A 56,778-nucleotide genomic window follows, 5' to 3' on the forward strand; every position below is an offset into this window, starting at 1 on the left:
CGGCTTCGCGGTGGCACCCGACAGATTCAGGCGCGGCGCGCTGGGCAGGCGGCTGACCGCATGGTCGCCACAGACCGGACATTGGACGAGGTCGCGTGAAATCTGCGATTGCGCATCTTCCTCCGAGGCAAACCAGCCCTCGAAACGATGGTCTTGCGCACAGCGCAGGTCGAGCACCTTCATGATCTTTCCAGCCCGTCGGGGCAATGTTAGCCGTGAATCGAAATTTTGTGAACGGTCGTGCTAATTTTTTTGCAGCCGTTTTTGCCTGGCAGGATGCGTAGGAAACACAATCCCGCCGATGGCAGCCTATTTGGGCGCCGAGCCCTGAAAAATCAAGGGAAAACCCGCGGATCGCGCCTCGCCAAGCTTAGCAGCAAAGCGACGTTCTAGCCGGCCGCCCGTGCGGTCGGGAACGGCGGTTCGGCCTGTTCGCCGGGTTGCCAGGTGCCCGAGACAATTTTCTCCAGCCAGAACGCGCCGATGATCGTCTTCACGTCGGTAATGCGGCCTTGCCGGACCCAGTCAATGACCTGTCCGACAGGTGTGATGAAGGTCTCAAGGAATTCACCGTCGTCGAGCTTCGACTCGCCGGCCGTCAGATCGCGTGCCAGGAACAGGTCGATGAATTCGGTCGAATAGGAAATGACGGGGTGGATGCGCGTCAGGTAGTCCCAGCGCGCTGCCGTGTAGCCGGTTTCTTCCAGCAGTTCGCGCTTGCCGCACACCAGCGCGCCCTCCTCCGGGTCGAGCTTGCCGGCCGGAAATTCGAGCATGACTTCGCCCACCGGATAGCGGAATTGGCGCTCCATCAGCACGGTGCCATCGTCGAATAGCGGGATCATCATGACCGCGCCCGGATGCAGCACGTACTCGCGCCCGGCCTGCTTGCCGTCGGGCAGGCGCACGATGTCTTGCTTGAGGGTCAGGAATTTCCCGCGGTGGATGGTTGCCGAAGCGACCGGCGTCTCGCGGAGATGGTCGTCCGAAACTTCGGGCGACTGGGAGGAAACGGGGTGAGTCTTGTCGGTCATGCGCGCTCCGGAGATGGCACGGACCGGAGCAGGCAAGCCCTCAGGCCGTGCGATGTTTGACCAGGTATTGCCAGGTGAAGCCCGGGAAGGCAAACACCAGCATCATGCAGGCCGTGATGGCGTAGAACTGCCAGCCCTGCGGGAATGCGTTGCCAAGGCCCGCTTCCACCGCAAAGCCGGCAACACCGGCCACCACATACCAGACGAACAGTTCCACGGCCCGCAGCCACAGCGGCTTGCGGGCCCATTTCAGGCCCACCGCCGCGAACAGGCGCTGGTTGACGAACGGCAGGTTGGCACAGACCAGTGCCAGCAAAATGACAAACCAACCGCCCGCCGAGGAACTCATGTCGTCACCTTGTTATGTTACGAAGCCAGCGTGGCGCGGATGGCCTGGTAGCACAGGTTCATCAGCGCAGCCGGGAACAGGCCCAGCAGGATCACGGCCAGGCCGTTCAGGCTCAGGACCGAGCGCACGCCAACCGACGCTTCCAGCGGCTCTTCGCCAGCCGGCGTGTCGAAGTACATCAGCTTGACGATGCGCAGGTAGTAGAACGCGCCGATCAGCGAGAACACCACGGCCACCACGGCCAGCCAGCTCATACCGGCCTTGACCACGGCCGACAGCACGGCCAGCTTGGCGTAGAAGCCGACGGTCGGCGGGATGCCGGCCATCGAGAACATCATCACCAGCATCAGCAGCGCAAACCACGGATGACGGCGCGACATGCCCTTCAGGTCGTCCAGCGTCTCGGCCTCGAAACCCTTGCGCGTCCGGATCAGGATCAGGCCGAACGTGCCGAGCGTGGTCAGCATGTAGGTGATCGAGTAGAACATCGACGCGCTGTAGGCATTGGCCGCGCCATCCGCCTTGTTCGCCACCACGCCGGACAGCATGCCCAGCAGGATGAAGCCCATGTGCGAGATGGTGGAGTACGCCAGCATCCGCTTCAGGTTGGTCTGCACGATCGCGGTCAGGTTGCCGATCAGCAGCGACACGACCGACAGCACCACCAGCATCATCTGCCAGTCGCCGGCCAGCGGCAGCAGGCCTTCGACCAGCAGGCGCATGATCAACGCGAACGCGGCAACCTTCGGGCCGGCGGCGATCAGCAGCGTCACCGCGGTCGGCGAGCCCTGGTAGATGTCCGGAATCCACATGTGGAACGGTGCGGCACCAAGCTTGAACGACACACCTGCAACGATGAACACCACGCCGAAGGCCAGCATCGTCGTGTTGACGCGACCCGACTCCACCACGCGGAAGACTTCACCCAGGTTCAGCGAACCGGTGGCGCCGTACATCATCGACATGCCATAGAGCAGGAAGCCCGAGGCCAGCGCACCCAGCACGAAGTACTTGATGGCCGATTCCGACGTCACGCGCGAGTCGCGGCGCAGGGCCACCAGGGCGTACGACGACAGCGACAGCAGTTCCAGGCCCAGATACAGGGTCAGGAAGTTGTTGCCGGTAATCATCACGAGCTGACCGCCGAGCGTGAACAGCGCGAGCATGTAGAACTCGCCCGCGAACATGTCGCGGTTGCTCAGGTAGGTGCGCGTGTAGATCAGCGTCAGGAACATGCCCAGCGAGCAGAATGCCGACAGCACGTTGGCCATCGGATCCACGACCACCAGGTTGGCGAACACGTAGTGTGTCTCGCCGTTGGCGGCGTCCAGTGCGAACCAGAAGGTCAGCACCAGCGTCGTCAGCAGTGCCAGCGGGTATGCCACGCTGGTGCGGCCCTTGCCGCGCGCTAGGTCGATCCAGTTGATCGCCGCGATGGCGACCGCCAGGAAAATGATTGGCGCCACCGGGGCCAGGCTAGAGGACGATTGCATGTTGATTTCTCTCCCCCGCTTACAGCTTGGACTGTGCCACGTGGGACAGCAGGTTCACCACCGAGGCGTGCATCACATCGGTGAAGGGTTTCGGGTACAGACCCATGTACAGCGTCAGGATGGCCAGCAGGCCGAACATCAGGAACTCGCGCTTGTTCAGGTCTACCAGTTCACGCACGTGCTGATGCACGATATCGCCAAAGATCACGCGCTTGACCATCCACAGCGAGTAGGCCGCGCCCAGGATCAGCGCCGTGGCAGCCAGCAGGCCGATCCAGAAATTGAACTTGACCGAGGCCAGGATGACCATGAACTCGCCGACGAAACCGGAGGTAGCCGGCAGGCCGCAGTTTGCCATGGCGAAGAACACCGAGAACGCGGCGAACTTCGGCATCACGTTCACCACACCGCCGTAGTCGGCGATCTGGCGCGAGTGCACGCGGTCGTACAGCACGCCGATGCCAAGGAACATGGCGCCCGACACGAAGCCGTGCGAGATCATCTGGATGATGCCGCCTTCAACGCCCAGGTCGTTGAAAATGAAGAAGCCCAGCGTCACGAAACCCATGTGGGCGATCGACGAGTACGCCACCAGCTTCTTCATGTCGGCCTGCACCAGCGCCACGAGACCGATGTAGATCACCGCGACCAGCGAGATCGTGATGATGAACGGTGCCATGTAGTGGCTGGCGTCCGGCGCGATCGGCAGCGAGAACCGCAGGAAACCGTAGGCGCCCAGCTTCAGCATGATCGCGGCCAGTACCACGGAACCGCCGGTCGGCGCTTCCACGTGGGCGTCCGGCAGCCAGGTGTGCACCGGCCACATCGGCACCTTCACGGCGAAAGCCATGAAGAACGCCAGGAAGATCAGGATCTGCTCTTCGAACGACAGCTTGGCCTGGTGCCAGGACAGGATGTCGAACGTACCGGTCTTGTTGTACAGGTACAGCAGGGCAACCAGCGTCAGCAGCGAGCCCAGCAGCGTGTAGAGGAAGAACTTGAACGCGGCGTACACGCGGTTCGGGCCACCCCAGACACCGATGATGATGTACATCGGGATCAGCGTGGCTTCGAAGAACACGTAGAACAGCATGCCGTCCAGCGCGCAGAACACGCCCACCATCAGGCCCGACAGGATCAGGAACGCGGCCATGTACTCGGCCACCCGTTCGGTGATCACTTCCCAGGCCGAGATCACGACGATCACGGTGATGAACGACGTCAGCACGACGAACCACATCGAGATGCCGTCAACGCCCAGGTGATAGGCGATGTTGAAGCGCTCGATCCAGTTCGCCTGCTCGACAAACTGCATCGCAGCCGTCGACGTATCGAAATGGAAGACCAGCGGCAGCGTCACGGCGAAGCTGGCGATGGCGCCGAACAGCGCCATCCAGCGCGCGAAGCACTTGCTGTTGTCGGAGCCGAACATCAATACCAGCAGGCCGAAGAAGATAGGCAGCCAGATTGCGAGAGACAGAACCATTTGTTTGTTTTCCTTACTCGGTGCCTATCACTTGGTGCCTATCACGCCAGTGATCGTCAGCGTCAACAGCACCAGCATGCCGAGGATCATCGCGAAAGCGTAATGGTAGATGTAGCCGGACTGCAGGTAACGGCTAGCCGCGGCAAACGACGCCACCACACGGGCCGAACCATTGACGAACAGGCCGTCGATGAAGCTCTGGTCGCCACCCTTCCACAGGCCGGTACCCAGCAGGCGCGCGCCGCGGGCAAACACCGCCTCGTTGATCGCGTCCATGTAGTACTTGTTCTCGAGCAGGTTGTAGAGGCCCGAGCAGCGTTGCTTGATGGCGGCCGGAATGTCCGGGCGCTTCATGTAGAAGAACCACGACAGCACCACACCGGCAATGGCCAGCCACAGCACCGGGGTCTTCAGCGAGTGAATCGCCATCGGCACCCAGCCGTGGAACGCTTCCTTCAGCTCTTCCATGGCGTGATGGTTTTCGCCGACGAAGATCACGTCCTTGAACGCCAGGCCATGCTTGAAGAAGTCACCGAACAGCATCGGCTCGATGGCGATGGCGCCAACGATCACCGACGGGATGGCCAGCAGCACCAGCGGCAGCGTCACCACCCACGGCGACTCGTGCGGCTTCTGGCCCGGAGCCAGACCATGGTGGTGGTCGTCGCCGTGCGACTCCTCTTCTTCCTCGTGGTGGTCGTGGTGCGCGTGCGGCTTGCCGAAACGCTCTTCACCGTGGAACACCAGGAAGTACATGCGGAACGAGTAGAAGGCGGTGACGAACACGCCAGCCAGCACCGCGAAGTACGCGAAGCCCGAACCGGCCAGATGCGACTCGGCCACGGCCTCGATGATCGAGTCCTTCGAATAGAAGCCCGAGAAGAACGGCGTGCCGATCAGCGCCAGCGAACCCACCAGCGACGTGATCCAGGTGATCGGCATGTACTTGCGCAGACCGCCCATGTTGCGGATGTCCTGGTCGTGGTGCATGCCGATGATGACCGAACCGGCCGCAAGGAACAGCAGCGCCTTGAAGAACGCGTGGGTCATCAGGTGGAACACGGCCACCGAGTAGGCCGAAGCGCCCAGCGCCACGGTCATGTAGCCCAGCTGCGACAGCGTGGAGTACGCCACCACGCGCTTGATGTCGTTCTGGATGATGCCCAGGAAGCCCATGAACAGCGCCGTGATGCCGCCGATGATCATCACGAACGACAGGGCGGTGTCCGACAGTTCGAACAGGGGCGACATGCGCGACACCATGAAGATACCGGCCGTCACCATGGTTGCCGCGTGGATCAGTGCCGAGATCGGGGTCGGGCCTTCCATCGAGTCAGGCAGCCACACGTGCAGCGGGAATTGCGCCGACTTGCCCATCGCGCCGATGAACAGGCAGATGCACGCCACGGTGATCATCAGCCAGTCGGTGCCCGGGAAGATCACCGTTGCCAGCTGCTCGCGCTGGGCGAACACGTCCGTGTAGTTCATGCTGCCGCTGTACGCCAGCAGCAGGCCGATACCGAGGATGAAGCCGAAGTCACCCACGCGGTTGACCAGGAACGCCTTCAGGTTGGCGAAGATCGCGGTCGGACGCGTGTACCAGAAGCCGATCAGCAGGTACGACACCAGGCCCACAGCTTCCCAGCCGAAGAACAGCTGCAGGAAGTTGTTGCTCATCACCAGCATCAGCATCGAGAAGGTGAACAGCGAGATGTAGGCGAAGAAGCGGTTGTAGCCGGGGTCCCCGTCCATGTAGCCGACGGTGTAGATGTGCACCATCAGCGAGACGAAGGTCACCACGACCATCATCATCGCCGTCAGGGAATCGACCAGGAAGCCGACTTCCATCTTCAGCGAGCCGATGGCCATCCATTCGTACACGGTGGCGTTGTAGCCGGCGCCGTTCATCACGTCGCGCAGCACCATCACGGAGAGGACGAACGAGATGGCGACACCGAGGATCGTTGCCGAGTGGGCCACGATGCGGCCGCCGCGCGTCTCCGAGGAGAACGTGCCGAAGAACTTGGTACCGAACAGACCGGCTATCGCGGCACCGGCGAGCGGTGCCAGCGCGATCGCCAGCAGCAGGTTGGGGTTGAGCGTGGTTGCCATAGGACGCTTATTGGTGTGCGGTCGGGATGCAGTCTTGGTTCATGTCGTGAGCGTTCATGTCAGCCCTTGAGGGTATCCATGTCGTCCACGTTGATCGTGTCCAGGTTACGGAACAGCACGACCAGGATTGCCAGACCGATTGCCGACTCGGCGGCGGCCACCGTAAGGATGAAGAAAACGAAAACCTGTCCGGCCAGGTCGCCCATGTAGTGCGAGAAGGCGACGAAATTCATGTTCACCGCAAGCAGCATCAGTTCGAGCGCCATCAGCAGCACGATGACGTTCTTGCGGTTCAGGAAGATGCCAACGATGCTGATCGCGAACAGGATGGCACCGAGGACGAGAAAGTGAGCGAGAGACAGCACAGCGGGTTCTCCGGGCTTAGTTCTTGTTGGCGGACGCAGCAGCATCCACTTCGGCCCGGCCCTCGGCCGGCATCTTCACCATGCGCACGCGGTCGTCGCGGCGTACACGCAGCTGGGCACCCACGTCCTGTGCCTTGACGTCCTTGCGGCGGCGCAGCGTCAGGGCCACGGCGGCCACGATGGCCACCAGCAGGATGATGCCGGCCACTTCGAAGGCGTACACGTAGTCGGTGTAGATCAGCTTGCCCAGCGCGGCGGTGTTCGAATAGTTCGGGTCCTGCGCGCCCGGCGGCAGCACGGCGTTGGTGGTGCCGATGAAGTTGCGCACCAGCACGATGGCCATTTCGGCGATGATCAGCGCACCGACGATCGACGCCATCGGCACGTACGTCCAGAAGTCGCGGCGCAGGTGCTCGATATCGATATCGATCATCATCACCACGAACAGGAACAGCACCATCACCGCACCTACGTACACCAGCACGAGCAGGATGGCGAGGAACTCGGCCTTCAGGATCATCCAGATCGCCGCGGCGGTGAAGAACGCCAGGACGAGGAACAGTGCGGAATGCACCGGGTTCTTTGCCGTGATGACTTTCAGTGCGGAGAGCACCAGCACCAGGGCAAAGGCATAGAAGATGGCTGTCGTGAGTTCCATGGTCCCTATCGGATCCTCTTTGGGCCGCGCCGGTCCGGGCTGCCCGTCGGGGCAGCCACGCCTTGCGCGACTTGCTTCTCTTGGTTGTGCCCCTTGCGGGGCGACTTCAAATTCGTTGCCGGGAACCGCGCACCGCGTGCCCGGCTCCCGTCCTGCCGGTACGCTTAGCGGTACTTCGCGTCCGCGGCCTTGGCTGCCGCGATCTGCGGCTCGTAGCGGTCGCCCACTGCCAGCAGCATGTCCTTCGTGAAGTACAGGTCGCCGCGCTTCTCGCCGTGGTACTCGAAAATATGCGTTTCGACGACCGCGTCGACCGGGCAGGCTTCTTCGCAGAAGCCGCAGAAAATGCACTTGGTCAGATCGATGTCGTAGCGCGTGGTGCGGCGGGTGCCGTCGTTACGCACATCCGACTCGATCGTAATGGCCATGGCCGGGCACACCGCTTCGCACAGCTTGCAGGCGATGCAACGCTCTTCCCCGTTCGGGTAGCGGCGCAGTGCGTGCAGGCCGCGGAAACGCGGCGACATCGGCGTCTTCTCTTCCGGGAACTGGACAGTCACCTTCCGGGCGAAGAGATAGCGGCCGGTAAGTGCCATGCCCTTGAAGAGTTCCTTCAGGAGCAGGCTGTTAAAGAAGTCCTTGATGGCGATCAGCATGACGATTGCTTCCTAAGTATTTCCGCGCGGCGCGCCCTGCCCGTTCGGGCGGCGCGCCGTCGCCTGGCCTCTTAGTGCCAGATGTTCCACGGCGACTTGATCCAGATCGCCACAATGATCAGCCACGCCACGGTCAGCGGAATGAAGATCTTCCAGCCCAGACGCATGATCTGGTCATAGCGGTAACGCGGGAACGAGGCACGAATCCAGATGAACACCGACAGCAGCAGGAAAACCTTGATCACCAGCCAGAAGAAGCCCGGGATCGCATTCGTGATCACGCTCGAGAACGGCGGCGCCCAGCCACCGAGGAACATCAGCGAGGTCATCGTCGAGATGATGATCATGTTGATGTACTCGGCCAGGAAGAACAGCGCGAACGTCATGCCCGAATATTCGATCATGTGGCCCGCCACGATTTCCGACTCGCCTTCCACCACGTCGAACGGATGGCGGTTGGTTTCCGCCACGCCCGAGATGAAGTACACGGCGAACATCGGCAGCAGCGGCAGCCAGTTCCACGACAGGATGTTGATGCCCATGTCCGCGAAATAGCCCACGTTCTGGCTGTTCACGATCGTCGACAGGTTCAGGCTGCCGGCCACCATCAGCACGGTCACCAGCGCGAAGCCCATGGCGATTTCATACGACACCATCTGCGCCGCGGCACGCATGGCGCCGATGAACGCGTACTTCGAGTTCGATGCCCAGCCCGCCAGGATCACGCCGTACACGCCCACCGAGCTGATGGCCATCACGTACAGCAGGCCGGCGTTGACGTCCGCCATCACCACTTCGGGCTGGAACGGAATCACGGCCCAGACGGCCACTGCCGGCACCAGCACCATCAGCGGCGCAACCAGATACATCATCCGGTTGATCTGCGACGGGAACATCACTTCCTTGAGCAGCAGCTTCAGCACGTCGGCAATCGGCTGCAGCAGGCCCAGCGGACCCACGCGGTTCGGGCCGATACGGACGTGCATCCAGCCAATCAGCTTGCGTTCCCACAGAATCAGGTAGGCCACGCACAGCAGCACCGGCACCACAATGACCACGGCACGGATCAGGATCCAGATCAGCGTCCAAGCGCTGCCGAAGATGGCCTGGCCCTGCGAGGTAATGAGATCGATCATGTTGCTATCTCGCTCTTCTTATACGGTGGCCGTCGCGGCGGCACCCTGGCCGGCCGACAGGTCGATGGCTTTCTCAACGGTGACGGTACCGAACAGCGCGCCCAGCGTTGCGGCGGCCACGGTGGCGGCCGGCACGCGCACGGCATTGGCCGGCAGCGTCTTTTCCAGCGCCGCGGGCAGCACCACGCTGGCACCGTCCTGCGTCACGCGCACCGGGTCGCCCGCCTGCACGCCCAGCTTGGCGAACAGTTCCGACGACAGGCCCACCGTCATCGCGCGGCGCGCGGCAGCGGTCAGCTGCAGCGAATCGGCACGACGCACGATCGGGTCGGCGTGGTAGATCGGCACATCGGCGATACGCTCGATACCGTTGGCGGCGGCTGCCGTCACGCGGATCGGGGCGTCCGTAGCGTTGTTCAGCTGCGCCGGAGCCAGCTTGACCAGTGCGGCATCGCGCACGGCTTCGGCGGTTTCGAAGTCGAAGCCCGGCACGTCGAGCAGGTTGCCCAGCACGCGCAGCACCTTCCAGCCCGGACGCGACTCGCCCAGCGCGCGCACCACGCCGTTGAAGCTCTGGGCACGGCCCTCGGCGTTCACGAACGTACCGGCGGTCTCGGTGAACGGCGCGATCGGCAGGATCACGTCGGCGTATTGCATGGCCGCTTCCGAGCGGAACGGCGACAGCACCACGACGGTACCGGCCTGCTGCAGCGCGGCCAGGGCCTTGCGCGCATCGGCGGTATCGAATTCGGCCTCGGCGTTCAGCACGATGTATGCCTTGCGCGGCGTATCGAACATCGCCTGGGCATTGGCACCGCCCTGTTGCGGCAGCGCGCCGGCGATGTAGCCGCCGACGGTGTTGGCCGCCTCGGTCAGGAAGCCCAGCGTGGCTCCCGTTTCCGTTGCGATCCACTGGGCCAGCGCGTGCAGCGCCGAGAATTGCGGGTGGCGCACGGCTTCGTTGCCGAGGAACACGGCACGGCGCTCGCCCGACAGCAGCGCATCGGCCACGGTCTTGGCGGCATCGCCACCGTCGAAACCATCGGTCCCGGCCGGAGCGGCCACGCCCTTGGCGGCGGCCACGGCACGGGCCACGCCGGCCAGTGCGGCAGTCCAGCCCGACGGCGCCACGTCGATACGTGCGGCCAGCGGCATCAGCAGGTCTTCACCGCCGGTACCGATCACGGCCACGCGGGCACCCTTCTTGGCGGCCTGACGCAGGCGGGAAGCCAGCAGCGGCTGGTCCTTGCGCAGCGAAGCGCCAATCACCAGCGCGCGTTGCAGCGTGGTGACGTCGGCAATCGGCATGCCCAGCCACGGCGCGCCCTTCAGCGCGGCCGAGAAATCGGTCTGGCGCAGGCGGAAATCCACGTTGTCGCTGCCCAGGCCACGGACGAGCTTGCCCAGCAGGAACAGTTCTTCCAGCGTGCTGTGCGGGCTGGCGATGGCGGCGATCTGGTCGGCACCATGGTCACGCTTGATGCTCGCCAGGCCGTTGGCCACGTATTCCAGCGCGGTCTGCCAGTCGGTTTCCATCCACTGGTTGCCCTGCTTGAGCATCGGGCGGGTCAGACGGTCGGCACTGTTCACGCCTTCGTACGAGAAGCGGTCCTTGTCGGAGATCCAGCACTCGTTGACGTCTTCGTTTTCCAGCGGCACCACGCGCATCACGCGCTGGTTCTTGGTCTGGACCACGAGGTTGGCGCCCACGCCGTCGTGCGGCGACACCGACTTGCGACGCGCCAGTTCCCAGGTACGGGCCGAATAGCGGAACGGCTTGCTGGTCAGCGCGCCAACCGGGCACAGGTCGATCATGTTGCCGGACAGTTCCGAATCCACGGTCTGGCCGACGAACGTCGTGATCTCCGAGTGTTCGCCACGGTTCAGCATGCCCAGCTCCATCACGCCGGCCACTTCCTGGCCGAAGCGCACGCAGCGGGTGCAGTGGATGCAGCGGGTCATCTCCTCCATGGAGATCAGCGGGCCCACGTTCTTGTGGAACACCACGCGCTTTTCTTCCTTGTAGCGCGACTCCGAGGCACCGTAGCCCACGGCCAGATCCTGCAGCTGGCATTCGCCGCCCTGATCGCAGATCGGGCAGTCGAGCGGGTGATTGATCAGCAGGAATTCCATCACGGACTTCTGGGCCTTGACAGCCTTTTCGGAGTTCGTGAAGACCTTCATGCCGGGCGTCACCGGGGTGGCGCAGGCGGGCAGCGCCTTGGGCGCCTTTTCCACTTCGACCAGGCACATGCGGCAGTTCGCCGCGATGGACAGTTTGCGGTGGTAGCAGAAGTGCGGGATGTAGGTGCCCAGCTTGCGGGCCGCTTCCATCACGAGGCTGCCTTCCGCAACCTCTACCTTCTTGCCGTCGATCTCGAGTTCAACCATGTTCTGCCACGCTTCAGGAATGGGCCGGGACCATGCACTGCTTGTGTTCGACGTGATATTCGAACTCTTTCCAGTAGTGCTTGAGCATGCCGCGTACCGGCATCGCCGCGGCATCGCCGAGCGCGCAAATCGTGCGACCCATGATGTTTTCCGCGACGTTATTGAGCAGGTCCAGGTCTTCCTGGCGGCCTTCTCCGTGTTCAATACGATTCACCATGCGGTAGAGCCAGCCGGTGCCTTCACGGCACGGCGTGCACTGGCCGCACGATTCTTCAAAGTAGAAATACGACAGGCGCAGCAGCGACCGCACCATGCAACGCGTTTCGTCCATGACGATCACGGCGCCCGAGCCCAGCATCGAGCCGGCCTTGGCGATCGAGTCGTAGTCCATGGTCGACGCCATCATCAGGTCGGCCGGCACCACCGGGGCCGACGATCCGCCAGGGATCACCGCCTTGAGCGCCTTGCCGCCGCGCATGCCACCCGCCAGCTCCAGCAGCGTGGAGAACGGCGTGCCCAGCGGGATTTCGTAGTTGCCCGGACGCTCGACGTCGCCGGAGATCGAGAAGATCTTGGTGCCGCCGTTGTTCGGCTTGCCCATCTTCAGGTATTCGTCCGGGCCCACGGCCAGGAGGAACGGCACCGCTGCGAACGTCTCGGTGTTGTTGATGGTGGTCGGCTTGCCGTACAGGCCGAAGCTGGCGGGGAAAGGCGGCTTGAAGCGCGGCTGGCCTTTCTTGCCTTCCAGCGATTCGAGCAGCGCGGTTTCCTCGCCGCAGATGTACGCGCCGTAGCCGTGGTGGGCATGCAACTGGAAGTCGAAGCCCGAACCCAGGATGTTGTCGCCCAGGAAACCGGCGCGGCGTGCCTCCTCGAGGGCTTCCTCGAAGATCTTGTATTCGTTCCAGATTTCGCCGTGGATGTAGTTGTAACCCACGGTGATGCCCATCGCGTACGCCCCGATGGCCATGCCTTCGATCAGCGCATGGGGGTTGTAGCGGATGATGTCACGGTCCTTGAACGTGCCCGGCTCGCCCTCGTCGGTATTGCAGACCAGGTACTTCTGGCCCGGGAACGAACGCGGCATGAAGCTCCACTTCAGGCCGGTCGGAAAGCCCGCACCGCCCCGGCCGCGCAGGCCCGAGGCCTTGACGTCGGCAATCACCTGCTCGGGTGTTACCTTCTGTTCGAGGATACGGCGCAGCTGGGCGTAGCCGCCGCGCTTGACGTAGTCCTCGAGGTGCCAGTTCTTGCCGTCCAGGCCGGCCAGGATCAGCGGCTTGATGTGACGGTCGTGCAGAGAGGTCATGTTACTTGTCCCCCTTGGCGGCGGCTTCGGCCTTGAGCTCGTCGACCAGGGCGTCGAGCTTCTGGTCGCTCATGAAGCTGCACATGCGGGTGTTGTTGACGATCATCACCGGTGCGTCGCCGCAAGCGCCCATGCACTCGCCTTCCTTCAGCGTGAAGCAGCCATCGGCGGTGGTTTCGTTGTAGTCGATCCCGAGCTTGCGCTTCAGGTATTCGCCAGCCCGGTCGCCGCCCGACAGCGCGCACGGCAGGTTGGTGCAGACGGTGAGCTTGTACTTGCCCACCGGCTTGGTGTCATACATGTTGTAGAACGTGGCCACCTCTTCCACCCACACGGGCGGCATTTCCAGGTAGCTGGCGACGAACTGCATGACTTCGGGGGAAACCCAGCCCACCTCGCCCTGTGCCACGGCGAGTGCCGCCATCACGGCCGACTGCTTCTGGTCGGCCGGATACTTCGCGATCGCGCGATCGATTTCCTTGAGAGCTTCTGCTGATAGCATGGTCATTGCAGTAATACGGCGAAGCCCTGCCCTTGTATGCCGGGCTTCGCTGGTTTGCAGCCGTCGCTGCCATGTTCTGCCGGCCCGGAATGCTCCAGCGCATTCCTTGCCGATCCGTCGCAGGCCGGAGCCTGCTGCCACCATTACCGCCGGGGCCGGCCGAACACGCCCGGATCGTCGTCCGGACAACGGCCTGTGACGGGATACCCTTCTGCCGGTATCCCTTAGCGGTCGATCTCGCCGAACACGATGTCCTGTGTCCCGATGATCGTGACCGCATCCGCAATCATGTGTCCCTTGGCCATTTCGTCGAGCGCGGCCAGGTGGGCAAAGCCCGGGGCACGGATCTTCAGGCGGTACGGCTTGTTCGCACCGTCCGAGATCGCGTAGATACCGAACTCGCCCTTCGGGTGTTCCACCGCCGCGTAAGCCTCGCCCGGCGGTACGTGGATGCCTTCCGTGAAGAGCTTGAAATGGTGAATCAGCTCTTCCATGTTCGACTTCATGTCCACGCGCGACGGCGGTGCCACCTTGTGGTTCTCGGAAATCACCGGACCCGGGTTGCGGCGCAGCCAGTCGATGCACTGCTTGATGATGCGGTTCGACTGGCGCATTTCTTCCACGCGCACCAGGTAACGGGAATAGCAGTCGCCCGCCGTGCCCACCGGGATGTCGAAGTCGATCTTGTCGTAGACCTCGTACGGCTGCTTCTTGCGCAGATCCCACTCGATGCCCGAGCCACGCAGCATCGGACCCGTGAAACCCATCTGCAGCGCGCGCTCCGGAGTCACCACGCCGATATCCACCAGACGCTGCTTCCAGATACGGTTATCGGTCAGCAGCGTCTCATATTCATCCACGTACGTCGGAAAACGGTTCGTGAAGTCCTCGATGAAGTCCAGCAGCGAGCCCGAACGGTTTTCGTTCATGACCTTGATGGCCTTCTCGTTGTGGATCTTCGACGCACGGTACTGCGGCATCGTGTCCGGCAGATCGCGGTAGACGCCGCCCGGACGGTAGTAGGCAGCGTGCATGCGCGCGCCCGACACCGCCTCGTACATGTCGAACATGTCCTCGCGCTCGCGGAACGCGTACAGGAACACGGCCATCGCGCCGACGTCCAGCGCGTGGGCGCCGATCCACATCAGGTGGTTCAGCAGGCGGGTGATTTCGTCGAACATCACGCGGATGTACTGCGCGCGGATCGGCACCTCGATGCCGAGCATCCGCTCGATCGCCATCACGTAGGCGTGTTCGTTGACCATCATCGACACGTAGTCGAGACGGTCCATGTAGGGAACGCTCTGGATCCAGCTCTTCTGCTCGGCCAGCTTTTCGGTGGCGCGGTGCAGCAGGCCGATGTGGGGATCGGCACGCTGGATGACTTCGCCGTCCAGCTCGAGCACCAGACGCAGCACGCCGTGTGCCGCAGGGTGCTGGGGACCGAAGTTGAGGGTGTAGTTCTTGATATCTGCCATGACGCCGTTCTCAGTGCTTCGTGCCGCCGTAGTTTTCCTCGCGAATCACGCGCGGCGTGATTTCGCGCGGCTCGATCGTCACCGGCTGGTAGATGACCCGCTTCTGCTCGGGGTCGTAACGCATTTCCACGTAGCCCGAGACCGGGAAGTCCTTGCGGAACGGATGGCCCACGAAACCGTAGTCCGTCAGCAGACGGCGCAGGTCCGGGTGGCCTTCGAACACGATGCCGTAGAAGTCGAACGCTTCGCGCTCGAACCAGTTCACCGAATTCCACACGTCGATCAGCGACGGCACCACGGGCATGTCGTCGTCCGGCGCGAACACGCGCAGGCGCAGACGCCAGTTGTGCTTGAGCGACAGCAGATGCGTGACAGCCGCGAAGCGCGGGCCGTCCCAGGTGCCTTCGGCGTAGTCGGAATAGTCGACGCCGCAGAGGTCGATCGCCTGTTCGAAGTGCAGCGACGGGTCGTCACGCAGCAGGCGTGCCACGTCGAGGTAGTCGGCAGCCTTGACGATCAGCGTCAGTTCGCCGATGGCCTCGGTCAGGTTCTGCACGCGCTTGCCCAGAACTTTCTCGAGGGCGGCCTTGAGGGTATCGAGGTTCGCCATGTCAGCCCTTGCGCGCAATGGTGTTGGTACGCTTGATCTTGTTCTGGAGCTGGATCACGCCGTAGATCAGCGCCTCCGCGGTCGGCGGGCAGCCCGGAACATAGATGTCGACCGGCACGATGCGATCGCAGCCACGCACCACCGAATACGAGTAGTGGTAGTAGCCGCCGCCATTGGCGCACGAGCCCATCGAGATCACCCAGCGCGGTTCTGCCATCTGGTCGTAGACCTTGCGCAGCGCGGGGGCCATCTTGTTGCAGAGCGTGCCTGCCACGATCATCACGTCGGACTGACGCGGCGACGGGCGGAAGATCACGCCGAAACGGTCCATGTCGTAGCGAGCGGCGCCGGCGTGCATCATTTCCACTGCACAGCAGGCCAGACCGAACGTCATGGGCCACAGGGAACCCGTACGGGTCCAGTTGATCAGCTTGTCAGCGGTCGTCGTGACAAAGCCTTCGTTGAGAACGCCTTCGATTGCCATTTCACATCACTCCCAATCGAGCGCGCCCTTTTTCCAGATGTAGACGAAGCCCACGATGAATTCCAGCAGAAACACGCCCATGGCGATGAATCCCGGCCAACCGATGTCCTTGAGGGCAACGCCCCAGGGAAACAGGAAGGCAGTTTCGAGATCGAACAGGATAAAGAGGATGGCGATGAGGTAGTAGCGCACGTCGAACTTCATGCGCGCATCCTCGAATGCCTCGAAGCCGCACTCGTACGGCGACAGCTTCGCTGCGTCAGGATTGTTGGGACCGAGAATCCGACCAATGGACATCAGCGCTACACCGAGCACGATGCCAAAGAGGATGAAGACGAGGACGGGGAAGTAGGCTTCGAGTGTCAAGGTACGGCCAGCCTTATCTGGAATGTTGTCAACAGCACCAGCTAGCGGCGACCTGTTGCCCACCCCAGGCGCCATCCCGTCTTAGCACGGCGCCGCCTTGCGGACTGCCGGAGAGTCAATGGTGCGATCCGTGCATGACACGGATGCGACATTGACTTCCGATCAATTGTTTGGTGCCGACGGCGAGACTCGAACTCGCACAGCTTTCGCCACTACCCCCTCAAGATAGCGTGTCTACCAATTTCACCACGTCGGCTGGGGGAGAAACAATATTGCCTTGCGCCGGGTTTTTACACCCTACGAAGCGTTGTCAGAAGAGTCTGTCCTCTGGCTTTCGCCCCGCGCTGGGGAATCGTTTCAAGCCTTGCATTCTAACTCATGATCCCTGATTTGTTCAATGCACAATCACAAATTAAATCAGGAATCCTTGAACACACTGTTCGATTATTGCGTCAATGCCGACGCTTACTTCGGCACTGCGGGCCCGGCCGGTGCCGATGCGGCAGCCGCTGCCGGCGCCGATGCGGACGGTGCCGAAGCCTGGGTAGCCTGGGGCTGCTGGCTTGCACCCATCACGCCCAGCGAAGCCTGCGGCTTGTAGTTGCCCAGCAGCGTCAGGCCCAGCGTGCAAGCGAAGAACAGCGCCGCCAGAACGGCCGTGGTGCGCGACAGGAAGTTTGCCGAGCCCGATGCACCGAACAGGCTGCCCGATGCGCCAGAGCCGAACGCCGCGCCGACGTCGGCGCCCTTGCCGTGCTGCAGCAGGACCAGACCGATCACGCCCAGCGCGGACAGAACCTGCACGACGACCAACAGAGTCTTGAAAATTGCCATTTGGTTAAATTCGTTTCGTACTTGCCTGATCAGACAGTCGCATCCGGCATTCAGGCGTTGCCGATCGCGAGGAAATCATCCGCCTTCAGCGAGGCGCCGCCAATCAGGCCCCCGTCGATATCGGACATGGAAAACAGTTCCGCCGCATTGTCCGGCTTCACGCTGCCGCCGTACAGGATGGCGATACGCTCGCCCACGCCCGCGTCCTTGCCGGCGACCTGCGCGCGCAGTGCGGCATGGACGGCCTGCGCCTGCTCGCTGGTGGCCGTCTTTCCGGTGCCAATGGCCCAGACGGGCTCATAGGCCAGGACAATGCGATTCAATTGATCGATAGACAATGCATCGAGCACGGCCTGCAGCTGACGGCCCACCACCGCCTCGGTCTGGCCCGCCTCGCGCTCGGCGAGCGTTTCGCCGACGCAAACGACCGGGACCAGGCCCGATTCCAGGGCGCGCAGTGCCTTGGCAGCCACCGTCGCGTCGGATTCACCGTGGTACGTGCGGCGCTCGGAGTGACCCACCAGCACATAAGTACAGCCGAACTCGGCCAGCATCGGCGCCGCAACTTCGCCCGTGAAGGCGCCGCGGACTTCTGCGGACGTGTCCTGGGCGCCCCACGACACCTGGGTACCGGTGAGCAGCGACTGGCACTGGGCAAGATAGGGGAACGGTGCGCAGACGGCCAGTTTTGCCTTGGCCGGCGCTGCCTTGATGCCTTCCAGCAGGGCCGCATTGGCGGCGAGGCTGCCGTGCATCTTCCAGTTGCCGATGACCAGCTTTTGTCTCACAAGGGTCCCCTCTCAAATCAAACCGGCTATTGTAGCGTGGTCAACGGGGGGCCGCCAGCGCATGGCGGCCAATTGCGGACAGCCAGTGGTCGTCGGCCCACAATTGCGACAGCGATGGTGCAATTGTGGGCCAGCGGAGCCACTTACCAGGTCAGCACGATCTTGCCGGTGTGCTCGCTCGATTCCATCAGGCGATGGGCATCGGCGGCCTGCGCGGCAGGGAAGACCTTGTAGATCACGGGCTTGATCTTGCCCGAAGCCAGCAGCGGCCAGACGTTCTGGTGCAGGGCCTGCGCAATCGCGCCCTTGAACGATGCCGGACGCGGACGCAGCGTCGAACCTGTCACGGTGATGCGCCGACGCAGGATATCGCCCAGCGGAATCTCGGCCTTGCCGCCGCCCAGCAGCGCAATGATGACGATGCGCCCGTCGTCAGCGATGCACGACAGTTCCCGGGCCAGGTACGAACCGGCCACCATGTCGAGAATCACATCGACGCCCTTGCCTTCGGTCAAAGCCTTGACCTCGGCCGCGAAGTCCTGCGTCTTGTAGTTGATCGCACGATCGGCGCCCAACGCCTCGCAGGCCTTGCACTTGTCGTCGCTGCCCGCCGTCACGAACACCTTGAAGCCCATCGCCTTGGCGATCTGGATGGCCGTGGTACCGATGCCGCTCGACCCGCCCTGGATCAGCAGCGTCTCCGCCGCCCCGCGCGGGCCCTTGCCCAGTTGGCCACGATCAAACACGTTGCTCCACACGGTGAAGAACGTTTCCGGCAGTGCCGCAGCCTCGATATCGCTGAGGCCCTCGGGCACCGGCAGGCATTGCTCGATCGGTGCCGTGCAAAGCTCGGCGTAGCCGCCGCCCTGCACCAGCGCGCAAACCCGGTCACCCGCTTTCAGGCCAAAACGGTTTGCCGGATTCGACAGATCGCCGCCTACCACCACGCCGGCCACCTCCAGGCCCGGCAGATCGGAGGCCCCCGGCGGCACCGGATAGTTGCCGGTACGCTGGAACACATCGGGGCGATTGATGCCCGCTGCCGCCACGCGGATCAGGATCTCTCCGGCCTTCGGCTCCGGCTCGGGACGCTGCGTTTCCTGCAGGACTTCAGGGCCGCCGTATTCACGGATTTCGATGGCTTTCATGACCGCTCCTCATCAATGTCGAAAGTCGCATGGCGCGCGGCAAGCATGCGCGCGCCCAACGCAGGTAAAAGACTGACCGGCAGTGTAAACAAAAAAGCGGCTGGACATCGCCAGCCGCTTTGACAGGTACTGCTATCGGTACTGCCTGCCGTTCAGCTTACTGCTGCTGTTCCGGCGAGGTCGGTGCCGCCGGCGCATCGCCTTGCGGGGCGATCGGGCTGATGCTGCCGCCCTCTTCGGCCAGTGCAGCCTTCAGCGACAGACGCAGACGACCCTTCTCGTCCGCCTGGATCAGCTTCACGCGCACCTGCTGGCCTTCCTTCAGCCAGTCCTTGATGTCCTTCACGCGCTCGTTGACGATCTCGGAGATATGCAGCAGACCGTCCTTGCCCGGCAGGATGTTCACGATGGCACCGAAGTCCAGCAGCTTCAGCACGGTACCGGCGTAGATCTTGCCCACTTCGGCTTCGGCGGTGATGCCTTCGATGCGGCGCTTGGCTTCGGCCATGCCATCGGTCGAGGTCGAGGCGATCGTGATCGTGCCGTCTTCCTGGATGTCGATGGTCGTGCCCGTTTCCTTGGTCAGCGCCTGGATGGTCGAACCGCCCTTGCCGATCACTTCACGAATCTTGTCCGGATGGATCTTCATCGTGATCATGCGCGGCGCGTGCTCCGACAGCTCGGTGCGGGCGTGGCCCATCGCTTCCTGCATCTTGCCCAGGATGTGCATACGGCCTTCACGGGCTTGCGCCAGTGCCACCTGCATGATTTCCTTGGTGATGCCCTGCACCTTGATGTCCATCTGCAGTGCCGTGATACCCGTGTCGGTACCCGCCACCTTGAAGTCCATGTCGCCCAGGTGATCTTCGTCGCCCAGGATGTCGGTCAGCACGGCAAACTTGTTGCCTTCCAGGATCAGGCCCATGGCCACGCCGGCCACGTGCGCCTTCACCGGGACGCCGGCGTCCATCAGTGCCAGGCAGCCGCCGCACACCGATGCCATCGACGACGAGCCATTGGATTCGGTGATTTCCGAAACCAGGCGGATCGTGTAGGCGAACTCGTCTTCCTTCGGCAGCACCGGGATCAGTGCGCGCTTGGCCAGACGGCCGTGGCCGATTTCACGGCGCTTCGGGCTGCCCACGCGGCCCGTTTCGCCGGTGGCGAACGGAGGCATGTTGTAGTGGAGCATGAAGCGGTCGCGGTACTCGCCGGCCAGCGCGTCGATGATCTGCTCGTCGCTCTTGGTGCCCAGCGTGGCCACTGCCAGTGCCTGCGTTTCGCCACGCGTGAACAGCGACGAACCGTGGGCGCGCGGCAGCACCGACGAACGGATCTCGATCGGGCGCACGGTGCGCGTGTCGCGGCCGTCGATACGCGGCTCGCCGGCCAGGATCTGGCCACGCACGATCTTGGCTTCCAGGTCGAACAGGACGTTGCCCACTTCCACCTTGTCGGCTTCCACGCCGGCTTCGGCCAGCTGGGCCTGCACGGTTGCGTAGATTTCCTTGAGCTTGGTGCTGCGTGCCGACTTCTGGCGCAGTTGGTAGGCTTGCTGCAGCAGCGGCAGGCCGATCTCGCTGACCTTGGCGATCAGTGCCTCGTTCTTGGCGGCAGGCGCCCAGTCCCATTCCGGCTTGCCGCCTTCACGGACCAGTTCGTGGATCGCGTTGATGGCGGTCTGCATCTGCTCGTGGCCATACACCACGGCGCCCAGCATCACGTCTTCCGACAGCTGGTTGGCTTCCGATTCCACCATCAGCACGGCACGCTCGGTACCGGCGACGACGAGGTCCAGTTCCGACGCGGCGATCTGCGAACGGTTCGGGTTCAGCAGGTACTGGCCGTCCTTGTAGCCAACGCGGGCGGCGCCCACCGGGCCGCTGAACGGGATGCCCGACACGGCCAGCGCGGCCGACGAGGCGATCAGGGCCGGGATGTCGGCCGGCACTTCCGGGTTGATCGACAGCACGTGGATAACCACCTGCACGTCGTTGTAGAAACCTTCCGGGAACAGCGGGCGCAGCGGACGATCGATCAGGCGCGAGGTCAGCGTCTCGTTTTCCGACGGACGGCCTTCACGCTTGAAGAAGCCACCCGGGATCTTGCCGGCGGCGTAGGTCTTTTCGATGTAGTCGACGGTCAGCGGGAAGAAGTCCTGGCCCGCCTTCGGGCTCTTGGCTGCCACCACGGTGGCCAGCACCACGGTGTCTTCCACGTCGACGATCACGGCACCCGAGGCCTGACGGGCGATTTCGCCGGTTTCCATGCGGACCGTGTGCTGGCCCCACTGGAATTCCTTGACGATCTTGTTGAACATGGTCATGAGCGTTCCTTGATTCATGCTTGCCTGCCGTAAACAGATACGGCGGGCCGACGCCTGCGCTCGCAGCGGCAGGCGGACTGCCGGAAATTTGCCCGGTCCGCAGTCTCAGGGAAGTGCTATGCCATTCCATCGCGCCACCGTCGGGCCCACATGAGGACGATGCGATACGCGATGGAATGACACAAAACCCCGTTTCCTTGGCCAGTTCCGGTGTCAGAAAGAGCGAGGTAACTTACTCCGTCGCACGGCGTGGCGCAACGGCGTACGGGCAAATTCGCCCGCGTTTAGTGTGAAATAAACATCACATCCATCACTGCCCGGCCAAAAACCACCGGTGCAGAAAAGCAAAATGCCTGCCCCAGCAGTGCTGGCGCAGGCATCGTGGCCTCACGTGAAATCGTGCTTGAACAACGCTTGCAGGATCCGTGCTGCCATCCGCAGACCTTACTTGCGCAGGCCCAGGGCTTCGATCAGGGCGCGGTAACGGTCAGCGTCGTTGGACTTGAGGTAGTCCAGCAGGCGACGACGACGGCTCACCATGCGCAGCAGACCGCGGCGGCTGTGGTGATCCTTCATGTTGGCCTTGAAGTGCGGGGTCAGTTCGTTGATGCGGGTGGTCAGCAGTGCGACCTGGACTTCGGGGCTACCCGTGTCGTTGGCGCCGCGGGCGAACTTCTGGATGACTTCGGACTTGTTGGCAATTGCCATGATGTTTTCCTTTCACTTGCGAACGCTGCAGCACGGGATGCGCCGCCTGCGTCGTGCCTTGCTTTTTGACTCGGCATCCGCCGTCCGCAGCCAGATGACTTGCGGACGACAGCCGCGGATTATAGCCGAATTCCGTCCGGCGGCGAAGCCCGCCCCCGGCATTGGCTCAATTTCGCGCCGGGCGCTCCATCCGGCACGTGGTGGGCAGCGTGGTCTGGGCCGTCTTGAGCTTCTTGACGGTCCGGAAGCCGTAGCCCGAACCCTCGTTGTCGAAACGCACCTCGCCGCCCTGCCTGGCCATCATCGAGACATAGAGCGGCTGCAGCACCTGGTGGTCGTCCGCCCGCACCGTGGCCTCGTGGAAACCGTTCGTGAAACGCATGTTCTCGAGCGCGTAGGCCACCGCCACGGCGTCGGTGCTGCCAGCCTGCTCGATCGCGCGGGCCAGCATTTCGACCATCATCTGCATGCGCAGATGCACGTAGTCGTCGCGCGGATCGGGATAGCGGGTGCGGAACGCCTGGTAGAACGCGTCGGACGCCGCGCCGCCCACGTTTGGATGCCATTCCGCCACGGCCAGCACCCGGCCCACGCCGGCATCGCCCATGGCAGCGGGCGCGCCCAGGCCGTTGCCGTAGAACGTGTAGAAGCGCGCGTTGAGGCCGCCCTCGCGCGCGGCCTTGACCATCAGCGTCAGGTCGTTGCCCCAGTTGCCGGTAATCACGGCGTCAGCACCACTGGCCTTGATCTTGGCGATATACGGCGCGAAGTCCTTGATCTTGCCGATGGGATGGAATTCGTCGCCCACCACCTGGATATCGGGCCGCTTGGCCGCCAGCATTTCGCGCGCGGACCGGGCCACCTGGTGCCCGAAGCTGTAATCCTGGTCGATCAGGTAGACCTTGCGCACCGCGTGTTCGCTGCGGATGGCCTCGGTCAGCGCCTGCATGCGCATGTCGGCACTGGCGTCGAAGCGAAAATGCCAGAAACTGCAATTCTCGTTGGTCAGCGTCGGGTCCACCGCCGAATAGTTCAGGAACAGCACGCGCGCATCGGGCTGGCGCTGGTTCTGGCGATTAATCGCCGCCACCAGCGCGCTGGCCACGGCCGAACTGTTGCCCTGCAGGACGAACGGAATGCGTTTGTCGACCAGGCTGCGGAACTGGATCAGGCTCTCGTCGACATTGCCCTTGCTGTCGAACGTCACCAGTTCCATCGGATGGGTGCCATCGGGCAGCTTCACTCCACCCCGGGCATTGATGCGATCGATCGCGATCCGCAGGTTGCGCACCACGGCCTCGCCTGCGTTGGCGAAGGGGCCGGACAACCCGTCGATCATCCCGAGCCGGATCGGCGCGCCTGCCGGCTGCTGTGCCGCCGCGGCCGTCGCCACGCAGCACAGCGTCGCGGCCAGCCACGCCCGCAGCCGGGCCATGCGCCCGCTTGTTCGGATTCCGCCCATTCGACTTCCCTTCTCTGCGCAAAAGCCGCGATGGTACACACATTGCGCCCGGGCCCGCTACACTACGACTCGTGCACTTTTTGCTGCAAATCACTGAACATGACGACATTTCCGACAGTCGCCCGGCACTGGATCGCCGCCGCGACACTGGCTGCCGGGGCCCTGGCCGGCTGCAGCAGCCTCGGGCCCGCGCTGGCCCCCGTCAACACCGGCCTGAAGCTCGTAGGCCAACCGCAAAGCGCGGTGGCGGCAACCTTCGGCCAACCCACCGATGTGTACCGGCTCGACGACGGCACCACCCGCTGGTTCTACTCGAAACAACCGCTTGGCGAATATTCCTATGCGGCGGATTTCGATCGCGACGGCAAGCTGACCAATTTCCGGCAGATGCTGACCACGACCGAACTCTACAAGGCCAAGGTCGACCAGTGGACCAAGAAGGATGTGCTGGAACATTTCGGTGCCCCGCGCGAGCCGATCGAGTACTACCCGCGCCTGAAACAGGAAGCGTGGAGCTACCGCTTCCTGCATGAAGACCAGTGGTACTCGATGTTCAACTTCATGTTCGACGATGCGGGCGTGCTGCGCCGCACGCTGATCACCCCCGATCCGCTGCGCGACCGCCCGGACCCGCGCTGAGCGCGCACAAACGACAAACCGCCCGGCCCTGCGGGATACGCGTCGGGGCGGGCGGTTCATGACAGCCGGGGCCTTGTGAGCCCCGCCGTCGCATCGCAGGCATCAGGTCAGATAAAGGTCAGATCTGCGGATTGATCTTCTGCACGGCCTTGTCGTGCAGCTTGTTCAGTGCAGCCAGGTAGGCCTTGGCCGATGCGGCGACGATATCCGGATCGGTACCCACGCCGTTGACGATGCGGCCGGCCTTGGACAGGCGCACGGTCACTTCGCCCTGGGCCTGCGTACCGGCCGTGATGGCGTTCACCGAATACAGCACCAGTTCGGCACCGCTGTTCACGCGCCCTTCGATGGCGTGCAGCGTCGCATCCACCGGACCATTGCCTTCGGCCTCGCCAGCCTGCTCGGCGCCATCGATGTTGAACACCACGCGGGCGTGCGGACGCTCGCCGGTTTCCGAGCGTTGCGACAGCGACACGAAGCGATAGTGCTCGTTGGCGTTTTCCTGCTCTTCGTCGGAAACGATCGCCAGGATGTCTTCGTCGAAGATCTCGGCCTTCTGGTCGGCCAGTTCCTTGAAGCGGGTGAACGCGGCGTTGACTTCGGCTTCGCTTTCGAGCTCGATGCCCAGTTCCTGCAGGCGCTGCTTGAATGCATTGCGGCCCGAGAGCTTGCCCAGCACGATCTTGTTGGCGGTCCAGCCCACATCTTCCGCGCGCATGATCTCGTAGGTGTCGCGCGCCTTGAGCACGCCATCCTGGTGGATGCCCGAGGCGTGGGCAAACGCATTGGCGCCCACCACGGCCTTGTTCGGCTGCACCACGAATCCGGTGACTTGCGACACGAGCTTGGAGGCCGGCACGATCTGCGTGGTATCGATGCCAACGTCCATATTGAAGTAGTCGCGGCGCGTCTTCACGGCCATCACCACTTCTTCCAGGCTCGTGTTGCCGGCGCGCTCGCCCAGACCGTTGATCGTGCACTCGATCTGGCGCGCGCCGCCCAGCTTCACCGCCGCCAGCGAATTGGCCACGGCCATGCCCAGGTCGTTATGGCAATGCACCGACCAGACCGCCTTGTCCGAATTCGGAATCCGCTCGCGCACCGAACGGATCAGCTCCGCATAGCCTTCCGGCACGGCATAGCCCACGGTATCCGGCAGGTTGATCGTGGTTGCGCCCTCGGCAATCACGCCTTCGAGCACGCGGCACAGGAAGTCCATGTCAGAACGGCTGCCGTCTTCGGGCGAGAACTCGATATCGTCCGTGAACTGACGCGCAAAGCGCACGGCCAGGCGGGCCTGCTCGTAGACCTGGTCCGGCGTCATGCGGAGCTTCTTCTCCATATGCAGCGCGGACGTGGCGATGAACGTGTGGATACGGAACGAGTTGGCCGGCTTCAGGGCCTCGGCGGCACGCGCGATGTCCTTGTCGTTGGCGCGGGCCAGCGAGCAGATCGTCGAATCCTTAACAACCTGGGCAATCGAGCGGATCGCTTCGAAATCGCCATTGGAGCTGGCCGCAAAACCGGCCTCGATCACATCGACCTTCAGACGCTCCAGCTGACGCGCAATGCGGATCTTCTCCTCGCGGGTCATGGACGCACCGGGCGACTGCTCGCCATCGCGCAAGGTGGTGTCGAAAATGATGAGTTTGTCAGACATTTTGTGGAGCTCCTGGGCTGTGCCTTATGTACTGGTCCGCCGTCCCGCAATCGCGACACCGGGCATTCGTATCGGAATGCAAAACGCCCCGGCGTGCATGAATGCAGGCCGGGGCGTTTTCAAAAATCCTGGTGATTTCCGCGCCAGGGGGAGGTAACCGAGTCCCTTAGCGCGCGCGCGTCCCGACCTGATGGCCTAGTAGGCCACCTAGGGTGGTGCGGGCGATCTGGGTCTGGTGCGAAATCATGTCGGCGACTATAGCTGGTTTGCTGCGGCGGCGCAACCGGGTTATTTCGGAGGAATGCGCAGTTTTTGCCCCGGGTAGATCTTGTCCGGGTGCGTCAGCATCGGCTTGTTGGCCTCGAAGATCTTGTTGTATTCGGCGCCATTGCCGTACGCGGCCTGGGAAATCGCCCAGAGCGTGTCGCCCTTCACCACGGTGTGCCACTGCGACTCGTCGCTCTCCACGTTGACCGACATCTTGTCCTCGACCGAATCGACCCCCTCCACATTGCCGCAGCACAGGATGATCTTCTCGCGCGTGGCCTGGTCGGGCGCCACACCGAATACGGTGACCTTGCCCTGCGATCCGTCCACGGTCACGGTCAGGCCCGTGGCGGACAGTCCCATCTGGGCGATATAGGCCTCGATGGCGTCGCCGGCCGCGCGGTTGGCCGCCTCGGCCTTGTCGCTTGCGGACGGATCGGCCGCGGCGGCCTCCTGTGCCGCCTTCGCCTCGCCCTTGCCGAACAGTTTCTCTCCCGCTTCCTTGATGAAGTCGAACATGCCCATGACATTCTCCTGAGGTTGTGGAACGGAAAAACAAAGGGCGCCCGATGAGCGCCCTTTTCTTCAAAATCCGGTCAGTTGCCGCTGCCCGCGCCGTTGCCGTTGCCGCCGGCACGCGCCTTGGCCACCCCGCCCGGCTGGCCATGCACCGCACGCCAGGCCCATAGCAGGTAGCCCGAGATCGCATAGGCCACGAACAGGCCAAACAGTGCAACCGGCGGGTCGGACGACACGATGACGAACAGCACCAGCACCAGCACCATCATGCCGAACGGCACGCGGTAGCGCACGTCGAGCGCCTTGCCGCTGTAGAACGGCGCGTTCGACACCATCGACAGGCCCGCATAGAGCGTGATCGCAAAGGCAACCCACGGCATCCACAGTTCCTTCACGGGCAGCTTGTTGTCGATGGCCAGCCAGACAAAGCCGGCCACCAGCGCGGCCGCGGCCGGGCTCGGCAAACCCTGGAAGAAGCGTTTGTCCACCACGCCGATATTGGCGTTGAAACGCGCCAGCCGCAGCGCGGCACAGGTGCAATAGACAAAGGCTGCAATCCAGCCCCACTTGCCCAGGTCGTGCAAGATCCACTCGTACATCACCAGCGCCGGCGCCACGCCGAACGACGTCATGTCCGACAGCGAATCGTACTGTTCGCCAAACGCGCTCTGCGTATTGGTGATGCGCGCGACGCGGCCGTCCATGCCATCGAGCACCATGGCCGCGAAGATGGCGATGGCCGCCACGTCGAAGCGCATGTTCATGGCCTGCACGATCGCGAAGAACCCCGCGAACAGCGCCGCCGTGGTGAACGCGTTGGGCAGCAGGTAGATGCCGCGCCGGCGCGGACGCACGTACTCGATGTCGTGCTCGTCGGCCTCGTAGGCGGCGTCGTTGCGCAGCTGGTTATGGCGGAACGGACGCAGATGCGTCACGTTGCCATTGCTCACGCGCTTGTTGCGTCGGTTGAAGGCACCCATGCCAGGTCTCCTGTCGCGGACCGGTCCGGCCTCAGGCCTGGACGTCCAGCTCGGCGAGCACGGTGGACGAGGCCGACACCTTCTCGCCGATCGTCACGCGCGGGCGGGCATCGACGGGCAGATACACGTCGACACGCGAGCCAAAACGGATGAAGCCGTAACGCTGGCCGCGCGACAGCGTGTCGCCGACCCGCGTGTAGCACAGGATGCGGCGAGCCACCAGGCCGGCCACCTGCACCAGCGTGACCAGCTGGCCGTCCGCCGCGCGACGGATCACCACCGCGTTGCGCTCGTTTTCCAGCGATGCCTTGTCCAGATCGGCATTGACGAACTTGCCCGGGAAATACTCGAGCTTCTCGACCTTGCCATCCAGCGAAGCGCGGTTCGAATGCACGTTGAACACGTTCATGAACACGCTGATCTTCAGCGCCTCGCGGCCGGCATACGGGTCCTGGGTCTTTTCTACCACGACGATGCGGCCATCGGCCGGCGCCAGGATGGCATTGGGGGCCGACGGAATCGGCCGCGGCGGGTCGCGGAAGAACTGCAGCACGAAGATCGTGATGATCCACAACGGCAACGCCCACCAGAAGCCCGCGCTGACATGCACCAGCAGCGAGATGATGAAAGCGCCGGCCAGGAACGGCCAGCCTTCACGGGCGATAAGCGGATGAGGATAGTTCATGCAAGCGTTGTTCTGTTGTTCGCACAGACGGTGCACATCCTGTCGAAAAGCCAGCCCGCAGCGTACCGCGTGGCATGCCTTCAGGATATGTCGGCGCGAGAGATAAGAAAAAATTCAGGCCGGTGCCTGAAAAAGTCCGACAAGGATAACAAAAAGCCGCCCAGTCACCGCCGAAATGTCTTGTGCAATCACAAAAGACCGGCGGCCGACTGGGCGGCTGCGGCACTGGCGAGGCACCTGGCCGCATCGGCCCGGTGCCCGCTTCTGCCCGTACTGCTTAGTTCTTCGACTGGTCGACCAGCTTGTTCTTGGCGATCCACGGCATCATCGCGCGCAGCTTCGCACCCACTTCCTCGATCTGGTGCTCGGCCGTCAGGCGGCGGCGCGAGATCAGCGTCGGGGCGCCTGCCTTGTTTTCCAGCAGGAAGCTCTTGGCGTATTCGCCGGTCTGGATGTCGGTCAGGCACTGCTTCATGGCCTTCTTCGTCTCTTCCGTCACGACGCGCGGGCCAGTGACGTACTCGCCATATTCGGCGTTGTTCGAGATCGAGTAGTTCATGTTGGCGATACCGCCTTCATAGATCAGGTCGACGATCAGCTTCAGCTCGTGCAGGCACTCGAAGTAGGCCATTTCCGGCGCGTAGCCGGCTTCCACCAGCGTCTCGAAGCCGGCCTTGATCAGCTCGACGGTACCGCCGCACAGCACGGCCTGCTCGCCGAACAGGTCGGTTTCGGTTTCTTCGCGGAAGTTCGTCTCTATGATGCCGGCACGGCCGCCGCCGTTGGCGGTGGCGTACGACAGCGCGATGTCACGGGCGGCGCCGGACTTGTTCTGGTGCACGGCGATCAGGTGCGGCACGCCGCCACCTTGCGAGTACGTCGAACGCACCGTGTGGCCCGGCGCCTTCGGGGCGATCATGATCACGTCCAGGTCGGCACGCGGAATCACGGCACCGTAGTGCACGTTGAAGCCGTGGGCGAAGGCCAGTGCGGCGCCTTCCTTGATGTTGGCGTGCACTTCGTTCTTGTACACGTCGGCGATCTGCTCGTCCGGCAGCAGGATCATGACCACGTCGGCGCCCTTCACGGCTTCGGCCACTTCCTTGACCGTCAGGCCGGCGTTGACGGCCTTGTTCCACGACGCGCCGCTCTTGCGCAGACCGACCGTCACGTTCACGCCCGATTCCTTCAGGTTCAGCGCGTGGGCGTGGCCTTGCGAGCCGTAGCCGATGATGGTGACATTCTTGCCCTTGATGAGGGAGAGGTCGGCGTCCTTGTCGTAAAACACTTTCATGATATTTCCTTCAATTTCTCAAATCTTCGTATTGGGGTGGCGGCGCAACACCTGACTGTTGGGGTCGTCGCGCCGCTTCGGGATACTGCGTGTCGGCTTGTGGCCGTGCTCTGTTGCCGGGGGCGCCGGTCAGACCTTCAGGATGCGCTCGCCACGGCCGATGCCGGAGCCGCCCGTACGGACGGTTTCCAGGATCGCGGTGCGGTCGATGGCATCGAGGAACGCATCCAGCTTGCCGCCGTTGCCGGTCAGCTCGATGGTGTACGTCTTTTCGGTCACATCGATAATGCGGCCACGGAAGATGTCGGCGGTGCGCTTCATTTCCTCGCGCTCCTTGCCCACGGCACGGACCTTGACCAGCATCAGCTCGCGCTCGATATGCGCGCCTTCGGTCAGGTCCACCACCTTGACCACCTCCACCAGGCGGTTCAGGTGCTTGGTGATCTGTTCGATCACGTCGTCCGAGCCGGTGGTGACGATGGTCATCCGCGACAGCGACGCATCTTCGGTGGGAGCCACCGTCAGCGTCTCGATGTTGTATCCACGGGCCGAGAACAGGCCCACCACGCGCGACAGCGCGCCGGGTTCGTTTTCCAGCAGGACCGAGATGATGTGACGCATTACAGGTCCTCCGCGCCGAGCAGCATTTCGGAGATCCCCTTGCCGGCCTGGACCATCGGCCACACGTTTTCAGTGGGGTCGGTCTGGAAGTCCAGGAACACGGTACGGTCCTTCAGGCAGAATGCCTCGCGCAGGGCCGGCTCGACATCGGAAGACTTCTCGATGCGCATGCCCACGTGGCCATACGATTCGGCCAGCTTCACGAAGTCGGGCAGTGCCTGCATGTAGGAATGCGAATACCGGTTGTCGTATTCGATTTCCTGCCACTGGCGCACCATGCCCAGGTAGCCGTTGTTCAGCGAACAGATCTTGACCGGGGTGTCGTACTGCAGGCAGGTCGACAGTTCCTGGATACACATCTGGATCGAGCCTTCACCCGTGATGGTGACGACTTCCTTGTCCGGGAACGCCTTCTTGATGCCCATCGCGTACGGCAGGCCCACGCCCATCGTGCCCAGGCCGCCCGAGTTGATCCAGCGGCGCGGTTCGTCGAACTTGTAGAACTGCGCGGCCCACATCTGGTGCTGACCCACGTCGGAGCAGATGAACGCGTCGCCCTTGGTCAGTTCCCAGATCTTTTCCACCACGTACTGCGGCTTGATGATCTCGGAACTGCGGTCGTACTTGAGGCAGTCCACCGAACGCCATTGCTCGATCTGGTCCCACCACTTCGCCAGCGCCTCGCGCTTGGGCTTGACGTCGCTGGCCTTGATCTGGGCGATCAGTTCCTGCAGCACGTCCTTGACGTTGCCGACGATGGGGATATCCACCTTGACGCGCTTCGAGATCGACGACGGGTCGATGTCGATATGGATGATCTTGCGCGCCTGCGCCGTGAAGTGCGACGGATTGCCGATCACCCGGTCGTCGAACCGGGCGCCGATGGCGATCAGCACGTCGCAGTTCTGCATGGCCATGTTGGCTTCATACGTGCCGTGCATGCCGAGCATGCCGACGAACTGCTTATGCGTGCCGGGGAATGCACCCAGGCCCATCAGCGTGTTGGTCACCGGATGGCCGGTCAGCGCGGCCAGCTCGCGCAGCTCGTCGCTGGCGTTGGCCAGTACCACGCCGCCGCCCGAATAGATATACGGACGCTCCGCGGCCTGCAGCAGCGCCACGGCCTTGCGGATCTGGCCCGAGTGACCCTTGTTCACCGGGTTGTACGACCGCATGTCGACGGCCTTCGGGTACTCGAACTTGCAGGCGTTGCGCGACACGTCCTTCGGGATGTCGACCACCACGGGGCCGGGACGGCCGGTGGCGGCAATGAAGAACGCCTTCTTGATCGTCGCGGCCAGGTCGCGCACGTCCTTCACGAGGAAGTTGTGCTTGACGATCGGGCGCGTGATGCCGACGGTGTCGCATTCCTGGAACGCATCCTGGCCAATGGCGTGGGTCGGCACGTTGCCGGTGATCACCACCATCGGGATCGAATCCAGGTAGGCGGTGGCGATGCCGGTCACGGCGTTGGTCACGCCCGGGCCCGAAGTCACCAGTGCCACGCCCACCTTGCCGGTCGCGCGGGCATAGCCGTCAGCGGCATGCACGGCGGCCTGTTCGTGGCGCACCAGGATATGTTCGAATTTCGTTTGCTTGTGGAGCTCGTCGTAGATATAGAGCACTGCGCCGCCGGGATAGCCCCAGACGTATTCGACGCCTTCTTCGGCAAGTGCGTTGACGAGGATTTCCGCTCCGATCATTTCCCGACCGGAGGATGAATTGCTGTCTGCGTGGGAGAATTCCGCGCTGGGCATGTTCATTTCTGTCCTTTGCAATTTTCGGCAAAAAATTGTTTGGATGCTCTCTGCCGGGCTTGTGGCTCGGGTTCAAGCGGTGCGCGTCTGCATGAAGAGACCGCCTTATAAGCGGTCTGATGAGACAACCACTGATGTCGTGAACCGTCGATGATACTGCAATGCACCAGCGCGGTAAATGAATCGACGGAACTTTTTGCACGGCCGCCCCGCTCCAGGTCATCCAGCCGAGGATCGGGCGTTGCGCAGTCAAGCGAGCATGTCTGCACTTGAATACAGGAGTGGCAGAGGGCAGGTGTTTTTTGTTAGGATCGCAGACATTTCCGGGGTGCCACAGGACGAGTCCGGCACATTCGGCCTGGCCTGACCGCCCAACTGCTGTTTTCGCCTGCATGGCCACCGACAAGGAACTCTCAGACTTTCTCGCCAGCGTCGAACGCCGCGCCTTCAAACAGGCCGTGTTCGCCGTGCGTGACGACGAAGCTGCGCTGGACATCGTGCAGGACGCCATGATCAAGCTGGCGGAAAAGTACGGCGACAAGGGGCCGAACGAACTGCCGCCCCTGTTCCAGCGCATCCTGCAGAACACCATTCACGACTGGTTCCGGCGCCAGAAGGTGCGGAACACCTGGGTTACCCTGTTCTCCAACCTGCGCGACGACCGTGAAGGCGACGACAGCGACCTGCTGGACACCCTGGAAGCCGAAAGCGGCACGGAGATGGCCGAAAGCAGCGCCGACAAGGTCGAGCGGGCCCAGGTCATGCATATCATCGAGCAGGAAATCCAGCGATTGCCCACGCGTCAACGCGAGGCTTTCCTGATGCGTTACTGGGAGGATATGGACGTAGCCGAAACCGCAGCCGTGATGGGCTGTTCGGAAGGCAGCGTCAAGACGCACTGTTCCCGCGCCACGCACACGCTGGCGCAAGCGTTGCGTGCGCGGGGAGTCCGACTATGAGCAGAAACGAACGAGATATCCAGGAACGGCGCTTCGCCCATGAGATCCGGGTGGCACTCGATGCCTCCGCGGAGGCGCTGCCGCGGGACATTTCCGAACGGCTGGCCGCCGCGCGGCGCCTGGCGCTGGCCGCGAAGAAGGCGGAAGTGCGTGCTCACGTGCCGCAGCTCGTGCTGCCCAATGCACCGCACGGCTACGCCTTCGACGACGAGGACGACACCCCGCTGCACCGTGCCGGTGCGTGGCTGCGCAAGCTCGCACTGGTGTGGACGCTGGTCGCGCTGGGTGCCGGCCTGATGGGCATCTACCACTGGCAGCAGCAGAAGCGCGTCGAGGAACTGGCCGATGTCGATGCCGCGATGCTGCTCGACGACCTGCCCCCGACGGCCTATGCCGACCAGGGCTTTCACGTGTTCCTGAAGCGGGACCGCGACCAATAAGATGGCCTGCGCACCTTCCCGTACCGACGCATTCCGTCGCCGGCTTGCCGCGCTTTGCGCCGCCGGCGCAACCCTGGCTGCACTTTCCATCGATTTCGTGACGGAAGAGGCGCACGCCCAAGGCCAGCAAGCGCAGTCGGCCAGCCAGCCGGCAGCGCGGCCGGTCATCAACGCCCATCCCACCTGGCAGGAACTGTCTGCGCCGCATCGTCAGATTCTGGCGCCGCTGCAGCCGCTCTGGGACACCATCCCGGAACTGAACCGCCGCAAGTGGCAGCGCATTGCCGACCTGTACCCCACGCTCAAGCCCGAGGAGCAGCAGCGCCTGCAGGAGCGGATGGCCGAGTGGGTCAAAATGACGCCGCAGCAACGCCGTCTGGCCCGCGAGAACTACCAGATCACGCGCCAGTTGCCGCCGGAAAAGAAGGCGGAAGCGTGGGATCGCTACCAGCAACTGCCGGAAGAGCAGAAGAAGAAACTGGCCGCCGCCGAAAAGGTACCGCGCCGTCCGGGTGCCGTCAGCGCGCTGCCGTCGGGCAAGCGCCCGCCGGCCGATACGAGCCGGCAGCTCCACCATCAGGGCCGCCCGGCCAGTGCGCCGGAGGCCTCGCCGGCCTCCGCGCCCGGGGCGCCGGCCTTGGCGGGTAGCGCGGCCGCGACCGCCCCGGTGGCCCCGGCACCTGCGCCGGCCGCGCCGGCTGCGGCAATGCCGGCCTCGCCCGCCCAGGCGCCGACGCTGTCGCCGCCGGTGACGGGCGAAGCGGCCACTGACTTCAACCAGACCGAAACGCGTCCGTAACATCCCCTTCGGCAGCGCCACCTCTGCCTCCCGATCTTCGGCAGCATTGCCAGATTGCCCCACCGGAACGTCAGCGGTCCACCGCGCCCCCGCATCCCCGGAATTCCGGCAATGGCCCCCTGTGCGCCGTTTGGCATAATGGCCGCTTCCCCCGATCCGCCACGCGCCATGCCTGCCGCTACGCCAGCCGCCTCCGCCCAGACTCCCGCCACGCCGCCGCGCGCCCCCACGCTGGGCCGTCGCCTGCTTTGCATGCTCTATGAAGGCGTACTGCTGTTTGGCGTGCTGATGCTCGCCAGCGCCGTCTCGGTCCTGGCTCGTCCGCTGATCCAGCAGCTCGGGCTCCCCCACGTGTACGTGGATCAGGTATGGATGTTCATCGTGCTTGGCGTCTATTTCTCGTGGTTCTGGCAGCGCAACGGCCAGACGCTGGCGATGCAGACCTGGCGTATCCGCCTGGAGACGACCGCCGGCCAGCCGCCGGGCTGGCCCAAGGCGCTGCTGCGCTACGTGCTGGCCTGGCTGTGGCTGCCGCCCGCGGCCGCCGTCGGGCACGCGATGGGCCTCACGCTGTGGCCGTTTATCGGCGTGTTGACGGTCGGACTGCTGATCTGGATGTCGCTGGCATGGCTCGATCCGCGCCGCCAGTTCCTGCATGACCGGCTGGCCGGCACCCGCCTGACCGACCTGCGCCCGCAGCAGCCATGAGCCTGACGGCCGCCGCCCTGCGTCGCGTCGCCGTGCTGGTACAGACGGCGGCGGCGGGCGGATTGGCGGCCTGGCTGGCACTGGGCCACGGTTGGGCATGGATGCCGGCACTGGCCGCAGGCCTGGCCATTGTGCTGCTGACCTTCGGCGCCAGCGTCGCCATGGCGTTCGGCGCCACGCTTGGCGGCCTGGGAATCCCGCGCCGGAACCGGCCGCCGCTTCCCGATCAAGCGCCAGCCCGGCAACGTCTTGACGCCGGCGCAGCACTGCGCTGCTTTCTGGCCGAATGCCGCGCCGTCTTTCGGATGTTCAACTGGCTGCAACCGTTCCGATCACGGCTGAGCCTTGCCCAGCCCACGCGTCCCCTGCCCGACGCCCCTCCCGTACTGCTGGTACACGGCTACGGCTGCAACCACGCGGTCTGGCTCGACATGGCGCCGGCGTTGGCCGCCGCCGGCTACCGCTGCGAAGCCATCGACCTGACGCCGGTGCTTGGCGACATCGACGACTACGCCCCCCAACTGCTGGCGCGCATGCGCGAGATGCAATCGCGTACGGGTCAGGCCCCGCTACTGGTGTGTCACAGCATGGGCGGACTGGCCGCGCGCGCCGCGCAGGCGCTGGCTACGCAGGCTGGCGACACCCCCTGCGCGGGCATCGTTACGCTGGGCAGCCCGCATCAGGGCTGCGCGCTGGCGCGCTTCGGCAGTGGACGCAATGCCCGGCAGATGCGATGGCAGAGCCCGTGGCTTGCCGCGCTGGCCGCCGCCGAGACCCCGCCGATGCGCGCGCGCATCGTATCGGTCTTCAGCTGGCATGACTCCATCGCCGGCCCGCCGGGCACGTCATGGCTGGACGGCGCACAGCATCTGGCGCTCGACGGCATCGGCCATGTGTCGCTGCTGCGCGACCCGCGTGCCGTGCAGGCCACGCTCACGGCGCTGGCCATGCTCCAGCGGCAGCCCGCCTGCCCCGCCATCGTCACGCCCCACTAGCCATCGCGGCGCGCCACGGCCGGCAACCTTCATGTGACATTCATGTTTCCGTCACGGCTCCGTCATGCGGCACTGGCTCAATGCAGCCATCGCCGATACCGGGGCCACCATGGTTCAAGCCATCCGATCTGCACGCGTGAGTTTGTCGAGGGTTGCGCAGCGCCTGCGCGGCAAGCCTGACACGACGCTCTCGATGTCTGCCGCCTACGCGGCGTTCATGCCACCGCAGGCCGATCTGTCCCCTGCCCGGGCCACCCCCCAGCGCGACCCCGCCGACGCCGGCCACCGCCCGCCGGCTACTGCAGAACCTTCGGCGCAACGCTACCGCGCCATCTGGCTGTCCGATATCCACCTGGGCACGCCGGGCTGCCAGGCCACCTACCTGCTCGACTTCCTCAAGCACAACGATTCCGATGTGCTCTACCTGGTTGGCGACATCATCGACGGCTGGCAACTGCGCCGTGGCTGGTACTGGCCGCAGAGCCACAACGACGTGGTGCAGAAGCTGCTGCGCAAGGCGCGCAAGGGCACCGAGGTGATCTACATCCCCGGCAACCACGACGAAGGTGCCCGCCAGTTCGACGGCCTGGCCTTCGGCGACGTCAGCGTGCGCGAGGACGCCGTGCACGTCACCGCCACCGGCAAGCGCCTGTGGGTCGTGCATGGCGATCTGTTCGACGGGGTCGTGCAGCATGCCAGATGGCTGGCCTACCTTGGCGATTCGCTCTACACGATGATCCTGGCGCTGAACCGTCACTTCAACCGCGTACGCGCGCGACTCGGATTCGACTACTGGTCGCTGTCCCAGTACCTGAAGCATCAGGTCAAGAACGCAGTGAGCTACATCCATTCCTTCGAACACGCGATGGTGGACGAGGCGCGCCGCCGTGGCTGCGATGGCGTGGTCTGCGGCCACATCCACAAGGCCGAGATCCGCGAGGTGGACGGCCAGCTCTACTGCAACGACGGCGACTGGGTGGAAAGCCTGTCGGCGCTGGTGGAAACCATGGAAGGCGAGTTGAAGATCGTCTACTGGACCACGCTGATCGATCCACCCGTGCCGGCCACCCGCCGGCGCCGCCGCACCGCCGAAATCGCGGCCTGACAGGGCCCGGGCCGGGCCGCCGCCTGGCCCGGCCCGCGCGCCACTGCCCATCGGCTGGACCCGCCCCCCCACAACACCACGGCGCTGCCGTCCCAAGGAGCCTCAATGAGAGTCATGATTGTCACCGACGCATGGGAACCGCAGGTCAACGGCGTGGTTCGCACGCTCAAGTCGACCCGCCGCGAACTCGAAGCCATGGGTCACACGGTGGATCTGCTCACCCCGCTGGAATTCCGCACGGTGCCGTGCCCGACCTATCCGGAGATCCGCCTGTCGATCCTGCCGGCCACCAAGGTGCGCCGCCGGATCGACACGTTCCGGCCGGACGCCCTGCATATCGCGACCGAAGGCCCGCTGGGGCTGGCCGCGCGCGCCTATGCCCTGAAGCACAAGCTGCCCTTCACCACCGCCTACCACACGCGGTTTCCGGAATACGTGCAGGCGCGTTTCGGCGTGCCGCTGGCCTGGACCTATCGCTTCCTGCGCTGGTTCCACGGCCCGGCGCGTGCCGTCATGGCCCCCACCCCGGTGGTGCTGAAGGACCTGCACGACTACGGCATCACGCACGGCGTGCTGTGGACGCGCGGCGTGGACCTGGACGTCTTCACCGCGCAGCGAGCGAACGTTTTAAACACCGCCCATCCGATCTTCCTGTACGTGGGCCGCGTGGCCGTCGAGAAGAACGTCGAAGCGTTCCTGCAGCTCGACCTGCCCGGCTCCAGGTGGGTCGTGGGCGATGGCCCGGCACTGGCCACGCTGAAGGCGCGCTATCCGACCGCCAACTACCTCGGGGTGCTCAAGCAGCCGGAACTGGCGAAGGTGTATGCTTCGGCAGACGTCTTCGTGTTTCCCAGCAAGACCGACACCTTCGGGCTGGTCCTGCTGGAAGCCCTGGCCAGTGGGCTGCCCGTGGCGGCATATCCGGTGACGGGTCCGATCGACGTGCTTGGCGACAGCCCGGCCGGCGTGATGCACGAAGACTTGCGGGAGGCCTGCCTGGAGGCGCTGCGCATCGACCGCGCCACCGCCCGTGCCCACGCGGAGAAGTTCTCGTGGCGCGCGGCATCCGAGCAGTTCCTTGCGCATCTGCGTCCGCTGCCCAGCGCGGCTGGCGGATCCGATCATCCGGAACCTTCCGTCGCACCCGATCATGGTCAAGCCCCAACCCACGCTACCGCCCGATCCGTCGCTGCACCGGTCGACCGCCACCCGGGTGGCGGCTGAGGTGGAAACCGATTACTCGATTGCCAACAATCCGCACAAGGGCAACCGTGGCCTGACGCGCGCCTGGCACGCGGCGATCAACTCGCTGTCGGGCCTGCGCTATGCCGTGCTGGAAGAAAGCGCGTTTCGCCAGGAACTGACGCTGGTGGTCATCCTGACGCCCTGTGCGTTCATCCTGCCCGTCTCCGTGGTCGAACGCGTGATGCTGCTGGGCACGCTGTTGCTGGTGCTGATCGTGGAACTGCTCAATTCGAGCGTGGAAGCGGCCATCGACCGGATTTCGCTGGAACGCCACAGCCTATCCAAGCGCGCCAAGGATTTCGGCAGTGCGGCGGTGATGCTGGCGCTGATTCTCTGCGGCGGCACGTGGATAGCGATCGGCGGCCCGCACGTCGTGCGGTGGATCGGGATGCTGATGAACTAGGCCCCTGAAACTGCCGCTTCGGCTCGCCCGTTCGGCTCGTCGTTTCGCCAGAAAGCAGAACGCCGCCATCGCTGGCGGCGTTTTCCATCGCGGCAGGCTTTCCGGCTTACGTCTTCTCGCGGCCTGCCTGCCACTTGTCCACGCGCACGCGAGGCGCGGCGGCCAGCTGGCCGAGCAGGTCCTGCGGCGACGTCGATACGTGCAGCATGTCGGCGTGTACCTGCTTCAGGAACCCCTCGTCCACGGCGTGATGCAGGAACGCCAGCATGCCGTCGTAGAAGCCGGCCACGTTGAGCAGGCCCACCGGTTTGTCGTGATAGCCAAGCTGCGCCCACGTGAACGTCTCGAACAGTTCCTCGAACGTGCCCACGCCGCCGGGCATGGCGATGAAGGCGTCGGACCGGTCAGCCATCATCTGCTTGCGTTCGTGCATGTTGCGCACCACGTGCAGTTCGGTCAGACCGCGATGACCCACTTCCTTCTGCATCAGCGCGTCGGGAATCACGCCGATGGCCGTGCCGCCGTGCGCCAGCACGCTATCGGCCACGATGCCCATCAACCCCACCTTGCCGCCGCCATAGACCAGCGCCAGGCCCTGTTCGGCCATGGTCTGGCCCAGTGCCTTGGCCGCTTCGGCGTATTCCGGCCGGAAGCCGGGACTAGAACCGCAATACACGCAAACCGATTTCACTTTTTGTCCTTTTCGGCCTTGGCCGCCTCGGCCGCGGCCTTTTCCGCGGCGTACTCGCGCGCCAGCTGGTCGAATGCCTCGCGCGCCTTGCCGCGCAGGTATGGCGCCAGGATCGAGAAGATGTGATAGCTCGACCCGTGCAGATAGCCGCGAATTTGCTCCGGATCGTTGTACTGGCGCGGATGCTGCACGAACTGGAACGACAGCCAGTAGGTAGCAATGACAACAATATTGGTACACACCGCATCGACCTGCTCGGGCGTGGCTTCCATGTCGCCGTCTTCCTGGAACTGGCGGCAGATTTCCAGCGCGAACCGCTTCTTCTGGTCGACGATGCGCTTGAAGTTGGTCTCCAGCATCCGGTTGCGCGCCAGCAGGTCGTTGATGTCGCGATACAGGAAACGGTAGTTCCACAGGAACTCGGACATGTACTGCAGGTAGCCCCAGCTTTCCCCCAGCGTGGCCTTGTGGTCTTCCGGCATCTTCAGGCGGCGCTCCATCTCCTGCTCGAAGCGCACGAAGATGGAGTTGATGATGTCGTCCTTGTTGCGGAAGTGGTAGTACAGGTTGCCAGGGCTGATTTCCATGGCTTCCGCAATCGTCGTGGTGGTGACGTTGGGCTCGCCAAGTTCATTGAACAGGCGCAGCGACACGTCGAGGATGCGGTCTCGGGTACGGCGCGGACCGGCTTGCGGTTTGGCTTCCATGGGTATCGGAAAGACTGTGTAACGGCAGGATTGCGATTATAAGCACACCGGGCCGGGCACCCCGGCCCCAAGCGGCGTTTCCGGCACAGGAGGCGCCTAGAAGCGCGATCCGGGCTGTTTCAGGAAGGCCAGCTCTTCGGCGCTGCTCTCGCGGCCCAGCACCGCATTGCGGTGCGGGAAGCGGCCAAAGCGCGCGATGATCTCGTGATGCTTGATGGCCCATTCCACGACATCGACCCGGCCGGCCGTGTCCTGGCGCAGCGCCGTGGTCTGGCGCACGGAGATATCCTGGTCGGCCAGCGACTCGGCATGCTCGAACGGCAGATAGCAGAACACGCGATGCCAGGCCGTCGGCAGTTGCCGGTCCCAACCCTCGGCGAGCATGCGCCGCGCCACGGCCAGCGCCTGCGCATCGGTGGCAAAGCTGCGCGCATCGCCGCGGAACATGTTGCGGGGGAACTGGTCCAGCAGCACGATGCGCGCGCAGGCGCCCTCGGGCGTCACGGACCAGTCATCGTCGGCCCCGTCGTGGGCGGCCTGCCAGACCGGCAGGAACTGGTCGCGGATCCTGGCATCGAAGTCGTCCGACTTGGCGAACCACTCGCGCCGCGACCCATCCCATTCGGGCGATCCCGGCGTGCCGAACCAGAACGCGAGCACGGCCTGCGCCGCCGTCGGCAACGCCTTACCGCTGGACATTGCGCATCCAGTCGGCGGTCTGGAACAGCGCCTGCATCAGGCGCATCTGCAGCGACTCGGGCAGCCCCACGTCCTGCATGGCCAGCGCCATGCAGCGCATCCACTGGTCGCGCTCGCTGGTGCCGATTTCGAACGGAAGATGGCGCGCCCGCAGGCGCGGATGCCCGAATCGTTCGATAAAGTAGTTCGGACCGCCCAGCCAGCCGCACAGGAACCAGAACAGCTTGTCGCGCGAGCCGTCCAGTGTGGGTGGGTGCAGCGCGCGCAGCCCGGCGAACTCGGGCTCCAGGTCCATCAGGTCGTAGAAGCGGTCGACCAGCTCGCGCACGCGCCCTTCCCCGCCAATCAGTTCGTAGGCGGTGATGTCTTCGCGGTTGTCTTCGGGTTCTGCAGGTTCGGTAATCATGGCCAATCAGTTCACATCGCGCAGCGTGGCCAGCGCCGGCTGCCGCAGCACCTCGCGCAGGCCGAGCCAGCCGCCGGCAAAAGCGCACAGCATGCCAGAAACCACGCCGACCGGCACAATCCACGCGTTGAAGCGATACGGAAAGTCGAACACGAACTGCGACAGCCCCCAGCCCACGCCGATCGCGCCCAGGCTGGCCAGGAAGCCGGCCAGCCCGCCCACCACCAGGAATTCCGCATACTGGGTCTGCCGGACCAGCGACGCCGGCGCGCCCAGCGCCTTGAGCAGGCCGGCATCGCGCTTGCGCTCGTCGCGCGCACCCGACAGTGCCGCATAGAGCACTGTCACGCCGGCCAGCAGCGTGAAGACGAACAGGAACTCCACCGCCGCGATCACCTGGTCAAGCACGTTCTGGATCTGGCGCAGGATCAGGTCGGTGTTGACCACGGTGATGTTCGGGAACGCGGCGGTCAGCTGGTTGCCCAGCGCCGCCTTGGCCGGCGGCAGGTAGAACGACGTGATGTAGGTCTCGGGCAGCCCCTGCATCTTCGCCACCGGCAGGATCACGAAGAAGTTGACCCGCATCGAGCCCCATTCGAGCTTGCGCAGCGATGTCACCGGCGCCTCGACGATCTGGCCGGCCACGTCGAAGCGCAGCGTATCGCCCAGCCGGATATGCAGCGTCTTGGCGATGCCTTCCTCCACCGACGCGCCGCCTTCCCACCGGCCAGCCACCACCTCGTTGCCGTCGGGCATCTTGTCCATGTACGACAGGTTGAACTCGCGCTCCACCAGGTTGCGCGCGCGGCCGTCGGGGTAGCTGCTGGCCTGCACCGGACGGTCGCCGATCTGGATCAGGCGTCCGCGCACCATCGGGAACAGCAGGTCATCGACCCCGCTCCTGGCCAGCATGGTGCGCAGCGGCTCGCGCTGGTCGGGCTGGATATTGATGATGAAGCGGTTCGGCGCGTCGGCCGGCGTGGCGTTGCGCCAGGAATCGATCAGGTCGTTGCGCGTCATGCCCAGCAGCAGCAAGGCCATCAGCCCCACCGCCAGCGCCACGGTCTGCAATACGGTAACCCCGCGGCGCCGCTCCAGCACCGCCAGCGCAAAGCGCCAGCCCACGCTGCCGCTGGCGCGCCCGCGCATGGTGCGCGACAGCGCCATCAGCAGCCCCAGGGCCAGCAGCGCAAACACCACGCCGGCGCCAGCGAATCCGCCCGCCGTGGTCAGCCCCAGCTTGAGATCGCGGGCCGCCACCATCAGCAGCGCCACGAACGCCCCCAGGCCCAAGGCATACGCCACCCAGGCGGAAATGGGCGGCACGCCCACGTCGCGCCGCAACACGCGCAGCGGCGCGATGCGCGTCAGCGCCAGCAGCGGCGGCAGCGCGAACCCGGTCAGCAGCACCAGCCCGGCGGCCACGCCCACCACCGCAGGCACCCACGACGGATGCGGCAGCGACACCTGCAGCAGCCCGCCCAGCGACATCAGCAGCCCGTAGTGCGCCGCGTAGCCCAGCGCCACGCCCACGAGCGCGCCCCCCAGGCCCAGCAGCAGGAACTCGATGCCGAATGCGGCCAGGATCTGGCCGCGCGACAGTCCCATGCACTTGTAGACCGCGCACGCATCGGTGTGGCGCTGCATGTAGCGGCGCGCGGACATCGCAATGGCCACCGCCGCGATCATCGACGACAGCACCGCCACCAGCGACAGGAACCGCTCGGCGCGGTCCAGCGTCGCCCGCATCTGGGGCTGCCCCGACTCCAGCGATTCCACGCGGGTATTGCGCAGGTGGCGCCGTTCGATCTCGGCCGTGGCCCATTTGCGATAGGCGTCGCCGGCGGCATCGGGACCCGCCACCAGCAGGCGGTAGGTCACGCGGCTACCCCAGCCGATCAGCTTCGTGGCATCCAGATCCGACATCGGCAGCAGCACGCGCGGCGCGAAGTTCATGAAGCCGGCGCCGCGATCCAGTTCCTGGGTGATGATCCGGTCGATGCGGAACGTCTTGCTGCCAAGCTGCAGCCCGTCGCCGACCCGCAGGTTCAGGGCGGTCAGCAGCGCCTCGTCCACCCACACCGTGCCGGGGGCCGGAATGCCTTCGGCGTTCGATTCCGGCCCGCCGGGCGTCTGCGCGACCTTGAGCCGGCCGCGCAGCGGATAGCCGTCGGTCACGGCCTTCAGCGCGCCAAGCTGGCTCGGCGCCTCGCCCTGCGCCGGCGCGCCGACGGCCCGCGCCGTGGCCATGCTCGGAAAGGTCACCGTCTGCGCCACGTGCAGGCCATCGCGCCGGGCCCGGTCGCTGAAGGCGGCGTCGAACGGCTGGTCGGAGATCAGCAGCACGTCGGCGGCAATCATCTGCCGCGCGTCGCGCTCCAGCCCCAGGCGCATGCGGTCCGCCAGAAAGCCCACGCTGGTCAGCGCGGCCACGGCCAGCACCAGCGCGAACAGCAGCAGCGTCAGCTCGCCGGCCAGCCAGTCGCGGCGCGCCATGCGCAGGGCCTGGCGCCACGCGGAAAACCTTGCTTGGGGAACAACGGGATCGGAGGCAGTCGACATGTTCGGCTGACGGTTGGCAAAAGGGTCTCAGGGACGATGCGGCGGCTGTTTTGCTGGCGGCCGGGACGCCGGCTGTGTCTTGTCGCGCAGGCTGGCATGCAGCCGTCGCGCGCCGCGCCACAGTTTGGGCACCAGCCACGCGGCAAGCACCAGGAACAGCACCAGCAGGATCAGGAACACGACCGGCAGGAAGAACGCCAGCAACAGCCCGCCGACCGTGCCGACATCCTCGGTGAATGAGGCCACCCAGTTCGAAAAAGGTTCGGGCGACACATTGATGAGCGCCCGCGTGCCCGCCTTGGCGGCATGGGCGGTGCCGGCCAGCGTCCCGCCGATCAGGCCGGCCGCCACGGTCCACTGCGGGTCCAAGTGGCCAAACGCGGCGGCGGCCAGGATCGCCCCGGCCGGAATGCGGATAAAGGTCTGGATGCCGTCCCAGACAGTGTCGAAGCCGGGCACCTTGTCGGCCACGAATTCGGCCACCGTCATCGCCGCGGCCACACCAATCACCCACCAGGACGACAGCACCTGCAGCCCCGATGGCAGGTCAAGCCAGCCCAGGCGGGCCAGCACGCCCGCCGTCAGCACGGCCAGGTACAGGCGCAGGCCACTGGCCCAGGACATGCCCGCAGCCAGCGCAGCGGTTTCCAGCATGGAAGCTCCTCGCGACCGAGCGCGCGTTCAACGTCCGGTGAGTGTAACGCCAGCGGCGGCCAGGGGGCCTCCCGGGGCGTCAGGACGGCGGTCGGCGCAAGTACAGCGCAAGGCACTTTGGTCAGGCCTGGCTGGCCGGTGCCGATTCCAGGCGGGGAAGCTGAGGCAGGTCGGAGGCCACTTCGGCGATCATGCGGCGCAGCCACATCACGTCCGGGGCGGCATGGCAGCGTTCGTGCCAGAGCTGGTAGAAGCGCATGCGCGGGAACGTCACCGGCGACGGCACCATGCGGATGGGCAGGTACTGCGCGTAGTGGGCGGCAAACTGGCGGCCCGTGGTGAACACCATGTCGGTCTTCATCAGCACGTAGGGCACCAGGCCGAAATACGGCAGGGTGACCTGGATATTGCGCTTGTAGCCCTGCTCGGCCAGCGCCTGGTCGATCATGCTGCGCTGCATCGACGCATACGGCGCGGGCGCCAGGTGCGGCATTTCCAGGTAGTGGCGCAGGGTCAGGCCATGGCGGGCCAGCGGGTGCTGGGCGCCCAGCATGCAGACCACCTCGTCGTCGAACAGCGGCGAGATGTGCAGGTGCTCGGGCGGCGACAGCCAGTTGCCGACCACGATGTCCAGGTGGCCCTGCTCCAGCGCGTCCAGGAAGTCCGTGGACTGCGTCATCGGATGCACGAACAGCTTGGCGCCCGGCGCCAGCCGGCGCACGCGCTCGACGATATTCGGCAGGAAGAACGCGTCAAGGTAGTCGGGCGCGCCCAGGTGGAACGTCCGCGTGGTGGTGGCCGGATCGAACTGCTGCGGCGGACGGGCGATGCGATCCATCGCCGCCAGGCTCTGCTCGGCCAGCAGCAGCAGTTCGCGGCCGCGCTCGGTTGGCACCATGCCGCTCTTGCCGCGCACCAGGATGGCGTCTCCGGTGATTTCGCGCAGCCGCTTGAGCGTGTTGCTGATGGCCGGCTGCGACTGGCCCAGGCGGACGGCGGTGCGGGTCACGCTCTGCTCGGTCAGCAGGGTGTGCAGTACCCGCAGCAAATAGGTATCGAGATGGTCGCGTCCGTGCATGGCAGGTGCCACCTGGCTCTTTTGGCGGGCGTGGGTGGCGTGGGGGAAGGGAACGGCGCATAGTGTAAGACAGCCACCGGGGATGCGGTCAAATCCGGCCAGTCGTCCCGATGCACTACGGGTAGACCCGTAGATCGGCGCCAGGCCGCCCCGGGGCAGCGATGGCGGGCACGGGCCGCCCCCCGGCACGCGCCTTGATGGGGCATATCACATGGGCCAAATATTGCAGGAAAAGGCCTGATGCTATGTTTGCAGCCATCCCCGAAAGAGAGAAGACCATGGAGACGCAAACCATCCGCTTTTTCCACCGCGGCCAGGTCCAGGAAGTATCCGACGCCCCCGTAACCCGTACCGTGCTGCAGTACCTGCGTGAAGACGTGCGCTGCACGGGCACCAAGGAAGGCTGCGCCGAAGGCGACTGCGGTGCCTGCACCGTGGTGATCGGCGACCTGCAGGCCGACGGCAACGTCGAATTCAAGGCGGTCAACGCCTGCATCCAGTTCCTGCCCACGCTCGATGGCAAGGCCCTCATCACGGTCGAAGACCTGCGCCAGGCCGACGGCGCCCTGCACCCGGTGCAGGAAGCGATGGTCGAGTGCCATGGCTCGCAGTGCGGCTTCTGCACGCCCGGCTTCGTGATGTCGCTGTGGGCGCTCTACCAGCAGCACACGCCCGGCGGCGAACCGCCCGCGCGCCAGGACATCTGCGACGCCCTGACCGGCAACCTGTGCCGCTGCACCGGCTACCGCCCGATCGTCGATGCCGGCCAGCGCATGATGGCCCTGCCCGCCCCGACCGCCAGCCGCCTGAACCCGAAGCAGATCGCCGACACCCTGCGCAACCTGAAGCGTGGCGAGACGTTCCATTACCGCGCGGGCGGCCAGCACTTCTACGCCCCGCGCACCGCCGCCGAGTTCGGCGCGATCAAGGCCGCCGAGCCGAATATCCGCATCCTGGCCGGCAGCACCGACGTGGGCCTGTGGGTGACCAAGCAGTTCCGCGAGCTGGGTAACCTGCTCTACGTCGGCCAGGTGGAAGACCTGAACACGGTCACCGAGCGCGATGGCTTTATCGAGATCGGCGCCGCCGTGACGCTGGAAAAGGCTTACGCCGCGCTGAATGCCGCCCATCCCGAGCTCGAAGAGCTGTGGAAACGCTTTGCGTCGCTGCCGATCCGCAATGCCGGCACCCTGGGCGGCAACATCGCCAACGGGTCGCCCATCGGCGACTCCATGCCCGCGCTGATTGCACTGGGCACCGAAGTGGTGCTGCAGCACGGGGACGTGCGCCGCACGATGCCGCTGGAGGACCTGTACCTGGCCTACCAGAAGACAGCCATGGCCGAAGGCGAATTCGTGGCCGCGCTGCGCGTGCCGGTGAAGGGGCCGCAGCATTTCCGCACCTACAAGCTGTCGAAGCGGTTCGACGAGGACATCTCCGCCGTGTGCGCCGCCTTCGGCATCACGGTCGAGCACGGCATCGTCACGGCCGCGTGCATCGCCTTTGGCGGCATGGCCGCCACGCCCAGGCGCGCCGCGCTGGCGGAGGCCGCCTTGACCGGGCAGCCGTGGAACGAGGCCACCGCCCGCGCCGGCATGGCCGCGCTGGGCCAGGACTACACGCCGCTGACCGATATGCGGGCCACTGCCGCCTACCGCAGCCGTGGCGCCGCCAACCTGCTCTATCGCTTCTGGCTGGAAACGCGTGATGGCGCGCTGCCCGCCGCCATGGTCAACGTCCGCGCCATGGGCGCCGGTGAAACCGTGAGCGCCTGAGGAGAGCCCCCATGAACAAGCAAACCGAACCCTTCCTGCTCGACGCCAGCGTGGCCGCCGAATCCACCCCGGTGGTCGGCATTTCGCGCCCGCACGAATCGGCCCATCTGCACGTGGCCGGCACCGCCACCTATACCGACGACATCCCCGAGCTGGCCGGCACGCTGCACGCCGCCCTGGGCATGAGCACCAAGGCCCATGCACGGCTGAAACACGTCAACCTGGACCGCGTGCGCAAGGCGCCCGGCGTGGTGGCCGTGCTGACCGTGGACGACATTCCCGGCGTCAACGACTGCGGCCCGATCATCCACGACGATCCGATCCTGGCGAAGGACGTGGTGCAGTTCATCGGCCAGCCGATCTTCGTGGTGGTGGCCTCGTCCCACGACGCCGCGCGCCGCGCCGCCCGCCTGGCCGATATCGACTACGAAGACCTGCCCCCGGTGCTGACGCCCGAAGCCGCGCACGCGGCCGGCAGCTACGTGCTGCCGCCGATGCACCTGACGCGCGGCGAACCGGCCCGGCATATCGACGCGGCCCGGCACCGCGACCACGCGAAGATCCAGCTCGGGGGCCAGGAACAGTTCTATCTGGAAGGCCAGATCGCCTATGCCGCCCCACGGGAAAACGACGGCATGCACGTCTGGTGTTCGACCCAGCATCCGACCGAGATGCAGCACGCCGTGGCCCACATGCTGGGCTGGCATGCGCACCAGGTGCTGGTGGAATGCCGCCGCATGGGCGGCGGCTTTGGCGGCAAGGAATCGCAGTCGGCCATGTTCGCGTGCTGCGCGTCGCTGGCGGCCTGGAAGCTGCTGTGCCCGGTCAAGCTGCGTCCGGACCGCGACGACGACATGATGATCACCGGCAAGCGCCACGACTTCACGTTCGATTTCGACGTGGGCCATGACGACGATGGCCGCATCGAGGGCGTGCGCGTGGAAATGGTGTCGCGCGCCGGCTTCTCGGCCGACCTCTCCGGCCCGGTGATGACGCGCGCCATCTGCCACTTCGACAACGCCTACTGGCTGCCGAACGTGCAGATCGACGGCTATTGCGCCAAGACCAACACGCAGAGCAATACCGCCTTCCGCGGCTTTGGCGGCCCGCAGGGGGCGTTCGCGATCGAGTACATCCTCGACAACGTGGCGCGCAACGTGGGCAAGGATTCGCTCGATGTGCGCCGCGCCAACTTCTACGGCAAGGGCGAGCGCAACGTCACGCCGTATGGCCAGACCGTGGAAGACAACGTCATCCACGAGCTGATCGACGAACTCGTGGCCACGTCCGAATACCAGGGCCGCCGCGCCGCCACGCGCGAATTCAACGCCAGGAGCCCGGTGCTGAAGAAGGGCATCGCCATCACGCCGGTCAAGTTCGGCATCTCGTTCAACGTGGCGCACTACAACCAGGCCGGCGCGCTGGTGCACGTCTACAACGACGGGTCGGTGCTGGTGAACCACGGCGGCACCGAAATGGGCCAGGGTCTGAACACCAAGGTGGCGATGGTGGTGGCACACGAACTCGGTATCCGCATGGAGCGCGTGCGCGTGACGGCGACCGATACCAGCAAGGTGGCCAACACGTCGGCGACTGCGGCATCCACGGGTGCCGACCTGAACGGCAAGGCCGCGCAGGACGCCGCGCGGCAGATCCGCGAGCGCCTGGCCACTTTCGCCGCCCGCAAGGCCGGCGTGGAGCCCGAGGCGGTGCGCTTCAACGACGATCTGGTGATCGCCGGCGAACTGCGCCTGCCGTTTGGCGACCTGGCCCGCGAGGCCTACGTGGCGCGCGTGCAGCTGTGGTCGGACGGCTTCTACACCACGCCCAAGCTGTACTGGGACCAGAAGGCGCTGCACGGCCGGCCGTTCTACTACTACGCCTACGGTGCCGCGTGCGCCGAGGTGATCGTCGACACGCTGACCGGCGAATGGAAGCTGCTGCGCGCCGATGCGCTGCATGACGCGGGCAAGTCGCTGAATCCGGCCATCGACATCGGCCAGGTGGAAGGGGCTTTCATCCAGGGCATGGGCTGGCTGACCACCGAGGAACTGTGGTGGAACCAGAACGGCAAGCTGATGACGCACGCACCGTCAACGTACAAGATCCCGACGATCAACGACTGCCCGGAAGACTTCCACGTGCGGCTGTTCCAGAACAGCAACGTCGAGGACAGCATCCACCGGTCGAAGGCCGTGGGCGAGCCGCCGCTGCTGCTGCCGTTCTCGGTGTTCTTCGCGATCCGCGACGCGATTGCCGCCGTGGGCGACTACCAGGTCAACCCGCCGCTGCGCGCGCCCGCCACCAGCGAAGCCATCCTCGATGCGGTGGAAGCCGTGCAGGCCGCGATGGCCACGCAGGCCGCCAGCACCGAAGCCGTACCCGCCTGACCCCAGGCACGCCAGACAGCAAGAGAGACCACCATGCAGGACGCCCCGCTCAAACCGTTCCGCTTCGCCGATGCCGCCCGCTGGGTGCGCGCCGGCGTGCCCGTGGCGATGGTCACCATCGTCGACGTCAAGGGTTCCGCGCCGCGCGAGCCCGGCATCCGCATGCTGGTCACGGCCACCGACCTGGTGGGCACCATCGGCGGCGGCCATCTGGAATGGCGCGGCATGGATATCGCGCGCGCGATGCTGGCCAACCGTCATGTGCGCGGCAATCCACATCGCCGTATCGAGCGCATTCCGCTGGGCCCGGCCCTGGGCCAGTGCTGCGGCGGCGTGGTGAAGCTGGCCTTCGAGGTACTGGGCGAAGCCGACCTGGCGTGGCTCGATGCCGTCGAGACCGCGTTCCGGGCCGGTCGCGCACTGCAACGCACGGTGCCGCCGGACGGCGCGATCACGGTCGAAGCCAGCCGCGCGATGCTGCATACGGCTGTGCTGCACGCGGACGGTACGTGGACCGACACGCTGGTGCCGGACGACATGCACGTGGTGCTGTTCGGCGCCGGGCACGTGGGCCATGCGCTGGTCAAGGTGCTGTCGACGCTGCCGTGCCGCGTGCACTGGGTGGACGAACGCGACACGCTGTTCCCGGGCGGACTGCCCGACAGCGTGGAGGCCGAGGCCACCGATACGCCCGAGTCCGTGGTCGACCAGGCGCCGCTCGGCGCGTACTTCATCGTCATGACACACAGCCACGCGCTGGACCAGCAGCTTTGCGAGCGGATCTTCCGGCGCACCGATTTTGCCTATTTCGGCCTGATCGGATCGAAGACCAAGCGCGCCAGGTTCGAGCACCGCATGGTGGAACACGGCGTGGACCCGGCACGCCTGCCGGAAATGACGTGTCCGATGGGGGTGGCGGGCATCACCGACAAGGCTCCGGCTATGATTGCGGTTGCCATCGTCGCCCAGCTGTTGCAGGTTCGCGAGCAGCGCATCGCCGCGCTGCGTGCCAACCGGCTGGAGGCGGTGCTTCCGTAACAGCACAGCCGCGATCCGGCTGTCAGCATAGAAAAGAGGCCCCATGACCATCGATGCCGCGCTGGCGGACAAGATCCGCCGTACCCCCAAGGCCGAACTGCACGTGCATATCGAAGGCACGCTCGAACCCGAGCTGATCTTCCGGCTGGCCCAGCGCAACCACGTCAAGCTGGCCTACGCCGACGTGGAGGCGCTGCGCGCGGCCTACGCGTTCACCGACCTGCAATCGTTCCTGGACATCTACTACGCCGGCGCCAGCGTGCTGCTGACCGAGGAAGATTTCTTCGACATGACGATGGACTACGTCAAGCGCGCCGTGGCCGACAACGTGCGCCATGCCGAGATCTTCTTCGATCCGCAGACCCATACCGAGCGCGGCGTGCCGATCGGCACCGTGATCGACGGCATTTCCGACGCACTGGCGCAGGCCCGCACCGAATACGATTTCTCCAGCAGCCTGATCCTGTGCTTCCTGCGCCACCTTTCGGAGGAAGACGCGTTTGCCACGCTGGAGGCCGCACTGCCCTACCGCGACCGCTTTGTCGGCGTGGGCCTGGATTCGTCCGAACGTGGCAACCCGCCCGAGAAGTTCGCGCGCGTGTTCGCCAAGGCGAAGACGCTGGGCCTGCACCTGGTGGCGCACGCCGGCGAGGAAGGCCCGGCCCAGTACGTGACCGACGCGCTGGACATCCTCAAGGTCGAGCGCATCGACCATGGCGTGCGTGCCATCGACGACGCCGCGCTGGTGGCGCGGCTGGCGCGCGAACGCATTGCGCTGACCGTGTGCCCGCTGTCCAACCAGAAGCTGAAGGTGTATCCGGACCTGCGCGACCATTCGCTCAAGCAGCTGCTCGATGCCGGCGTGGCCGTGACGCTGCACTCGGACGATCCGGCCTACTTTGGCGGCTACATGAACGCCAACTGGGAAGCCACGTTCGACGCGCTGCCGCTGGATGCGGCCGACGCCCACAAGCTGGCGCGCAACAGTTTTGAAGCGGCCTTCCTGCCTGCCGTGCAGAAGGCCGAATTCCTGGCGGAGGTCGACCATTTCTGGTCGGCCGCGCCCATGACCCCGCCCGCGACGGCCCACGTGACTTCCACGAGCTAAAGCGGGCGCATACCCAGAACGCCGGACGCCGCGCCCGCTGCCAGACAGGCACGGGCGGGGCGCCGGCCGCCCCGAGACAAGACGATGACGACGACTTCCCCCGCCCCCCGCACCCATGGTGCCGTCACCCGCGCCATCCGCGGCCGCATCCTTCATTTTCTGCGCGACCCGCAGTTTCATGACGATGCCTATCAGTATTGGGAAGACGGCCTGCTGATCGTGACGGCCGGCCGCGTTGCCGCCGTCGGATCGTACGACAGGCTGGCGGGCGAGATGCCTGCCGGTGCCGAGGTGATCGACCATCGCGGCAAGCTGATCGTGCCGGGCTTTATCGACACGCACATCCACTATCCGCAGACCGACATCATCGCGTCGCCGTCGCCGGGGCTGCTGCACTGGCTCGACACCTACACGTTCCCCGAGGAACGCCGCTTCAGCGACGCCGCCTACGCGCGCGGCGTGGCCGACTTCTTCACCGACGAACTGCTGCGCAACGGCACCACCACGGCCATGGTCTGGAGCACCGTGCACGCCGCCTCGGCCGACGGCCTGTTCGCGGCCAGCCAGGCGCGCAACATGCGCATGATCACGGGCAAGGTGCTGATGGATCGCAACTGCCCCGACTTCCTGCGCGACACCGCCGAGTCCGGCGCGCGCGAATCGGCCGACCTGATCTCGAAGTGGCACGGCAAGGACCGCCTGGCCTATGCCATCACGCCCCGCTTTGCGCCGACATCGACCGAAGCACAGCTGGCCGCCTGCGGCGAGCTGGCCCGCGCCCACGACGACGTGTTTATCCAGACGCACGTGGCCGAGAACCGCGACGAGGTGAAATGGGTGGGCGAGCTGTTTCCCGACGCGCGCAGCTACCTGGACGTCTACGACCGCTACAACCTGCTGCGTCCGGGCGCGTTCTACGGCCACGCGATCTACCTGGACCCCGAGGACCGCCGCCGGCTGGCCGACAGCGGCGCGGCCGTGGCGCACTGCCCCACGTCGAACCTGTTCCTGGGCAGCGGGTTCTATGACTTCCACCAGTCCGACGCCAACCGCCTGAACGTGACGCTGGCCACCGACGTGGGCGGCGGCACGTCGTTCTCGATGTTCCGCACGATGAACGCGGCCCACAAGGTCGCCCGCATGGGCGGCTATCACCTGACCGCGCTGCGCATGTTCTACCTGGCCACGCGCGCCGCCGCCGAGGCGCTGGGCTGGCAGGACCGTATCGGCAGCTTCGAGCCGGGCTGCGAGGCCGACTTCGTGGTGCTGGACCCCGAGGCCACGCCGCTGATCGCGCGTCGCAGCCATCGCTCGGCATCGCTGGAGGAGCAACTGTTCGCGTTTGCGATGCTGGGCGACGACCGCGTGATCGACAGCGTCTACATCATGGGCGAGCAGGCTTCGGCCGATGCGCCGCTGGCAGCCTGACGACGGCTCGCCACTTCGACAAGGGGCTTTCCGGTCGCATGCGAACGAAAAGCCCCTTTTAGAGGTCTTGTATTGACCGGAATCAACACAACCGTCATCAAACCCTTCTAGCCTGTCGCATCCGTGCGCCCTCGAAGACTGGGCGCCACCGCATTCCGACTCGCTGGACCATCGATGACTGCCCGATCCGACACGATTTCCCCTGCCGATGCCCAAGACATCGGCACGGCGGCCGCCCCCGGCGCCTCCCGACAGACCCGCCCTTCCGGCAACGTTTCCCTGCCGGAACCGATCGCCTTCGAGGCACCGTTTCCCAATCGCAAGACCATCCGCAGCTGGCTGATCCCGCTGGGCCAGCGCAGCACGTCGCGCGCGCTGTTCCTGTTCGCGTTCGACTACGCGCTGTTCGCGGCCGTGCTGGCCGGCGTGGTGCTGCTGTCGGCATGGTGGGCCAAGGTGGGCCTGGGCGTGCTGGCGGGCCTGATCATCGCGCGGCTGTTCATCATCGGCCACGATGCCTGCCACCAGAGCCTGACCGACCATCGCGGCCTGAACAAATGGCTGGGCCGGCTGACCTTCCTGCCGTCGCTGACGCCATACAGCCTGTGGGAAGTGGGCCATAACGTCGTGCATCACGGCTACACGAACCTGAAGGGCTTCGACTTCGTCTGGGCGCCCTACTCGCTGGAGGAATTCCGCGCGCTGCCTCGCTGTCGCCGCGTGATGGAACGCATCTACCGCAACGGCTTCGGCGCCGGGCTGTACTACCTGATCGAAATCTGGTGGTTCAAGCTGTTCTTCCCGAGCAAGCGCCAGATGGCCACGCGCCGCGCGATCTTCATGTGGGACTGCGCGCTTGTCGCGGCCTTCGGCGCGCTGTGGATCGGCGCGCTGGCGTGGCTGGCCATTGCCACCGACCAGTCCGTGCTGCTGATGATCGGCACCGGCTTCGTGCTGCCCTTCCTGGTATGGAACACCACGGTCGGCTTCGTGCTCTATGTGCACCACACGCATACGAGCGTGGCCTGGTACGACACCAAGCCGATGTGGGCCAAGGCCCAGCCGTTCGTGTCGACAACCGTGCATCTGCGCTTCGGCATGGGGATTGGCGCGGCACTGCATCACATCATGGAGCACACGGCACACCACGTGGACATGAGCGTGCCGCTGTATCAACTCAAGCGCGCCCAGGCGCTGCTGGAGCACGCGCTGCCGGGACGCATCATCATCGAGAACTTCTCGTGGCGCTGGTACTTCCAGACCGCGCGGCGCTGCAAGCTCTATGACTTCAAGGCGCTGTGCTGGACCGATTTCCGCGGTCGGCAGACCAGCGAGAACAGCCCGGTCCCGATCTGAGAATCATTCGCAAGGTATCGTAAAAACGCCAGATCGATGGACATGATCCATCGGTCTGGCTACAATGCGGGCTTCCATTGGGGAGTAGCCGCCCTGATCTGACCGCGCCGCGCAATGCGGCACCCGGAAGACAGGGGCGTACGTCAACAGACTTGACCAAATGCCGACATGGCAGGCGGTTATGGCGTGCGCAGCCAAGGACCTTGTGTCCGACGCCTGGCGAGACCGATGACCATACCTTTCTGGCCGGGCCGGGAAAGGTGTGTGTCATTGGCATCTCGCGAGATGCGTTTGCGGCCCGGTTCATGCACCAATAAAAATGGAATCGTTCCTCGTCTCCACAGGTATCGTCGCGCTCGCCGAAATGGGCGACAAGACGCAGCTGCTGTCGCTCGTGCTGGCCGCACGGTATCGCAAGCCCCTTCCCATCATTCTCGGCATCCTGATCGCCACGCTGGTCAACCACGGCTTTGCCGGCGCGCTGGGCGGCTGGATCACCGGCATGCTGGGCGCCAACCTGCTGCGCTGGATCCTTGGCCTTGGCTTTATTGCGATGGCAGGCTGGATGCTGATTCCGGACAAGCTCGACGACGCCGAGGAAGCCAAGCCGGTCAAGGGCGCGCTGGGCATCCTGGGCACGACGATCGTGGCGTTCTTCTTCGCCGAAATGGGCGACAAGACGCAGATCGCCACGGTGGCCCTGGCGGCGCGCTTCCATGGTGAAGTGCTGGCTGTGGTGGCGGGCACGACGTTCGGCATGATGCTGGCCAACGCGCCGGCCGTGCTGCTGGGCGACCGCTTTGCCAACAAGATGCCGATCGCGCTGGTGCACAAGATTGCCGCGGCGATCTTCCTGGTGCTCGGCCTGCTGGCGCTGTTCAACGTGGGCGGCTGACCCACATCGGCAGCAGACATAAAAAAACGGGGCCGAAGCCCCGCTCAAACCCTCGCCGGTCCGGTACAGCCGGCTGCCGACTGCGCAGCCTCCGGACCGTCGATCACCGATGCCCGGTCAAATCAGTTGGTGGTCTTGGCGCCGCCCTCGAACCACTGGCCCAGCAGCGCGCGTTCGTCGTCCGTAATCTGGGTCACGTTGCCCAGCGGCATGGCCTTCTGCTGCACGGCCTGCTGGTAGATCAGCTGGGCGTGCGACTTGATGCCGTCGACGCTGTCGAGCTTGATACCCTTGGCGGCCGTCGGCATCATCTTCGGCTGCTCGGCGTGGCACTGCACGCAGCGCGTGTTCATGATTTCCTGAACCTTCACGAAGCTCACGGCCGTGGCGGCGGCGTCGCCGTCGGCGCCCTTGGCCACTGGCTGGCGCGGCTGCGGGGCGATCAGGAATGCCACCAGGCCCAGGCACGCCACACCGGCCGTCGGCCACGCGAAATTGATCTTGCCCTTGTGCTTCAGGATGAAGAACTGACGGATCAGCACACCGGCCAGCATGACCAGGATCAGCACCAGCCAGTTGTTCTTGGCCGCGTACGTCATGCTGTAGTGGTTCGACAGCATCGCGAACAGCACCGGCAGCGTGAAGTAGGTGTTGTGCACGCTGCGCTGCTTGCCGCGCTTGCCGTGGATCGGGTCCACCGGCTGGCCGGCCTTCAGTGCCGCCACCACCTTGCGCTGGCCCGGGATGATCCAGAACAGCACGTTGGCGCTCATGATCGTGGCGATCATCGCGCCGGTCAGCAGGAATGCCGCGCGGCCCGAGAAGATATGGCAGGCCGCGAAGGCGGCCACGGCCACGTACACCGCCACCAGAATGCCCACGGTCCGGTCGCTCTTGCCGAAGATGCGGCAGATCGCGTCATAGACCACCCAGCCGACGATCAGGTACGTCACGGCAAAGCCGACGGCTGCGCCGGGCGACATGTCGTAGACGTTCTTGTCGATCAGGAACGTACTGGCGTTGAACAGGTACAGCACCACCAGCAGCGCAAAGCCGCTCATCCATGTGGAATACGACTCCCAGTAGAACCAGTGCAGGTTCTCGGGCAGCGACTTGGGCGCGGTCAGGTACTTCTGCGGATTGTAGAAGCCGCCACCGTGCACGGCCCACAGCTCGCCGTCCACGCCCTTGTCCTTCAGGCCGGCATCGGTGGGGCGCGT

54 protein-coding genes, 1 tRNA gene and 1 riboswitch (2 of these 56 only partly in view) are annotated in these 56,778 nt (G+C 65.0%); of the genes, 16 read left to right on the forward strand and 39 right to left on the reverse strand.

From position 1 onward, the window contains the following. The 24 genes from AC24R4_RS12070 to AC24R4_RS12185 all read right to left on the reverse strand — a co-directional run. On the reverse strand, positions 1–183 hold the start of the coding sequence (locus AC24R4_RS12070; RefSeq protein WP_400391160.1) for a DUF1178 family protein. It extends 285 nt beyond the left edge of the window; the window shows 183 of its 468 coding nt (coding positions 1–183); the start codon lies at positions 181–183; the stop codon falls past the left edge of the window. Positions 184–389: 206 nt separating this feature from the next. Continuing rightward, on the reverse strand, positions 390–1,034 hold the full coding sequence (locus AC24R4_RS12075; RefSeq protein WP_400391157.1) for an NUDIX domain-containing protein: 645 nt from the start codon (positions 1,032–1,034) through the stop codon (positions 390–392). Positions 1,035–1,074: 40 nt separating this feature from the next. Further along, the gene (locus AC24R4_RS12080; RefSeq protein ID WP_029050838.1) at positions 1,075–1,383 is read right to left on the reverse strand and encodes a DUF2818 family protein; all 309 of its coding nucleotides are present in this window, start codon (positions 1,381–1,383) and stop codon (positions 1,075–1,077) included. 17 nt (positions 1,384–1,400) lie between these two features. Next, entirely contained in the window at positions 1,401–2,876 is a 1,476-nt protein-coding gene (nuoN, locus tag AC24R4_RS12085; protein ID WP_153947592.1) for an NADH-quinone oxidoreductase subunit NuoN, read from the reverse strand. Between the two features lie 19 nt (positions 2,877–2,895). After that, the gene (locus tag AC24R4_RS12090) at positions 2,896–4,362 is read right to left on the reverse strand and encodes an NADH-quinone oxidoreductase subunit M (RefSeq protein ID WP_400391153.1); all 1,467 of its coding nucleotides are present in this window, start codon (positions 4,360–4,362) and stop codon (positions 2,896–2,898) included. A 27-nt stretch (positions 4,363–4,389) separates the two neighbouring features. After that, entirely contained in the window at positions 4,390–6,474 is a 2,085-nt protein-coding gene (gene nuoL, locus AC24R4_RS12095) for an NADH-quinone oxidoreductase subunit L (RefSeq protein WP_400391150.1), read from the reverse strand. Positions 6,475–6,533: 59 nt separating this feature from the next. Further along, positions 6,534–6,839, reverse strand: a complete 306-nt coding sequence (gene nuoK / locus AC24R4_RS12100; RefSeq protein ID WP_029050842.1) for an NADH-quinone oxidoreductase subunit NuoK — start codon at positions 6,837–6,839, stop codon at positions 6,534–6,536. A 16-nt stretch (positions 6,840–6,855) separates the two neighbouring features. Beyond that, a complete protein-coding gene (locus AC24R4_RS12105; protein WP_400391147.1) occupies positions 6,856–7,497 on the reverse strand; it encodes an NADH-quinone oxidoreductase subunit J in 642 nt (213 codons plus the stop codon). A gap of 164 nt (positions 7,498–7,661) precedes the next feature. Then, complete coding sequence (gene nuoI / locus AC24R4_RS12110) at positions 7,662–8,150, reverse strand: NADH-quinone oxidoreductase subunit NuoI (RefSeq protein WP_175459842.1); 489 nt, start codon at positions 8,148–8,150, stop codon at positions 7,662–7,664. A gap of 74 nt (positions 8,151–8,224) precedes the next feature. Then, on the reverse strand, positions 8,225–9,289 hold the full coding sequence (gene nuoH, locus AC24R4_RS12115; RefSeq protein ID WP_400391144.1) for an NADH-quinone oxidoreductase subunit NuoH: 1,065 nt from the start codon (positions 9,287–9,289) through the stop codon (positions 8,225–8,227). Positions 9,290–9,307: 18 nt separating this feature from the next. After that, entirely contained in the window at positions 9,308–11,680 is a 2,373-nt protein-coding gene (gene nuoG / locus AC24R4_RS12120) for an NADH-quinone oxidoreductase subunit NuoG (RefSeq protein ID WP_400391141.1), read from the reverse strand. Between the two features lie 13 nt (positions 11,681–11,693). Further along, positions 11,694–12,989, reverse strand: a complete 1,296-nt coding sequence (gene nuoF, locus AC24R4_RS12125) for an NADH-quinone oxidoreductase subunit NuoF (protein ID WP_153947587.1) — start codon at positions 12,987–12,989, stop codon at positions 11,694–11,696. Position 12,990: 1 nt separating this feature from the next. After that, positions 12,991–13,491, reverse strand: coding sequence for an NADH-quinone oxidoreductase subunit NuoE (gene nuoE / locus AC24R4_RS12130; protein WP_029050848.1), 501 nt, complete (start codon positions 13,489–13,491; stop codon positions 12,991–12,993). A 224-nt stretch (positions 13,492–13,715) separates the two neighbouring features. Next, positions 13,716–14,969: an NADH-quinone oxidoreductase subunit D gene (locus tag AC24R4_RS12135; RefSeq protein ID WP_400391137.1), complete on the reverse strand. Its 1,254-nt coding sequence runs from the start codon at positions 14,967–14,969 to the stop codon at positions 13,716–13,718. Positions 14,970–14,979: 10 nt separating this feature from the next. Further along, positions 14,980–15,579: an NADH-quinone oxidoreductase subunit C gene (locus AC24R4_RS12140; RefSeq protein ID WP_400391136.1), complete on the reverse strand. Its 600-nt coding sequence runs from the start codon at positions 15,577–15,579 to the stop codon at positions 14,980–14,982. A gap of 1 nt (position 15,580) precedes the next feature. Further along, positions 15,581–16,063 carry a NuoB/complex I 20 kDa subunit family protein gene (locus AC24R4_RS12145; protein WP_008643342.1) on the reverse strand — a complete coding sequence of 161 codons (483 nt, stop codon included), beginning with the start codon at positions 16,061–16,063 and terminating at the stop codon, positions 15,581–15,583. A 6-nt stretch (positions 16,064–16,069) separates the two neighbouring features. Next, complete coding sequence (locus AC24R4_RS12150; RefSeq protein ID WP_029050851.1) at positions 16,070–16,429, reverse strand: NADH-quinone oxidoreductase subunit A; 360 nt, start codon at positions 16,427–16,429, stop codon at positions 16,070–16,072. A gap of 171 nt (positions 16,430–16,600) precedes the next feature. Further along, a tRNA-Leu gene (locus AC24R4_RS12155) sits at positions 16,601–16,685 on the reverse strand. Between the two features lie 209 nt (positions 16,686–16,894). After that, complete coding sequence (gene secG / locus AC24R4_RS12160) at positions 16,895–17,263, reverse strand: preprotein translocase subunit SecG (protein WP_153947584.1); 369 nt, start codon at positions 17,261–17,263, stop codon at positions 16,895–16,897. A 50-nt stretch (positions 17,264–17,313) separates the two neighbouring features. Further along, positions 17,314–18,051 (reverse strand): triose-phosphate isomerase, encoded by a 738-nt coding sequence (tpiA, locus tag AC24R4_RS12165; protein WP_283780788.1) that lies wholly within the window; start codon positions 18,049–18,051, stop codon positions 17,314–17,316. A gap of 143 nt (positions 18,052–18,194) precedes the next feature. Then, positions 18,195–19,199 carry an NAD(P)H-quinone oxidoreductase gene (locus AC24R4_RS12170; protein ID WP_400394886.1) on the reverse strand — a complete coding sequence of 335 codons (1,005 nt, stop codon included), beginning with the start codon at positions 19,197–19,199 and terminating at the stop codon, positions 18,195–18,197. Between the two features lie 157 nt (positions 19,200–19,356). Next, complete coding sequence (gene pnp / locus AC24R4_RS12175; RefSeq protein ID WP_153947582.1) at positions 19,357–21,525, reverse strand: polyribonucleotide nucleotidyltransferase; 2,169 nt, start codon at positions 21,523–21,525, stop codon at positions 19,357–19,359. 444 nt (positions 21,526–21,969) lie between these two features. Then, positions 21,970–22,233: a 30S ribosomal protein S15 gene (gene rpsO / locus AC24R4_RS12180; RefSeq protein ID WP_153947581.1), complete on the reverse strand. Its 264-nt coding sequence runs from the start codon at positions 22,231–22,233 to the stop codon at positions 21,970–21,972. 166 nt (positions 22,234–22,399) lie between these two features. Continuing rightward, positions 22,400–23,668 (reverse strand): branched-chain amino acid ABC transporter substrate-binding protein, encoded by a 1,269-nt coding sequence (locus AC24R4_RS12185; protein ID WP_487523179.1) that lies wholly within the window; start codon positions 23,666–23,668, stop codon positions 22,400–22,402. Positions 23,669–23,794: 126 nt separating this feature from the next. Between AC24R4_RS12185 and AC24R4_RS12190 the strand changes: the two genes are divergently transcribed. Continuing rightward, positions 23,795–24,334 carry a hypothetical protein gene (locus tag AC24R4_RS12190; protein WP_487523180.1) on the forward strand — a complete coding sequence of 180 codons (540 nt, stop codon included), beginning with the start codon at positions 23,795–23,797 and terminating at the stop codon, positions 24,332–24,334. Positions 24,335–24,452: 118 nt separating this feature from the next. On the opposite strand, the gene AC24R4_RS12195 is transcribed toward AC24R4_RS12190, so the two are convergent. The 7 genes from AC24R4_RS12195 to AC24R4_RS12225 all read right to left on the reverse strand — a co-directional run bounded on the left by AC24R4_RS12195 (position 24,453) and on the right by AC24R4_RS12225 (position 32,123). Beyond that, positions 24,453–25,994 (reverse strand): 2-isopropylmalate synthase, encoded by a 1,542-nt coding sequence (locus AC24R4_RS12195; protein WP_400393473.1) that lies wholly within the window; start codon positions 25,992–25,994, stop codon positions 24,453–24,455. A gap of 288 nt (positions 25,995–26,282) precedes the next feature. Further along, a complete protein-coding gene (gene lysM / locus AC24R4_RS12200) occupies positions 26,283–26,786 on the reverse strand; it encodes a peptidoglycan-binding protein LysM (protein WP_400393471.1) in 504 nt (167 codons plus the stop codon). Positions 26,787–26,857: 71 nt separating this feature from the next. Continuing rightward, positions 26,858–27,760, reverse strand: coding sequence for a CDP-diacylglycerol--serine O-phosphatidyltransferase (gene pssA, locus AC24R4_RS12205; protein ID WP_400393469.1), 903 nt, complete (start codon positions 27,758–27,760; stop codon positions 26,858–26,860). 31 nt (positions 27,761–27,791) lie between these two features. Beyond that, positions 27,792–28,445 carry a phosphatidylserine decarboxylase gene (locus AC24R4_RS12210; RefSeq protein ID WP_066738990.1) on the reverse strand — a complete coding sequence of 218 codons (654 nt, stop codon included), beginning with the start codon at positions 28,443–28,445 and terminating at the stop codon, positions 27,792–27,794. A 277-nt stretch (positions 28,446–28,722) separates the two neighbouring features. Next, positions 28,723–29,739: a ketol-acid reductoisomerase gene (ilvC, locus tag AC24R4_RS12215; protein WP_029050863.1), complete on the reverse strand. Its 1,017-nt coding sequence runs from the start codon at positions 29,737–29,739 to the stop codon at positions 28,723–28,725. A gap of 129 nt (positions 29,740–29,868) precedes the next feature. Beyond that, positions 29,869–30,360: an acetolactate synthase small subunit gene (gene ilvN / locus AC24R4_RS12220; RefSeq protein ID WP_008643328.1), complete on the reverse strand. Its 492-nt coding sequence runs from the start codon at positions 30,358–30,360 to the stop codon at positions 29,869–29,871. Continuing rightward, complete coding sequence (locus AC24R4_RS12225; protein ID WP_400393466.1) at positions 30,360–32,123, reverse strand: acetolactate synthase 3 catalytic subunit; 1,764 nt, start codon at positions 32,121–32,123, stop codon at positions 30,360–30,362. The genes ilvN and AC24R4_RS12225 overlap by 1 nt, the downstream gene beginning before the upstream one ends. Positions 32,124–32,509: 386 nt before the next feature. Here AC24R4_RS12225 and AC24R4_RS12230 point away from each other — a divergent pair, with 386 nt between their 5' ends. The 8 genes from AC24R4_RS12230 to AC24R4_RS12265 all read left to right on the forward strand — a co-directional run bounded on the left by AC24R4_RS12230 (position 32,510) and on the right by AC24R4_RS12265 (position 38,771). Next, entirely contained in the window at positions 32,510–33,076 is a 567-nt protein-coding gene (locus tag AC24R4_RS12230) for an RNA polymerase sigma factor (RefSeq protein WP_153947577.1), read from the forward strand. Then, a complete protein-coding gene (locus AC24R4_RS12235) occupies positions 33,073–33,516 on the forward strand; it encodes a DUF3619 family protein (protein WP_400393464.1) in 444 nt (147 codons plus the stop codon). Before AC24R4_RS12230 ends, AC24R4_RS12235 begins: the two co-directional genes overlap by 4 nt. A 1-nt stretch (position 33,517) precedes the next feature. Beyond that, positions 33,518–34,315 carry a DUF3106 domain-containing protein gene (locus AC24R4_RS12240; protein WP_487523181.1) on the forward strand — a complete coding sequence of 266 codons (798 nt, stop codon included), beginning with the start codon at positions 33,518–33,520 and terminating at the stop codon, positions 34,313–34,315. A gap of 168 nt (positions 34,316–34,483) precedes the next feature. Continuing rightward, on the forward strand, positions 34,484–35,023 hold the full coding sequence (locus AC24R4_RS12245) for an RDD family protein (protein ID WP_487523182.1): 540 nt from the start codon (positions 34,484–34,486) through the stop codon (positions 35,021–35,023). After that, complete coding sequence (locus AC24R4_RS12250; protein ID WP_487523183.1) at positions 35,020–36,018, forward strand: esterase/lipase family protein; 999 nt, start codon at positions 35,020–35,022, stop codon at positions 36,016–36,018. Before AC24R4_RS12245 ends, AC24R4_RS12250 begins: the two co-directional genes overlap by 4 nt. Before the next feature lie 109 nt (positions 36,019–36,127). Then, on the forward strand, positions 36,128–37,123 hold the full coding sequence (locus AC24R4_RS12255) for a UDP-2,3-diacylglucosamine diphosphatase (RefSeq protein WP_400391543.1): 996 nt from the start codon (positions 36,128–36,130) through the stop codon (positions 37,121–37,123). Between the two features lie 105 nt (positions 37,124–37,228). Beyond that, entirely contained in the window at positions 37,229–38,347 is a 1,119-nt protein-coding gene (locus AC24R4_RS12260; RefSeq protein ID WP_400391545.1) for a glycosyltransferase family 4 protein, read from the forward strand. Then, positions 38,274–38,771 carry a diacylglycerol kinase gene (locus AC24R4_RS12265; RefSeq protein ID WP_400391548.1) on the forward strand — a complete coding sequence of 166 codons (498 nt, stop codon included), beginning with the start codon at positions 38,274–38,276 and terminating at the stop codon, positions 38,769–38,771. Before AC24R4_RS12260 ends, AC24R4_RS12265 begins: the two co-directional genes overlap by 74 nt. Positions 38,772–38,877: 106 nt before the next feature. Here AC24R4_RS12265 and AC24R4_RS12270 read toward each other — a convergent pair whose 3' ends face one another. From AC24R4_RS12270 to AC24R4_RS12300, 7 genes are all read right to left on the reverse strand, one after another. Beyond that, positions 38,878–39,462, reverse strand: coding sequence for an LOG family protein (locus AC24R4_RS12270; protein ID WP_400391551.1), 585 nt, complete (start codon positions 39,460–39,462; stop codon positions 38,878–38,880). Then, positions 39,459–40,169, reverse strand: a complete 711-nt coding sequence (locus tag AC24R4_RS12275) for a TetR/AcrR family transcriptional regulator (protein ID WP_029050993.1) — start codon at positions 40,167–40,169, stop codon at positions 39,459–39,461. Before AC24R4_RS12275 ends, AC24R4_RS12270 begins: the two co-directional genes overlap by 4 nt. 96 nt (positions 40,170–40,265) lie before the next feature. Then, on the reverse strand, positions 40,266–40,868 hold the full coding sequence (locus AC24R4_RS12280) for a DUF924 family protein (RefSeq protein ID WP_400391554.1): 603 nt from the start codon (positions 40,866–40,868) through the stop codon (positions 40,266–40,268). Further along, a complete protein-coding gene (locus tag AC24R4_RS12285) occupies positions 40,855–41,274 on the reverse strand; it encodes a group II truncated hemoglobin (RefSeq protein WP_400391557.1) in 420 nt (139 codons plus the stop codon). The genes AC24R4_RS12280 and AC24R4_RS12285 overlap by 14 nt, the downstream gene beginning before the upstream one ends. A 6-nt stretch (positions 41,275–41,280) precedes the next feature. After that, complete coding sequence (locus AC24R4_RS12290) at positions 41,281–43,836, reverse strand: ABC transporter permease (RefSeq protein ID WP_487523184.1); 2,556 nt, start codon at positions 43,834–43,836, stop codon at positions 41,281–41,283. A gap of 27 nt (positions 43,837–43,863) precedes the next feature. Then, entirely contained in the window at positions 43,864–44,490 is a 627-nt protein-coding gene (locus tag AC24R4_RS12295; protein ID WP_400391563.1) for a DUF4126 domain-containing protein, read from the reverse strand. A gap of 121 nt (positions 44,491–44,611) precedes the next feature. Beyond that, positions 44,612–45,568: a LysR substrate-binding domain-containing protein gene (locus AC24R4_RS12300; RefSeq protein ID WP_153947567.1), complete on the reverse strand. Its 957-nt coding sequence runs from the start codon at positions 45,566–45,568 to the stop codon at positions 44,612–44,614. A 278-nt stretch (positions 45,569–45,846) separates the two neighbouring features. On the opposite strand from AC24R4_RS12300, the gene xdhA reads away from it, so the two are divergent. The 7 genes from xdhA to AC24R4_RS12335 all read left to right on the forward strand — a co-directional run bounded on the left by xdhA (position 45,847) and on the right by AC24R4_RS12335 (position 55,558). After that, the gene (gene xdhA / locus AC24R4_RS12305) at positions 45,847–47,343 is read left to right on the forward strand and encodes a xanthine dehydrogenase small subunit (protein WP_400391566.1); all 1,497 of its coding nucleotides are present in this window, start codon (positions 45,847–45,849) and stop codon (positions 47,341–47,343) included. An 11-nt stretch (positions 47,344–47,354) separates the two neighbouring features. Beyond that, entirely contained in the window at positions 47,355–49,733 is a 2,379-nt protein-coding gene (xdhB, locus tag AC24R4_RS12310) for a xanthine dehydrogenase molybdopterin binding subunit (RefSeq protein WP_400391569.1), read from the forward strand. A 33-nt stretch (positions 49,734–49,766) separates the two neighbouring features. Continuing rightward, positions 49,767–50,771 carry a xanthine dehydrogenase accessory protein XdhC gene (gene xdhC / locus AC24R4_RS12315; protein ID WP_400391571.1) on the forward strand — a complete coding sequence of 335 codons (1,005 nt, stop codon included), beginning with the start codon at positions 49,767–49,769 and terminating at the stop codon, positions 50,769–50,771. Between the two features lie 43 nt (positions 50,772–50,814). Continuing rightward, positions 50,815–51,879: an adenosine deaminase gene (locus tag AC24R4_RS12320; RefSeq protein WP_400391574.1), complete on the forward strand. Its 1,065-nt coding sequence runs from the start codon at positions 50,815–50,817 to the stop codon at positions 51,877–51,879. Positions 51,880–51,963: 84 nt separating this feature from the next. Then, a complete protein-coding gene (gene guaD / locus AC24R4_RS12325) occupies positions 51,964–53,307 on the forward strand; it encodes a guanine deaminase (protein WP_400391577.1) in 1,344 nt (447 codons plus the stop codon). Between the two features lie 174 nt (positions 53,308–53,481). Further along, positions 53,482–54,663, forward strand: coding sequence for a fatty acid desaturase (locus AC24R4_RS12330; RefSeq protein WP_400391580.1), 1,182 nt, complete (start codon positions 53,482–53,484; stop codon positions 54,661–54,663). 67 nt (positions 54,664–54,730) lie between these two features. Beyond that, a riboswitch (yybP-ykoY riboswitch) is annotated at positions 54,731–54,952 on the forward strand. A gap of 30 nt (positions 54,953–54,982) precedes the next feature. After that, the gene (locus AC24R4_RS12335) at positions 54,983–55,558 is read left to right on the forward strand and encodes a TMEM165/GDT1 family protein (RefSeq protein ID WP_153947560.1); all 576 of its coding nucleotides are present in this window, start codon (positions 54,983–54,985) and stop codon (positions 55,556–55,558) included. 122 nt (positions 55,559–55,680) lie between these two features. On the opposite strand, the gene AC24R4_RS12340 is transcribed toward AC24R4_RS12335, so the two are convergent. Continuing rightward, positions 55,681–56,778 carry the 3' portion of a urate hydroxylase PuuD gene (locus AC24R4_RS12340; protein ID WP_400391583.1) on the reverse strand. 114 nt of this gene lie beyond the right edge of the window, so 1,098 of the gene's 1,212 nt are visible here — the last part of the coding sequence; its start codon lies beyond the right edge, outside the window; its stop codon occupies positions 55,681–55,683.

The sequence above is a fragment of the Cupriavidus sp. CER-90 genome (assembly GCF_057652055.1).

Bases quoted from the DNA above. Each gene is read 5' to 3' on its own strand.
- AC24R4_RS12285 (WP_400391557.1), bottom strand. From the start codon at position 41,274: ATGATTACCGAACCTGCAGAACCCGAAGACAACCGCGAAGACATCACC.
- AC24R4_RS12090 (WP_400391153.1), bottom strand. From the start codon at position 4,362: ATGGTTCTGTCTCTCGCAATCTGGCTGCCTATCTTCTTCGGCCTGCTG.
- AC24R4_RS12245 (WP_487523182.1), top strand. From the start codon at position 34,484: ATGCCTGCCGCTACGCCAGCCGCCTCCGCCCAGACTCCCGCCACGCCG.
- nuoH (WP_400391144.1), bottom strand. From the start codon at position 9,289: ATGATCGATCTCATTACCTCGCAGGGCCAGGCCATCTTCGGCAGCGCT.
- AC24R4_RS12140 (WP_400391136.1), bottom strand. From the start codon at position 15,579: ATGGCGAACCTCGATACCCTCAAGGCCGCCCTCGAGAAAGTTCTGGGC.
- AC24R4_RS12300 (WP_153947567.1), bottom strand. From the start codon at position 45,568: ATGCACGGACGCGACCATCTCGATACCTATTTGCTGCGGGTACTGCAC.
- AC24R4_RS12235 (WP_400393464.1), top strand. From the start codon at position 33,073: ATGAGCAGAAACGAACGAGATATCCAGGAACGGCGCTTCGCCCATGAG.
- AC24R4_RS12145 (WP_008643342.1), bottom strand. From the start codon at position 16,063: ATGGCAATCGAAGGCGTTCTCAACGAAGGCTTTGTCACGACGACCGCT.
- AC24R4_RS12295 (WP_400391563.1), bottom strand. From the start codon at position 44,490: ATGCTGGAAACCGCTGCGCTGGCTGCGGGCATGTCCTGGGCCAGTGGC.
- lysM (WP_400393471.1), bottom strand. From the start codon at position 26,786: ATGGGCATGTTCGACTTCATCAAGGAAGCGGGAGAGAAACTGTTCGGC.
- nuoN (WP_153947592.1), bottom strand. From the start codon at position 2,876: ATGCAATCGTCCTCTAGCCTGGCCCCGGTGGCGCCAATCATTTTCCTG.
- xdhC (WP_400391571.1), top strand. From the start codon at position 49,767: ATGCAGGACGCCCCGCTCAAACCGTTCCGCTTCGCCGATGCCGCCCGC.
- AC24R4_RS12335 (WP_153947560.1), top strand. From the start codon at position 54,983: ATGGAATCGTTCCTCGTCTCCACAGGTATCGTCGCGCTCGCCGAAATG.
- AC24R4_RS12320 (WP_400391574.1), top strand. From the start codon at position 50,815: ATGACCATCGATGCCGCGCTGGCGGACAAGATCCGCCGTACCCCCAAG.
- AC24R4_RS12265 (WP_400391548.1), top strand. From the start codon at position 38,274: ATGGTCAAGCCCCAACCCACGCTACCGCCCGATCCGTCGCTGCACCGG.
- AC24R4_RS12240 (WP_487523181.1), top strand. From the start codon at position 33,518: ATGGCCTGCGCACCTTCCCGTACCGACGCATTCCGTCGCCGGCTTGCC.
- AC24R4_RS12230 (WP_153947577.1), top strand. From the start codon at position 32,510: ATGGCCACCGACAAGGAACTCTCAGACTTTCTCGCCAGCGTCGAACGC.
- xdhA (WP_400391566.1), top strand. From the start codon at position 45,847: ATGGAGACGCAAACCATCCGCTTTTTCCACCGCGGCCAGGTCCAGGAA.
- AC24R4_RS12195 (WP_400393473.1), bottom strand. From the start codon at position 25,994: ATGTCTGACAAACTCATCATTTTCGACACCACCTTGCGCGATGGCGAG.
- AC24R4_RS12330 (WP_400391580.1), top strand. From the start codon at position 53,482: ATGACTGCCCGATCCGACACGATTTCCCCTGCCGATGCCCAAGACATC.
- pssA (WP_400393469.1), bottom strand. From the start codon at position 27,760: ATGGGTGCCTTCAACCGACGCAACAAGCGCGTGAGCAATGGCAACGTG.
- AC24R4_RS12275 (WP_029050993.1), bottom strand. From the start codon at position 40,169: ATGGAAGCCAAACCGCAAGCCGGTCCGCGCCGTACCCGAGACCGCATC.
- AC24R4_RS12225 (WP_400393466.1), bottom strand. From the start codon at position 32,123: ATGAACATGCCCAGCGCGGAATTCTCCCACGCAGACAGCAATTCATCC.
- AC24R4_RS12255 (WP_400391543.1), top strand. From the start codon at position 36,128: ATGGTTCAAGCCATCCGATCTGCACGCGTGAGTTTGTCGAGGGTTGCG.
- ilvC (WP_029050863.1), bottom strand. From the start codon at position 29,739: ATGAAAGTGTTTTACGACAAGGACGCCGACCTCTCCCTCATCAAGGGC.
- nuoG (WP_400391141.1), bottom strand. From the start codon at position 11,680: ATGGTTGAACTCGAGATCGACGGCAAGAAGGTAGAGGTTGCGGAAGGC.
- AC24R4_RS12075 (WP_400391157.1), bottom strand. From the start codon at position 1,034: ATGACCGACAAGACTCACCCCGTTTCCTCCCAGTCGCCCGAAGTTTCG.
- xdhB (WP_400391569.1), top strand. From the start codon at position 47,355: ATGAACAAGCAAACCGAACCCTTCCTGCTCGACGCCAGCGTGGCCGCC.
- AC24R4_RS12080 (WP_029050838.1), bottom strand. From the start codon at position 1,383: ATGAGTTCCTCGGCGGGCGGTTGGTTTGTCATTTTGCTGGCACTGGTC.
- nuoF (WP_153947587.1), bottom strand. From the start codon at position 12,989: ATGACCTCTCTGCACGACCGTCACATCAAGCCGCTGATCCTGGCCGGC.
- AC24R4_RS12135 (WP_400391137.1), bottom strand. From the start codon at position 14,969: ATGGCAGATATCAAGAACTACACCCTCAACTTCGGTCCCCAGCACCCT.
- AC24R4_RS12185 (WP_487523179.1), bottom strand. From the start codon at position 23,668: ATGGCCCGGCTGCGGGCGTGGCTGGCCGCGACGCTGTGCTGCGTGGCG.
- nuoL (WP_400391150.1), bottom strand. From the start codon at position 6,474: ATGGCAACCACGCTCAACCCCAACCTGCTGCTGGCGATCGCGCTGGCA.
- AC24R4_RS12260 (WP_400391545.1), top strand. From the start codon at position 37,229: ATGAGAGTCATGATTGTCACCGACGCATGGGAACCGCAGGTCAACGGC.
- AC24R4_RS12210 (WP_066738990.1), bottom strand. From the start codon at position 28,445: ATGAACTATCCTCATCCGCTTATCGCCCGTGAAGGCTGGCCGTTCCTG.
- guaD (WP_400391577.1), top strand. From the start codon at position 51,964: ATGACGACGACTTCCCCCGCCCCCCGCACCCATGGTGCCGTCACCCGC.
- AC24R4_RS12190 (WP_487523180.1), top strand. From the start codon at position 23,795: ATGACGACATTTCCGACAGTCGCCCGGCACTGGATCGCCGCCGCGACA.
- ilvN (WP_008643328.1), bottom strand. From the start codon at position 30,360: ATGCGTCACATCATCTCGGTCCTGCTGGAAAACGAACCCGGCGCGCTG.
- AC24R4_RS12280 (WP_400391554.1), bottom strand. From the start codon at position 40,868: ATGTCCAGCGGTAAGGCGTTGCCGACGGCGGCGCAGGCCGTGCTCGCG.
- secG (WP_153947584.1), bottom strand. From the start codon at position 17,263: ATGGCAATTTTCAAGACTCTGTTGGTCGTCGTGCAGGTTCTGTCCGCG.
- AC24R4_RS12290 (WP_487523184.1), bottom strand. From the start codon at position 43,836: ATGTCGACTGCCTCCGATCCCGTTGTTCCCCAAGCAAGGTTTTCCGCG.
- AC24R4_RS12170 (WP_400394886.1), bottom strand. From the start codon at position 19,199: ATGAAAGCCATCGAAATCCGTGAATACGGCGGCCCTGAAGTCCTGCAG.
- nuoE (WP_029050848.1), bottom strand. From the start codon at position 13,491: ATGCTATCAGCAGAAGCTCTCAAGGAAATCGATCGCGCGATCGCGAAG.
- AC24R4_RS12250 (WP_487523183.1), top strand. From the start codon at position 35,020: ATGAGCCTGACGGCCGCCGCCCTGCGTCGCGTCGCCGTGCTGGTACAG.
- AC24R4_RS12105 (WP_400391147.1), bottom strand. From the start codon at position 7,497: ATGGAACTCACGACAGCCATCTTCTATGCCTTTGCCCTGGTGCTGGTG.
- rpsO (WP_153947581.1), bottom strand. From the start codon at position 22,233: ATGGCAATTGCCAACAAGTCCGAAGTCATCCAGAAGTTCGCCCGCGGC.
- pnp (WP_153947582.1), bottom strand. From the start codon at position 21,525: ATGACCATGTTCAACAAGATCGTCAAGGAATTCCAGTGGGGCCAGCAC.